We start from the raw sequence: 55555 nt of genomic DNA, 5'->3' as shown, positions 1-55555 counted from the left end.
GGCGCAGTCCGTGGTGTGGGGACCGGTCCTGGCCGCCTGGGGCCTGGGACTGGGCGCGCACCTGTCGAGCTGGTCGGCCGCTCTGCTGGCCGTGCTCACCTGGGCCCTCACCGTGGCCGGTGCGGCTGCCATGGAACGCGCCGGGCGGCGCGGCCCGGCGGAGGTCCTGCTGCGCCGACTGACCTACCGACCCGCGAAGTCCACCAACGCCTGACCGGAGACGGACCCCCGCACCCGACACCGGGAACGGGGGACCACACCGCCGAAAGGGGCGGGCCGGGACCCGGTCAGGTCCCGGCCCGCCCCTTCGTTCACGTCCGACTAGATGAGGCCCTGGGCCAGCATCGCGTCGGCGACCATCTCGAACCCGGCGACGTTGGCGCCCAGCACGTAGTCGCCCTTGGCGCCGTGCCGCACGGCCGCCTCCTCGCAGCGGTCGTGGATGCCGGCCATGGTCTCGGCCAGCTCCGACTCGGCGTGCTCGAAGGACCACGAGGTCCGCCGGGCGTTCTGGCGCATCTCCAACACGCTGGTGGCCACACCGCCCGCGTTGGCGGCCTTGCCCGGGGCGAACAGCACACCGGCCTGCCGGAACACCTTGGCCGCCTCGGGCGTGGTGGGCATGTTCGCGCCCTCCGCCACCGCCAGCACGCCGTTGCCGACCAGCGCCTTGGCGCCCTTGACGTCGAGCTCGTTCTGGGTGGCCGAGGGCAGCGCCACCTCACACGGCACGTCCCACACGCTGCCGCCCTCGACGAACGTCGCGCCACCGCGCCGGTCGGCGTAGGCGCTGATCCGCGCGCGCTCGACCTCCTTGACCTCCCTGAGCAGGTCGAGGTCGATGCCCTTCTCGTCCACCACGTAGCCACTGGAGTCCGAGCAGGCCACCACGGTGGCGCCCAGCTGCTGGGCCTTCTTCACCGCGTAGATCGCCACGTTGCCCGAACCCGACACCACCACGCGGCGCCCCGCCAGGCCCTTCCCGGCCCGCTCCAGCATCCGCTCGGTGAACATCACCGTTCCGTACCCCGTGGCCTCGGTACGGACCGCCGAACCACCCCAGTCCAGGCCCTTGCCGGTGATGACCCCGGCCTCCCAGCGGTTGCTCAGCCGCCGGTACTGCCCGAACATGTAGCCGATCTCGCGGGTACCGACACCGATGTCACCGGCGGGGATGTCGGTGTACTCGCCCAGGTGGCGGTGGAGCTCGGTCATGAACGACTGACAGAACCGCTCGATCTCCGCGTTGGAGCGACCCTTGGGGTCGAAGTCGCTGCCGCCCTTGCCTCCGCCGATCCCCATGCCGGTGAGCGCGTTCTTGAAGATCTGCTCGAACCCCAGGAACTTGATGACGCCCAGGTTCACGCTGGGGTGGAAGCGCAGACCGCCCTTGTACGGGCCCAGGGCGCTGTTGAACTCCACCCGGAAACCACGGTTGACGTGTACCCGACCCTGGTCGTCACGCCACGGGACGCGGAAGATGATCTGCCGCTCGGGCTCGCACAGACGCTCCAGCACACGCTGGTCGACGTACTCCGGGTGGCTCGACAGCGCGGGCGAGAGGGTCTCCAGCACCTCCAGGACTGCCTGCTGGAACTCGGGCTCGTCCGGGTTGCGCCGGGCCACGTGCTGGAACGCCGAACGCACGCCCGGGTGGTGGTTCGCCAGTTCGGAGTCGCTGACAGAGGTCATGTGTGTTTCGGGTCCCTTCGGCGCTGGCGCCCCTCGCGGGTCAGCGCCCTGGGGGACGTCAACGCGATCGGTGATTCGGCCACTTTCGGGGCTCCCAACGACGTTACACGTCCGGTTCCGTCCTTCTTTGACCGCTCCCCTCCTGGCCGCATCACCACCGACCCCAGCCCGCGCCGACGGTGCCCGGGCCCGGTCCTGATGGCGTGGGCGATCATGTCGAGGACGATCCGATCCGCCCCTCTCCTCGGCCGCTCGAACCGCACATGCAGGGCGCCGTCGGCCTCCGTCGCGGGGGTAACGCGGCGGCCAGCCCCCATCCCCCGCTGTCAGCGTCGGACCAGAGGCGCCAGGAAGTCGGTGAGTGTCAGGCTCATGCGGACCATCCCACCATCCCGGGACGACGATTCGTGGCCGATCTCCGGAGCCACGCGCACATCGCTTGCGGCCCCTGCGGCAGATCGCCATGATCGCCCCATGCGCGTAGGAGTGGTGGGACTGGGGATGGGCTCGCACCTGGCGGCTTGGTGTGAGCGGCTCGGGATCAGGGTCGAGGCGCTGTGCGACCGCGCTCCGGCCGTGCTGGCCAGGGCCGGTGCGGCTCTGCCCGACGCACGGCGGGTGAGCGACTGGCGCGACCTGCTGGACATGGGCCTGGACGGCGTGATCCTGGCCAACGACTTCCACGCCCACGCACCCCCGGCGATCGCTTTCCTCGACCGGGGCGTGCACGTGCTGTCCGAGACGGCCGCGTGCGCCGACGAGGAACAGGGCCGCAGACTCGTCGAGGCGGCCGACCGCTCCAGCGCCACCTACTCCCTGGCTGAGAACTACGTACTGCTGCCGCACGTGCGCCTGATCCGCGAGGCCCTGCCCGAGATCGGCCGTGTCACCCACATTGAGGCCGACTACCTGCACGGCATGTCGCCCCAGGACGTCAACAGTCTCATCGGGGACCCGGGCCACTGGCGGGGCACCATCGCCTCCACCGCTTACTGCACCCACTCCCTCTCCCCGATCCTGGCCCTGACCGGCGCACGCCCTGTGGAGGTGACGGCCTTCACGGCCGACACCACCGCGCCCCGCCAGGCCAGTGTCATGGCGGTGCGCCTGTCCACCGGGGCGCTGGCCCTCACCCGCAACGGGTTCCTGCAAGGGGAGTCCGACAGCCACTGGAGCTGGGTGTCGGTGCGCGGCGAAAGGGGTCTGGCCGAGTCGGTCCGGGCCCGGGGCGACCAGGCCTGGTCCGTGCGGGTGCGTACCGAGGGGTGGACCCAGGTCGACGGCCGCGCCCGGGAGGAGGTGCGCGTTCCCCCGGAGCTGTCTCTGGACGGTGAACCCGTGGAGCGGAGCGCGGAGGGCACGGTGCTGCTGCTCCAGGCCTTCCGCGCCACCGTGGAACAGGGTGCGCCACCGGTCACCGGGGTGCGCGAGGCGGTCGAGGCCTCCCTGGTGGGGGTGGCCGGAGCCCGTTCCCTCGAACAGGGCTCGGTCCCCGTCCCCCTGCCCGAACTGGGGTGAGCGCGACCGGCCCGTCAGCTGGCCGGGTCCCTGCGGCGCGCCCACGCGTGCACGCGCCGGACCCGCTCCGGTCGTCCGGCGTTGGCACTGTCCTCCCTTTCGGCCTCCACGCGCTCGCCCAGCTTCCCGAGCACGTACTCGGCCAGGGTCCGGTCCCGCCACTGGGACCACACGTGGCGTTCCGCGGGAGCGCGGCCCTCCACCCGTTCCTGGCCTCGGCTCCGGACTCCGGGTCGAGACCGCCCCTCGTGACCGTCAGGGCCTCGGACGCGCGCCGCCGGGATACCCGCACTTGTCGGCGCTTGTTGCGGGCGCTGTTGCGACGGGAGCTCTTGTCGTTCTCGCCGTAGCCGTTGCGGCGGTCCTTCGCATGGCCGAGGAGTTTCTTCTCCTGGGGTGAACGGCGGCGCGGCACGGGCCTCGCGGTCCCTTCCGTGTTTCCCCGCGTTCGAACAGCGGCCCGACACTAGGTTGGTCACCGGTGGGGCGCGACGGGAGCACCCGCTCCACGGGACGATTCGAGAAACGGAGGCCGGACCTGAGCACCGGAGAGCACGAACAGGACCAACCACTGAGCGGCGGCATGATGAACACGGTCGTCCGGAGGGGTGATCGCGTCGTGCGCGGGGCCGTGCCGCAAGCCCCCGCCCTGCACGGCTTCCTCACAGCCCTGGCCGACCGCGGGTTCACGGGGGCACCGCGGCCGCTGGCCCTGCACCCGGCTGAGGGAGGGAACGGTCCCGGGACCGAGGAGCTGACCTTCGTCGAGGGCGACGTGGCCCTCCCGCCCTTCCCCGCCTGGTCCCGCGCCGACAGTGTGGTGAGCACCTGCGCCCGCCTCCTGCGCCGCTACCACGACGCCGCCGAGCACGTGCCCCTCGACGCCGCCGTGGCCTGGCCCACCGCCCTGAGCGACCCCGAGGGCGGCACCCTGCTGTGCCACAACGACCCCTGTCTCGAAAACCTGGTCTTTCGTGACGGCGAGGCCGTCGCCCTGATCGACTTCGACCTCGCCGCCCCGGGCCGCCCCGTCTGGGACCTGGCCGCCCTCGCCTTCTACCTGGGCCCCACCCTGCCCCCGGAGGCCCTCGCCCGCACGGAGTTCGCCGGGGCGCGCACCCCGCACCGCATCCGCCTGCTCGCCGACGCCTACGGCATGTCGGACGCCGACCGCAGGTCCCTTCCCGAGGCGGTCGAGCAGTACAACGAGGTCTCCCGGGACTTCGTCAAGGACATGTTCGACCAGGGCAATCCCCTGTTCGTGCGCACCGTGGAACGGGTGGGCGGCTGGGCCTCGTGGGAGCGGCTCAGGGTCCGCCGCTCCGGTTGGCTGCGCGACCAGCGCCCCGTCCTCCTCGCCGCTCTGACCGACCCGGTCACCTAGCCCCGGCGGGTCACCGCCACCAGGTAGCGGCAGGGACGCCCCGTCGGATTGCGGTACTCGCAGGGGGCGGGCGCTCCGAGTTGGAGGCAGTCCCCCCGTTCCAACAGGTGTTCGGTCGCGCCCTCACGGAAGGCGAGCGCCCCCTCCAGCACCCAGATCTGGTGGTGGGTGAAGGCGAACACTTCCTCGGGGTAGGGCACCCGGGCACCCGGAGGGAGTTCCACCTCGACCAGTTCGAGCGACCCCCCTGAGGTGGGCGAGACCGCGCGCCGACGGTACCCGGTCTCGGGGTCGGTCCACAGGGGCTGCTCGTCCCGGCGCGCGAGACGGCGGTCACCCTGTTCGGCCTGGGCGATGAGTTCGGACAGGGTCAGGCCGAGGGCACCGGACAGGCGGCCCAGCAGAGCGGCGGTGGGCTGGGCGTCGCCGTTCTCGATCCGGCTGATCATGGCCCGGGACACCCCGGACAGGTCGGCCAGGGCGGCACCGCTGAGTCCGCGGTCGCGGCGCAGGGCCTGGAGGGTCGTGGCGAGGGCGGGTCCGAGTGGGTCGCTCATGCGTTCACCATAGTGGACACCTTCGCCTATCATCTTCAACTATGGACGCCCTGCTCACGCACGACAGCATCCGCGACGCCACCGTCACCGACGCGGCGGCGTGCGCGGCCATCTACGCCCCCTACGTCACCGACACCTCCATCACCTTCGAACTCGACCCTCCCTCGGAGGAGGAGATGGCCCGACGCATCACCGAGGCCCAGCGCCACCACGCGTGGATCGTCATGGAGGACGAGGAGGGCGTGCTCGGCTACGCCTACGGCGGCACCTTCCGCACCCGCGCCGCCTACCGACGGACCTGCGAGGTCAGCGTCTACCTCGAACACGGACGCCGTCGCCGAGGAGCGGGACGGGCCCTGTACTCCGCGCTGATGCCACGCCTGGCCGCACGCGGGATGCACACGGCCATCGCCTGCATGACCCTGCCCAACGACGCCAGTCTGGGTCTGCACCGGACCATGGGCTTCGAGGACGTGGGGATCATGCGCCGGGTGGGCCACAAGCACGACGCCTGGCACGACGTGGCCTGGGCCCAACTGGATCTCACCCCGGCCCCCTAGCCACGCTGCGGACCGGACGCGCGATCGCCCCGGAAGGGACTCCACCCAGGTCGCAGGGACCGTCCCGGAGCCGGACACCTATGCTCGACGAGATCCCATCTCCCCACCATCCCCTGGAGCGTCCCCGTGTCCGCCCACACCACCCGCCACCGCCCCTCGGGGCTCGCCTTCGCGCTCGCCTCCGCACTGGCCTTCGGTGGTTCGGGGGTCTTCGCACGACCCCTGCTGGACGCGGGCATGGACCCGCTGCACGTCACCTGGCTTCGGGTGGCCGGGGCGGCGCTCATCCTGCTGCCCGTCGCCCTGCGGCACTGGCGCGTCGCCCAGCGCAGGCCGCTGCTCGTCCTGGCCTACGGCGTCTTCCCCATGGCCGGGGTCCAGGCCCTGTACTTCGCTGCCGTCGCCCGCATCCCGGTGGGGATCGCGCTGCTGCTGGAGTTCCTCGGCCCGGTGCTGGTGCTGCTGTGGGTGCGGGTGGTGCGCCGCAACCGGGTCTCCCCCGCCGCCGTGGTGGGGGTCGTCCTCGCCGTGACCGGGCTCGGACTGCTACTGGAGATCTGGGCGGGGATGCGCCTCGACGCCATCGGCGTGGGCCTGGCCCTGGGCGCGGCCGCCGCGCAGGCCGCCTTCTTCCTGCTCGGGGACGCCATGGGAGAGGACACCGACCCCCTGGCGGTGATCGCCTTCGGCGCGCTGATCGCCACCGCCCTGCTGGGGGTGCTCGCCCAGCCCTGGACCCTGCCGTGGGGCCTGCTCGCCGACCCGGTCCCGCTGGGCTCCCTCTCCCTGCCGGGCTGGGCCCTGGTTCTGTGGCTGGGCCTGGTGTGCACCGCCATCGCCTACTTCGCCGGGGTGTCGGCGATCCGACGCCTGTCCCCGCAGGTCGCTGGGGGTGTGGCCTACCTGGAGGTGGTCACCGCGATCGTGCTCGCCTGGGTACTCCTGGGCGAGGCGCTCACCCTCGTACAGGTCATCGGCGCCGTGGTCATCGTGACCGGCGCCTTCATCGCCCAGACGGCCGTGCCGAGCGCACCGACCCCCGACACCGAAGGAGGTCCGGTCGCTCCCGAACAGGAACGCGCCCTGGACCAGCGCTGAGAACCGCCGACCATGCCGCGGGCGGAGCGCGGCTCCGCCCGCTCCGGCGGGGCCGCCGCTTCCTCGTCTCGCCCGACGGACCAACCGCCCACGCGGATCAGCGCCGGGCGGGCATGCCGATACGGTCCAGATCGGCGGCCAGCACCACCCGCCCGTCGAACTCCTCACCCGCCTGGGCCGTGAAGAGAGCCTCGTCGGCCTCCTCGTAGCGCTCCGACAGGTGGGTCAACACCAGCAGACGCACCCCCGACCGAGCCGCGATCCGGCCAGCCTGACGCGCCGTCAGGTGTCCGTACGCCTCGGCCAGGTGCTCCTCGGAGTCCAGGTACGTCGACTCGATGACCAGCATGTCCGCGCCCTGGGCCAACTCCACCGCCTGCTCGCACACACCGGTGTCCATCACGAACGCGAACACCTGGCCGGGGCGGGGCACCGCACAGTCCGACAGCTGCACCACACGGCCGCCCTCCAGCTCCAACGAACCCTCCCGCAGGAGCCGCGACACGGCCGGGCCGCTCACCCCGAAGTGCCGCAGTCGCTCGGGCAGCATCCGCCACCCGTCGGGCTCGGTCAGCCGGTACCCGTAGGCGGGCATCGAGTGCCGCAGCGGCAGGGCCGTGACCGTGAACGGCTCGTCCGGGCCCACCACACAGGAACCGGAACCGCCCACCGGCTGGGGGACGACCACCTCGGTGTCACGGAAGGACGTGGCGTGCCGCAGCCGCCGCCAGTACTCCTCACCGGCGCCCGGGTAGGCCACCCGCACCGTGTGCGGAACCTGGTCCCGGGCGATGCGCTGGATGACACCGGGCAGCCCCAGGCTGTGGTCCCCGTGGAAGTGCGTCACGCAGACCCGGGTGATGTCGCTGGCGGCCAACCCGGCCAGACGCATCTGCCGCTGGGTGCCCTCCCCCGGGTCGAACAGCACCCCCTGGTCGCCCCAGCGCAGGAAGTAGCCGTTGTGGTTGCGCCGACGGGTGGGCACCGCGCTGGAGGTCCCCAGGACCACGAGTTCACGTACGGACATGGGCCGTATTGTCCCACCGCCCAGGGGAACCGGACACGCACTCCCACCAGGCCCTCGTCAACCGGAAGCGGGTCGCCTCCGGCTCAACGCACCCCCGTGGCACGGGCGCGGATCATCGCCACACGGGGACCCTCGGTGAAGGGGGCACCGTGCCCCGGCAACAACAGGCTCCCCTCCGGCAACGTGGCCAGACCCTCCAACGACTCCAGCGCCCGGGCGCTGTCGTGCGTGGACATCCGGCTCACCACCCGGGGGCCCTCACTCCCCGTGCTGGGGTCGATGGTGACCAGCGCGTCACCGGTGAACGCGACCCCCCGATCCTCGAAGACCACCAGGACACTGCCCGGGGTGTGCCCCGGAGCGGGCACCACCCTGGGGCGGCCCGGCACCTCCTCCAGGACCTCGTGGTCGCCGAACACCGAGAACTCGCTCACCCGGTCCGCCGTGAAGGCCCCGCCGTGCCCCAACCGCAGGAGTGCCTGAACGGCGGCGGGGTGCCTGGCCAGGTAGGGCAGCAACGGCCGTTCGGGACGGGCGTGGACCACCGAACTGGTGGGGCCGTCCACCAGGATCGGCGCGTCAGCCTCGTGCACCCACACCCGGGCGCCCGCCTTGTCGCGGGCCCGCTCGGCCAACCCCGTGTGGTCCGGATGGGCGTGGGTGAGCACCACCGCCCGCAGCCGTCCCCCCACCCAGGCGACCGCGTCCAGGAACCGGCCGCTGTGCGCGGGCAGCCCGGCGTCCACCATCACCAACCCCTCCCCGGTCTCCACCAGGTAGAAGTTCACGAGCGCGTCACCGACCCGGTGGACACCGGGAGCGACCTCGTCGGGAACATGGGTCATGATTCCTCCCGGAAGGACACGCGTGAGAACCCGAGAACGGACCCCGTCCCCCACCCATACCCGCGAACTGGCCGTCTAGCTCCCTCAAGACCCACACACCTCCCACGCCACACCCCCGCCCACGTGCGCGCACGCCCCCGGCTGGACTAGCGTCAACCGCGTGAGCAACGTCGAACCCCACCCCACCGAACAACGCGTCTGCGAGGCCGACCGCACCGGCCCCGAACCCGACACCGAACTCCTCGAACCCCGCGAGGTCCCCCTCGGCGGACCCCGCGCCATGCTCGTCCACCGCGCCCTGCCGGGCAGGAACCGCCGCATGGTCGGCGCCTGGTGCTTCGCCGACGTCTACGGACCCGCCGACGTCAGCACCGGCCCCGGCATGCAGGTGCCACCCCACCCCCACATCGGGTTGCAGACCGTGAGCTGGCTGGTCCAGGGCACCGTCCACCACCTCGACGGCCTCGGCTCGGACCAGCTCGTCCGCCCCGGACAGCTCAACCTCATGACCGCCGGGAACGGCATCGCCCACTCCGAACGCACCCCCGAGCAGGCCCCCGACCTGCTCCAGGGAGCACAGCTGTGGGTGGCCCTGCCCGAACACGACCGCGAGGGCCCCGCACACTTCGAACACCACGCCGACCTGCCCGGATTCTCCCTGCCCGGCGCCGGGGTCACCGTGATCATGGGCGAACTCCACGGCCACCGCTCACCCGCGCGCACCCACACACCCCTGGTCGGCGCCGAGATCGTCATCGAGGCGGGCCGAACCGTCACCCTCCCCGTCCAGGCCGCGTTCGAACACGGCCTGCTGCCCCTGGACGCCCCCGTCCACGCCCACGGCCACCGCGTGGTCCCCGGCTCCCTGCTCTACCTGGGCACCGGACGCGACACCGTCGAGTTCCACGCCGAAGAACGCACCCACCTGCTCCTCATCGGCGGCCAACCCTTCACCGAGGACCTCGTCATGTGGTGGAACTTCGTCGGCCGCGACCACGACGACATCGTGCGCGCCCGCACCGACTGGGAGGACCAGCGCGAAGGCGACGACCGGGACGAGGGCTTCCGGTTCGAGCCGGTGCGCGCCGACCACGGCACCGCCCTCCCGGCCCCGGACCTGCCCAACGCACGGCTGCGCCCGCGTCCCCGGCACCGCGACGCCTGAACCTGAGCCCCCCACCCCCGAGGTGAGGGGCTCTGAACGTGGCGGGTAAGCGGGGCTTGCCCGGGAGCGCCTCGCCAACCCTGGACGATCCGGCACCAAACACGGAGCCGATCACGACATCCAGCGCTCGGACCTGCCCCAACAATGCCCAAAGACCCAAATCCTGCTACCGTGCGGGTCGCGAACTACGGGATGATTTAGGAGACCTGAACATGGGGCAACAGCCTCGCGAGCAGTGGGGGACGCGCGCGGGATTCCTGATGGCCGCGATCGGATCGGCCATCGGACTCGGCAACATCTGGCGATTCCCCTACGTCGCCTACGAGAACGGGGGCGGGGCGTTCCTCCTGCCCTACCTGATCGCGATGCTGACGGCGGGTATCCCGCTGCTCATCCTCGAGTACGGCATCGGACACCGGTACCGTTCCTCGGCCCCGCTGTCCTACCGGCGCATCTACCGCCCGGCCGAGGTCATCGGCTGGTGGCAGGTGGCCATCTGCTTCGTGGTCGCCGTCTACTACGCCGTGATCATCGCCTGGGCCATCCGCTTCACGTGGTTCTCCGTCAACCAGGCCTGGGGGGACGACCCCGACAGCTTCTTCTTCAACGACTTCCTCCAGATGAGCCCCGAACCCGGTGTGGTCTCCGGGTTCGTCTCCGGGGTGGCCTGGCCTCTGGTCGCCGTCTGGTTCGTGACCCTGGCGGTCCTGATCATCGGGGTCCGGCGCGGCATCGAGATCCTCAACAAGATCACCATCCCGCTACTGGTGGTCCTGTTCTGCCTCCTGGTCGTCCAGGCGCTCACCCTCGACGGCGCGGTCACCGGCCTCAACGCCTTCTTCACGCCCGACTGGGACGCGATGCTCACCGGCAAGGTGTGGATCGCCGCCTACGGACACGTGTTCTTCTCGCTGTCCATCGGCTTCGGCATCATGGTCACCTACGCCTCCTACCTGCGACGCAAGTCCGACCTGACCGGCTCGGCCATGGTCGCGGGCTTCGCCAACAGCTCCTTCGAGCTCCTGGCCGGTATCGGCGTGTTCGCCGCCCTCGGCTTCATGGCCACCGCGGCCGGAACGGCCGTGGACGAGGTCGCCACCTCCGGCATCGGACTGGCCTTCATCGCCTTCCCGCAGATCATCTCCAGCCTGCCCTTCGGCGGTTCGCTCTTCGGCGTGCTGTTCTTCGGATGCCTGGTCATCGCCGGACTCACCTCGCTGATCAGCATCGTCCAGGTGATCGTCTCGGCCGTGCAGGACCGTACCGGACTGGGCCGCACCCAGACCGTGCTGCTGGTCGGCGGCGCGACCGCGCTCGCCTCGATCCTGCTCTTCCCGACCCCGGAGGGCCTGCACTTCCTGGACGTCTTCGACCACTTCATCAACCAGTACGGCATCGCGCTGGCCGGTCTGGTGCTGGTCATCTTCGTCGCGTGGGGCGTGCGCAAGCTGCCCCTGTTCCAGGCACACGTCAACTCGGTCTCCAGCATCCACCTGGGCCTGTGGTGGCGCGTGACCCTGGGCGGCATCACCCCGGTCCTGCTCGGCATCATGATGTGGGACAGCCTGCGCACCGAGCTGACCACCAACTACGGTGGCTACCCCACCGGGTACCTGCTCGCCGCCGGTTGGGGCGTGGCCATCGGCGCCATCGTCTTCGGCGTCGTCATGTCCTGCTTCCCGTGGAAGCGCGCCGACGTCATCGCCCGACAGGACGCTGAGCGCATCGCGGACGACGAGGACGCCGCCGCGGGCCAGCTGGAGGCGCCCAACGAGGCCGCGCCCAACGAAGCGACCATCCCGCCCTTCGACAAGGAAGAGGACCGCTGATGTCCACCAGCGCCATCGTCATGATGGTCATCTCCATCACCGTGCTCTGGGGTGGCCTCATCGCGGCCGTCATCCACCTGCGACGCCACCCGGACGAGCCCGAGTCGGAGTGACCCCACCACCCGCAGTCCCCGAGGGGCCGCGAACCGCGTGTGCGGTTCGCGGCCCCTCGGCCGTGTACGGATCCGGCCGGGCCCAAGCCGGGTCCGGGGACGGCTCAGGCGGCGAACTCCCGAACGATCCGCTCGCAGAACGCAGGCAGGTCGTCCGGGTTGCGGCTGGTGGTGACGCCGTGGTCGGTGACCACTTCCTCCTCCACCACATTGCCTCCGGCGTTGCGGATGTCGGTGCGGATGCTGGGGAACGAGGTCAGGGTGCGCCCGCGCACCACGTCGGCCTCCACCAACAGCCACGGCCCGTGGCAGATGGCGGCGATCGGCTTGCCCCGGGCGACGAAGTCGCGGACGAGCCGCACCGCGTCGGCGTCCGACCTCAGGTTGTCCGGATTGATGGTGCCGCCCGGAACCACGAGCGCGTCGTAGTCGTCGACTCCGACCGCGGAGACCACCCGGTCCACCGTGAACCGGTCCGCCGGTTCGATGTCCCCGTTCATGGCCTGGATCCGACCCTCGTTCAACGAGACCAGATCCACCTGGGCGCCTGCCTCCGCCAACGCCTGGCGTGGTTGGACCAGCTCCACCTGCTCGACCCCGTCGGCAGCAAGAATCGCCACGCGCCGTCCGGTGAGTGGGTCAGCCATCGTGTCCCCCTGTACTCCTCGGAAGCGCGGACCCGGACGGGCCCGCTCACACGTGCGGCCCTACCCGCCCAGCCCCCTCCGCTCACGTGCCCGCGCCGGATCGGTCCGCCTCCACGGGAGCGACCACTCTCCCCGGCCCCGTCCACGGGCGGGACGCGGGTGGTGGCACGGACAGCCACGAACCACGCGCCACCACGGTGAGGGGTCGACCGGTGGAATCGCTGAGTTCGTGGACGTCGTCCGTACGCACCACCACGTGGCGGCCACCGACATCGCGCACCGCGCGGACCAGGTCGGTCTCGTCCACGTGCGGGGGCACGCTCACGTAGAACTCGTCCGGGGCCCCGCTGCCGTCGGGGTGGACCTGTCTGAGACGGATGTCGACCCCCAGCGCCGCGAACCCGCCAGCGAGAGCGGCCAGACCGCCCGGCCCATCGGCGACGCTGACCCGCACGCTCCAGAGCCGGTCCTCGGCGGGGGACGCGGAACGGGCCGGTTCGGGATCGGGGGCGGTGCCCGTGTGAGCGGATGGTCGGCGGCGCGTCCGACAGTGCCTGCGCCAACGGTGCAGGGCGGAGAAGGCGAGGAGCAGGACCCCCAGCACGATCAGGGCCCGCACCCCGCTGTCACTGTGTCCCAGGGAGACCACCAGCAGGTGCGCCGACCCGGCGGCGAACAGCAGGGTCCCCATCTCCAGCACCTCGCGGCCGAAGAATCCGTGACGGTCGTCGTTTGCATGGCTGCCACTGAAAGCGTCCATGCCCTCAAGGTGCCAAGCCCAGGTTGCGCCCGTTCGCTGTTTCGTGTCACCACGGTAACGACGGAGAGTGATGTCGCTCACGGCTTTGCGCAGACTTGGTGACTCCGGGTGAACTCCACAGAGGGGGTGAACGTATTCACGTGGGTCCGCGAAGGTCTCGCGGTCGATGACAGGGGATGGCCAAGCATGAGGCCAGCGACGAGGCGGATCACGACCGGAGCGTTCGCAACGACGGTCACCGGAGTACTGGCGGCTGCACCGGGCACAGCCGCGCACGCCGGTGAGGGGGTCCCCGAGCCGAACGTGTCCACCACGAACCACGCGCCACGACGGCGGATCGTAGGGAGGACCCACCCCCCGTAACCAGAAAGGGCCGCCCATGGCCGCGACCCGTCACCTGTACCTTGCCCGCCACGCCCAGGCCGACCCCGACACCGGAGAACTCACCGAGACCGGACACCTCCAGGCCGACCTGCTCGGGGCCCGCCTGAGCGAGTTCGCGCCCCACACCCTCTGGCACGGCCCCCTGCCCCGCGCCGCGCAGACCGCCCACCTGGTGGCCTCCCACCTGGAGGACGTGACCCCGGTGGAACTCCCCGAGGCCGGGGACTACGCCCCCCACCTGCCCCGACGCCACGAGCTACCCACCGCCCACGCCGACGGCGTCCTCGACTTCCTCAGCCGGGTCCCGGCAGCCGAACGCTCCCCCGAACTCGGGCAGCGGGCACTGGAACTCCTGACCGGCCCCGTGGAGGGCGGAACGGACCGGCGCGAGGTGGTCATCACCCACGCCTACCTCGTGGCCTGGCTCGTCACGGCCGCACTGGACGCCCCGCCCTGGCGGTGGGTGAGCGTGGGCGCCGCCAACGCCGGACTCACCGTCATCCGCTACGCCCCCGACACCCCGGCCTCAGTGGTCACCCTCAACGAACTCACCCACCTGCCCGACGACCTGCGGTGGACGGGCTTCCCGCCGCACCTGCGCCCCTGACCTCAGCCCCGGGTCCCCTCCCACACCTGGGCGGGGACCCGCTCCATCAGGTCGATGAGGGTGTCGGCGGTGGCCACGGCCTTCTCGGGCTCCAACGCGCCCGTGTACCAGGTCAGGAGGTGGTCACCCGTGAAGCGGAACGGAATGCGCTCCTCGGCGCGCTCCAGCAACCACGCCCGCAGCTCCGGTCCCAGCACCGCCAGGGCGAACGCGTCGTCCTCGGCCGCGATCCGGAAGGTCTCGTCGAAGGTCGACTCCCCCACCTGGAGGTCGTGCACCCCCAACAGTCCGAGGAGGGTGTGACCGAAGTGCTCGTTCCCGACCTCCAGCGTGGGGGTGCGCGGCGTGCTCACGGCGACGATTCCGAAGCAGTGCTTCGTGGTCGTCGTGTTCTGACCGTTGTGGCTGCTCGTCGTGTAGCTGTACTCGAAGGCCAGGACGCCGTGCCCCCGGCGCTCGGCGGTCAGTACGTGCCTGGCCTTGGCGTTGGAACGCCCCCGTCGGAAGGGCGTTCCCCTGAACCGGGCGACGAGTTCGGGGCGCTCCCTGTCGTAGGTCCAGCCCCGTTCACCCGCCCAGGCCTCCAGGGCCTCCGATCGCCGCCGCTCAGCGGCCGAGGACATCATCGCGATCGCGACGATGATGACTACGGCGATCGCCATGATCGCCAGGGTGCCACCGGACATAGGGAAACTTCCTCTCAGCGCGGCTCTCCACCCACTGAGACGCCCTTCACTCCTCGCCTGGTTCCCCCCTTTTCCCGGAGTCCTGTCTGGGGCGCACCCGCACGTGCGCGCGCTCACCCTGGGGGCCGAACAGGCCCAGGTACTCGACCGGCCCCGGCCCGGGGTTGGCCAGCGCGTGCGGGATACGGGTGTCGAACTCGGCGACCTCCCCCGGCTCCAACACCATGTCGTGATCGCCCAGGACCAGCCGCAACCGCCCCTCCAGGACGTACAGCCAGTCGTGCCCCTCGTGGGTGCGCTGTTCGATCTCCTCCGCCGGAACAGTGAGCGGGGCGTTCACCGTCGGGTTGGTGATCCGGTAGGCCTGGAGTCCGCCCGGCCTGCGGTTGAGCGGAACGTAGGTGACTCCGTGGCGGACGAACGACCCGCGCCGAACCCGGGGGTCCCGCACCGGGGGCTGCCCCACGAGCCGGTCCAGGGGCACCTCGTACACACGGGACAGCGGCAACAGGAGTTCCAGGGTGGGGCGCCGCTGCCCCGACTCCAACCGGGACAGGGTGCTCACCGAGATCCCCGTCTGCTCCGACAACCCTGCCAGCGTGGTGCCCCGTTCCCTGCGCAGGGACCGCAACCGCGGCCCCACCGCCTCCAGCACCGGGGTGAGTTCGTCGTCCATACCCCGAATCTGCCACAGCCCGCCCTCCCCCTCGCACCCCGGCGGGGACGACGTGCCGTCCTCACCGGCCGCGACCCGGTACCAGCGCCAGCACGCGGCGAGGGTCTCCTCGGGCGAGTCGCCCGCCGAGTCCCACACCGGGCGCGGTTCCTCCCATGGCTCCCTTCGCTCCTCCATGCGCTGGACGTGTTCCCACGAGACCGTCGCAGGGGTTCGACGGACTGGTCCAGGGGAGTCCGGTCGCGGTCACGGGTCCGCACGAGCCCATTCGAGACCGCTTCCCGATCCTCCGGGCCGCGTCGCCCCCTCCAGTCCGGGCGGGCGGCCGCCACACCCCGCCGAAGGGACGCCCCGCGCCCTATCCTGATCACCCACACCCAGGGAGGACCACACCGTGGACGCGCCCACCGACCGGCTACGCCCCATCGACCTGGCCCGGGCCGCCGGCATCTCCACCCAGCAGGTACGCAACCACGCGGACGAGGGCGTCCTGCCCCCGACATCCCGCACCGACTCCGGCTACCGGATCCTCACCGACCTCCACCGGCGGGCCCTGCTCACCTTCCGCGCCCTGAGCGCGGGTTTCGGCGGCGCCACCGCCCGCGGTGTCATGGCCGCCGTGCACGAACACGACCTCCCCGCGGCCCTGGCGCTGATCGACGCCGCCCACCACACCCTGCACGAACAGCGCACCGCCCTGCATGCCACCGGACGGGCCCTGGCGGCGGTCGCCGAACACGCCCCCGACGCACCGGCCGCGCCCGGAGGTGAGCTGCGCATCGGCGAACTCGCCGCCCACCTGGGCGTCCGCACCTCCACCCTGCGCGTGTGGGAGGACGCCGGACTGCTCGAACCCCGGCGCGAGCACCCCACCGGGTACCGCCTCTACTCCCCCGCCGACGTCCGCGAGGCCCGCATGGTGCACCTGCTGCGCCAGGTCCGCTACCCGCTCTCGGACATCCCGCCGGTCATCCTGGAACTGCGCCGCAGCGGCGACAGCCGCGCGCTGCACACCGCCCTGGGCCAACGCGCGGACGAGCTCACCCAGCGCTCACGGGCCATGCTCACCGCCTCCGCCCTCCTCGACGACTACGCGCGCACGGTGTGACCCCCGCGCCCCGCCGCCCGGCCTCGTCCCCACACGGACGCGGGCCGCCCGGGACCCGCCCGGACGACCCGCACCCCCTTCTCCTCAGGCGCCCCCACCGGGTCGCCGACGCTCAGTCCCGCTCCTCCTCCAGAGCGAAGACCTTGCCCGGATTGAAGATCCCCGCGGGGTCCAGCGCTCCCTTGACCGCCCGGTGCATCGCCAGCACGTGCGGGCCCAGCTCGTCGGCGGCGCCGCGCATCTTCAGCAGACCCACGCCGTGCTCGCCGGTGACCGTCCCGCCCACAGCCAGGGCCTCGTCCACGATCACCTCGAACGCCTGCTTGGCCCGACGCTTGGCCTCCTCGTCACCGGCCGGGACGATGAACAGCGGATGCAGGTTCCCGTCACCGGCGTGCGCGATGTTGCCGATCCTGGTGTCGAACCGCTTCCCGGCCGCCTCGATCGCCTCCAGCATGTGCGGGACCCGCGCCTTGGGCACGCACACGTCCTCGGTCAGCAACGGCCCCAGCCGCTCCAGTGCCGGGTAGGCGAGCCGCCGCGCCTGGAAGAGCGCCTCGGCCTCCTCCTCGTCGGTGGAGCGCACCGCGTACACGGCCTTCTCCTGTTCGAAGCACCCCAGGATGCGGTCGGCCTCCTCCTGACCGGCGGCCCCGGGCAGGTCGCTGCGGGCCAGCAACAGGACCTCCCCCTCGGCGGACAGGCCCATGTTCTTCCACTCGTCCACGGCCTGGAGGCAGAACCGGTCTATGAGTTCCAGGGCCGAGGGCACGATGCCCGCCGCCGACACCGCGGCCACCGCCCGCCCGGCGTCGGTCAGGGAGTCGAAGTAGCCCACCACGGTGTGCTCCACGCCCCGGCGCAACGGCACCAGACGCAACGTCACCTCGGTGACCAGCCCCAGAGTGCCCTCCGAACCCACCATGAGCCCGGCCAGGTCGTACCCGGTCACCCCCTTGGCGGTGGTCCTGCCCAGCCGCACCACCTCACCGGAGCCCACGACGGCCTCCATGCCCAGCACGTAGTCCCGGGTGACCCCGTACTTCACGCAGCACAGCCCACCGGCGTTGGTGGCCACGTTCCCGCCGAGTGTCGACCACGGCGACGAGGCGGGGTCCGGCGGGTACCACAGGCCGTCCTGGGCGACCCTCGCCCGCAGCTCGTCGTTGACCACGCCCGGCTGGACCGTGGCGGTCTGCTGGACGGTGTCCACCTCCAGCACCCGGTTCATCCGCTCGAAGGAGACCACCACCCAGCCCCGTCCGGCGTTGGCCGCCCCCGACAGCCCGGTACCGGCGCCGCGTCCGACCACCGCGACCCCCCGGCCCGCGCAGATCCGCACCACCTCGGCGACGTCGGCAGTGTCGCGGGGCCGTACCACCGCCGCCGGCGCGTCGTAGGGCGCCCACTCGGCCTCGTCATGCGAGTAGCCCTCCATCACGGCGGGATCGGTGACCACCTGTTCGGCCCCGATCGCGGCCACCAGCTCCTCGACGACCCCCGGCATGGACCCCTCCTTCACCCTGTGTGGCGGCGCTCACTGCGCCGACGCTGCCAGCACTCTAACGGGACGCCTCACCCCACGAGTCACCCACGTACCAGGACGAACGCCCACAATCCCCCACACCACGCCTCGGCAAAGCACGACGAAAACCCACCAAACATCCACAAAAGCGGACCAGTGCGGTGTTAGCTTGTCCCCGACGGCCCAGACACACCACCCACGGCCGCGGAGGTGGGCACATGAGCACGATCCTGGTCACCGGCGCCACCGGAACCCTCGGCGCCCCGGTCGTGGAACGACTACGCCAAACCGACCACCAGGTCCACACCCTCAGCCGCCACCCCCACCCGCAGGACCCGAACGCCCACGCCGTCGACCTGCGCACCGGCGAGGGACTCGACACCGCCCTGACCGGAGTCGACACCGTCGTGCACTGCGCCAGCAGTCCCACCGGCGGCGACCTCCAGGCCGCCACCCACCTCCTGCGCTCCGCCAGGGCCAACGGCGTCACCCACCTGGTCTACGTCTCCATCGTCGGCTGCGACAGCGTTCCCCTGGGCTACTACCGCACCAAGCACACCGTCGAGGAGGCCCTGCTCGCCTCCGGGCTGGGCGTGACCGTCCTACGCGCCACCCAGTTCCACCAACTCGTCGCCGCGGTCTGCGCCCGCGCCGCCCGCCTGCCCGTGATGCCCTACCCCGACGTCGACGTCCAGCCCGTCGACCCCGGCGAGGTCGCCCTGCGCCTGGCCCGTCTGTCCCAGCAGGAACCCTCCGGACGCGTCCCCGACCTGGGCGGACCCCGAGTCGAGTCCTTCCACGACCTGGCCCGCGCGTACCTGGACGCCACCGGCACCTCGCGCCGCCTTCTACCGGTACGCCTGCCCGGAGCGACCTTCGCCGCCTACCGTGCCGGAGCCCACCTGGCCCCCGAGCACGCCGTGGGCCGCACCACCTTCGCCGAGTACCTCGCCCACACCTGAGACTCACCCTCGACGAAGCGGCGGTACTCACGGGGACCGGGGCCCACAGCCGAGTCGGCGAGCCCGCCGCGCGTGCCCGCGCCTCCTTTCTGGGCCTACTACCCGTGGAAGACACGTGTTCCGGGACGGCACCGGCACCAGATCCAGCAGGGGTACGGCACCCACGCCGCCACCGAGGAGGAGGACCAGCTCGCCCGGTGGCTGGCCGATCAGGTGTGCCCGGTGGAGGTCGACCGCGCCGAACTCGCCCAGGCCGTGGTCATCGGTGCCACACCCTCAAGATGGAACCCCGCGCCCGGGGCAGATCGAGCGGATCGTGGCCTCGGCTGGGCGCCAGTTCGAGGAGTTTTTCACTACCCAGGTCACAGCCATCTGGGCCCGGGGGTGTGCGAGCGGCTCCAGAGCGGGGTGTTGGGTACCGAGGGCGTACTGCTGGCGGTCAAGTCCGACCCCGGTCCGCTGGGGCTGGAGACCCTGCTGAGTGAGATCGACAAGCTCAAGACCGTGCAGGCCCTGGGGTTGCCGGACGAGCCCTTCAGCGGGGTCTCGGACAAGATCGTGGCTGCCTGGCGCTCCCGGGCGGACCGGATGTACCCCTCCGAGTGCGCCGAACCGGTGCGCTACACCCTGTTGCCCGCCCTGTGCTGGACCCGCCAGGCCGAGCTGATCGACTCCCTGGTGGAGCTACTGATCCGGCTCATCCACCGGATCAACACCCGCGCCGAGACTGGGGTGGAAAAAGGGGGGGCGAACCAAGTAAGCCCGCAAGGGGCAACGCCACCCCTGAGCCCGTCGCGAACCACTGAGAGGCGACTGATCCCTCCCGGCCGGTTGCGGTTGGGTGAACCCGCTGCGGCCCGCTCTCGCCGCCCCTGTGCTGTGAGGAAACCGATGTTCCGCCCACTTTTGCTTCTACCCGACCACGCTGCGCGCGACCACCACGTCGGCCCGGGCTCGCCACCCCAGAGAGGCGTACAGGCCGCGCCCCTGCGGGGTGGAGATCAGCAGCCCCTCCTTGGCACCGTGTTCACGAGCCCGCGCGGCCAGCACACCCATCACCACCGAGCCCAACCCGCGGCGGCGGTGCCCTGGCTCGGTCCGAATGGCGTGGGCGACCATGTCGGTATCCGCCACAGCGCCGATCCCGCCGCACGCACGCGCGGTCCCCGGCGCCGACAGGTGGGCTCTGAGTACTCTTTCACGCCCCGGGGGCACGTCCTCCTCGGCCAGGTGGGCGGAGTAGGGGGTGCACGGAGCTGGTCCCGGGTGCCCGGTGAGGTCGACGCTCATCAGCGTCTCCCGTGCGGGATCGGCCTCCAGCCCCGCACGGCTCAGCAGCCCGACGATGTGATCGGGGTCGTTGGTCGGCACCGTCAACCAGTCCGGTTCGGAGGATGCGGCGACCCTGCGAGCCATATCGAGCACCCGTTGCGGATAGCGGTCGGCATCGAGCACGATGCGCTCCACCCGGCGATCAGGGAGACCTAGGCAGACGTGCAGGGCCCCGTCGGCCTCCTCCGCGGGAGGGAGTGTGGAGGCCAGCGCCCATCCGCGCTGCCATCGGCGGACCAGGGAAACCAGGGGTTCGGAGAGGGTATTGCTCATACGAGAGATCCCATCATCCACTACCGACTTTCCGGTGCCCGGACCCGCTGTGCCCCCAACCGGTGAGTAGCTCCGGGGGGCTACCTGGGGCCCCGACGAGATACGTCGGAAAACGGAGATCGTTGCCCCTTGCCGGCTTACCTTGTTCGCCACCTGACCTGCGTGGTCACCTACCCCCGCCCGCGCGCCCAGGGCCTGGGAGGGGGACTTGAGCGCCCTCGAAGTCACTCCGGGTTACTTGTCCTGTTGCCGGGCTTCGGGAGAACTAGGCCTACTCGCCGCTGCTGGTCGCGCCCTCCGAAGGCGTGACATCCCGAACGAACACCAGACCGTCACTGTTCGCCAGGTGCGCCGGGTCCAACGGCGCGTAGCCGAACCACGGCGACTCCCGGGCCTCGGCGGATCCCTCACCCAGCACCCGCGCCAACTCAGGGGCGTCCACCACACACCGCTCCCGACCCAGCGCGTACAACACCCCCTCCACACTCCCCTGGGGTGGCTCCTCCACCCCGTGGTGACGCAGTGTGCCCAACGCGGTGGGCAGGAACGCGTACCCGCGGCCCAGCCGCTCCGCCACCAGCGCCCCCGCACTCCACCACTCCATCAACCCCTGCCACATCCGCATCGAACTCCGCTCCCGTTGCAGGTGGGAGTTGTGCGCGTGCACCAACACCGGTCCACGATCGGCCAGGGCCAGGAGGTTGTGCGCCATCATCTGATCCCGCACCCCCAACAACCGGGTGATACGCGCGGGCGAGGTGTCCGCCAACCAGTGGTGGTAGCGCAACAGCCCCACGGCCGTGCGCCCGTACAGCTCGGCCTGGGCCAGTTCCGCGCGCGAGGTCGCCCCCACCAGGTACGGAGCCTGCGCGTCCAGCAGCGAAATCAGGTCGTCGGCGATCAACCGCAACTCCCCGGCCTCAGCGGACTGCCCCACCGACCGGGCCGGGTCCATCATCGCCTCCGGGGCGGTCCAGGGCCCGTCCGACCCGAGCAACCGGTCCAGGTTCCCGGCGGTACAGGGCAGCAGGTCCGCCTCAACCTGTTCGGCCAGGTGGTCGTACAGGGCGCTCAGGGCCTGCCGGGGGCTCTCGGCGCCCGAGATCTCCAACGGACCGTCGAACCCGGCGAACCGCACCCGCTCACCCACCGGGCGCCCCTCGTTGTGGGTACGCATCCACCGCACCAGTTCACGGTTGGCGGCGTAGCTCCCGAAACCGTGACTGAACCCGCGCTCCATCACCTCGTCGAGCGTTCCGTGGCCGAAGGTGACGTACTCGTCCACGACCAACCCCCTCAGACAGTCGCTCTCCAGCGCGATCGTCCGGTACCCCTCCTCCTCCACGAGCCCCCGGAACAGGTCGTTGCGCACCCACAGCAGCGTGCCGTCGTCGTGCGTGGGTTCCCCCAGAGCCAGCACGCGCGGCCGGTCGGAGAGCAACCCCATCACCGAGGCAGCCCCGAGCACATGCGCCGTGTCCTTCGTCCGCGTATCCATACCTTCGACGGTATCGCTGAATCCTCGGTGGAGACTTTCACGCACTAGCATCGAAACCATGGCAGAAAAGCTTCAAAGCGGGGTTCGCCTGAGACCGATCGACCTGGCCCGTCGGCACGGGCTGTCCACCCAGGCGATCAGGAACTACGAGGCCGACGGCATCCTCCCGCCCGCCGAACGCAGCCCCCACGGATACCGCTCCTACACCCCACGGCACGCCTCGGCCCTGCGCGCGTTCCTGGCCCTGTCCCCCGGCCACGGCCACCAGCGGGCGGCGGCGATCATGCGGGCCGTCAACCACGGACACGTGGAGGAGGCCCTGCACGAGATCGACCTGAGCCACGCCCAGCTCCTCGACGACCGCCGCACCCTCACCGCCGTCCGGAACGCGCTCCGCGACCTGGACTCCACGCCGACCACGGCCACACCACCGACCACCAGGGTGCTCTCCGGGCTCACCACCACGAACCCCACACCCGGAACCGTCTTCATCGGACAGCTCGCGGACCGCCTCGGCGTCCGACCGGCCACCCTGCGCAAATGGGAGAACGCCGGACTGGTGTTCCCGGTCCGCGACCCGCGCACCGGCTACCGCGTCTACGACGACGCCGCGGTACGCGACGCCCAACTGGTCCACCAGCTCCGGCGCGGCGGCTACCTGCTGGAACAGATCGCCCCGCTCATCACCCAGGTGCGCTCGGCCGGCGGCCTCCAACCGTTGGAGGAAACCCTGGACGGCTGGCACCAGCGACTCGACGCCCGAGGCCGAGCCCTCCTGAACGGCGCCGCCCAACTGGAGGCCCACCTGTCCACACACGCGTGAACCCAGACCCCCTTCACCAACACCCCCGGAGTGTGCGCGCCCTCGTGCGCCCCCGAACACGGGACCCTCCCCACCAGCCGCCTTCCGACGGACGAAGGTGGGTACGAACGCGAACGGTTCGAGGACGAGACCCTCCCGAGGCCGGCCGACCGGCCTCCTCAGCCGCCAGTGCCCCAGGCGTCCGAGCCAGGCCAGCACCAGGGACAGCATGCGGCGCAGCCGAAGGAGCGGTGAAGACAACAAGAGAGTGACCGCTACGCCCGACGCGAAGTCAGCGACCCAGCTTCCGGTAACGCCGCATCGCCAACGGAACGAACACCGCCATCAGCACCAGCGGCCACACCACCGCCATCAACACCGCGTTCTGCGCCACCCACGACTCACCCACCACCGTGGTGTTGCCGAACAACGCACGGCAGGCCAGCACCGTCGCCGACAACGGATTCCACTCGGCCACCGGCGCCAACCACGCCGGGATCACCTCCGTGGGCACGAACGTCTCGGCCACCATCGCCAGCGGGAACACCAGCGAGAAGAACTTCATGGCCGCCTCGGGACTGCGCACCAGCAACCCCAGGTAGATCCCGATCCACGTGAACGCCAGGCGCAGCAGCAACAACAACCCCAACGCGGCCAACGCCGGCACCGGTCCGTTGTGCCACTGCCACCCCACCAGCAACCCCATCCCCACCAGAACCAACAGGTCCACCAGGGCCGAGACCACGTCGGCCATACTGCGCCCCACCAACAACGCGGACGGTGCCATCGGCAACGTCCGGAACCGGTCCACCACACCCCGGCCCACATCCGTGACCACCGCGATCGTCGTGTTCCCGATCCCGAACGCCATGGTCAACGCGAACAGCCCCGGCATCAGGAAGTCGCGGTAGTCCTCACCGCCCACCCCCATCGCCGCGCCCATCGCCTCACCGAACACGAAACCGAACAGCAGCACCGCCAGCACCGGGATCATCAGCGTCCCGACCACCTCGTCGGGCTTGTACAGCAGGTGCGCCAGGTAGCGGCGGGCGACCACGGCGGAATCAGCCACCGCCCACCCAGCCCTTCCCCACAAGGCTCGCGGCCCCCGCCGCTCACGCTCCACGTCCGGGATCACGACCGCTCCTCCGCCACCGCGCCACCGTGCTGCCCGGTCAACCCCAGGAACACGTCATCCAACGTCGGACGCCGCAACGCGATGTCCTCCACGTCCAACCCGGCCTCGTCCAGCGCCCGCACCACCTTGGACAATCCCGCACCGCGCCCACACACCGGCGCGCTCACCCGCAACGCGTCCCGGTCCACCTCCGGCGGCGCCCCGGCCATCCGGCCCAGCACCTCCACCGCCACCGGCAACTCCTCGACACCGGCCACCACCACCTCCACCCGGCCACCACCCACCCGCGACTTCAACTCCTCCGGGCTTCCCTCGGCGATCACCCCGCCCCGGTCCAACACCGACACCCGGTCCGCCAACCGATCGGCCTCCTCCAGGTACTGGGTGGTCAGCAGCACCGTCGTACCCCCCGCCACCAACTCCCGGACCGCCCGCCACACCTCGGCCCGGCTGCGCGGATCCAACCCGGTCGTGGGCTCGTCCAGGAACAGCACCCGAGGATCCAGCACCAGCCCCGCCGCCAGATCCAACCGGCGGCGCATCCCACCCGAGTACGTGCGCACCGAACGGTCAGCCGCCCCCGTCAGGTCGAAACGCTCCAACAACTCCACGGCCCGCTCCCGAGAACGCCGCCGCCCCAGGTGGTACAGGCGACCGAACATCTCCAGGTTGCGGCGCCCGCTGAGGATCTCGTCCACCGCCGCGTACTGCCCCACGAACCCGATCCGCGAACGCACCAGCCGAGCCTGCGAGGCGACATCGGCCCCGGCCACCCTCGCCCGGCCCCCGTCGAACCCCAACAGGGTCGCCAACACCCGCACCGACGTGGTCTTACCCGCACCGTTGGGCCCCAGCAGTCCGTGCACGGTCCCCGGCGCCACCGCCAGGTCCACCCCGTCCAAAGCCACCCCACCCCCCGGGTAGAGCTTGCGCACCCCCTCCGCCAGGATCACCGGTTCGCCACTCACGAGACCACCTCCGCCACCCGCACCCGACCCGCACGACGGGGACGCGGCACCGCCACCGGCGTCACCTCCTCGTACCGGCCCACCGCGATCCGAGCGATGTTGCGCACCGACTCACTGCCCGGCCGGTAGTACGAGCAGTGCCCCGGGATGTCCCCGGTCCCGAACACCCGCGCCCCGTACCCGCGCCGCAGCGGCGAGGGCCCGTGCCCCACCTCCCCCACGTGCCCCCGGGGAAAGAACCGGATCCAGTCACCGGGCCCCCGTGCCGCCCACAGGTTCCCCGAGAACCCCAACTCCTCCCGCGAACGCGTCCCCATGCCGGGGCTGCCCAGCGCCACACAGTCACTGACCCGCCCCCGCCCCAGGGCCAGACCGCACACCACCGTGCCGTAGCTGTGTCCCACCAGCGTCACCCGCGCGGCACCGGGCAGGAAACGGGTCAACCGCACCAGGTCCTGCGCCCCCTCCATCGCCGGACGGCGCGAGACGGCCTCCCCGAACCCGCGCGGCGTGCGGTACCCCACCCACACCACCACCGCCACACGCTCCCCCGGCGCCACCTCACGCATCGTGCGCAACAACGTCTCCCCGTTGGCGCGCGGCCGCGTGGCCCTCTTCTGGTTGAAGTAGTTGCCCAGGTAGTTGTCGTTGCCCGGTACCAGGACCGCGACATGGTCCGCGGTGGCCGCGTCCCCCAACTCCTCCACGATCCGACCGTCCTCGGTCCCGTCACAGGCGAGCAGACGAACCCCGTACCCCTGGGCGCGTTCATAGCGCAACGGCTCAGGGGCCGGAATGGTGGATGGGCCCGCCGCGATCATGACTCTCCCCGGGGTTCCTCGTACAACAGGCTTCTCTGACACCCTCAACGCTAGAACCGCCGGTACGACCGGCACGATGACGCAGACACCCACTTACAGGTCCACTCCCACCCACCTCCCGCAGTGGTGCCAGCACTACCGGAACCCGACCCGCTCGCCTGACCGGCAACAATCCGCTTGCCCACCACCAGGAGCCCTGCCACGATGCACCCATGCCGATCGTGACCCTGGCCCAGCGCCCCGACCTCGCCGAGGTCCTGGAACGCCCCGAGCTCAACCCCGGCCCCGAGCTGATGTTCCACGACACCGTCGCCCACGGGTACTGGAACCGTCTGGCGCGGGAGTTCCCTGAGTACCAACTCGCCCTGGTACGCGGCGACGAGGTCATCGCCCGCGCCAACAGCGCCCCGCTGGCCTGGCACGGAACTCCCGACGAGCTCCCCGACGAGGGCTTCGCCTGGGCCCTGGAACAGGCCTTCCACGACAGGGACGCCGGACGCGCGCCCACCATCGCCTCCGCCCTGTACATCGCCGTCTCCACCAGCCACCAGGGAGCCGGAGTCAGCGCCCTCATGGGACAGGCCCTGCGCGACAACGCCACCGAGCACGGACTGACCGCGCTGGCCGCACCCCTGCGCCCCACCCTCAAACACCGCTACCCGCTGATCCCCATGGCCGAGTACGCCAGCTGGACCCGCGAGAACGACGGCCTGTCCACCGACCCCTGGCTCCGCACCCACCAACGCCTGGGCGCGCGCCTGCTCCACCCCTGCGAGAGGTCCATGACCGTGGAGGGCACCGTCGCCCAGTGGCGCCAGTGGACCGCCATGGACTTCCCCGGCAGCGGACGCCACATCGTCGAGGGCGCCCTGGCACCCGTCACCATCGACCTGGCCGCCGACCGCGGCACCTACGTCGAACCCAACATGTGGGCCTGGCACCCCCTCGCCTGACCCACCGGAGCGGACATGACACCACCCCCCGCCCAGGGACTGCGCCCCGACGGCACCATCGCCCGCGAAGGATCACCGGACCGCGTCCCCGCCGCCTTCACCCCCGTGGTCAAAGCCCTGCGCACCCGCCTCCACCAGGTCTTCGGGCCCCGCATGCACAGCGCCTACCTGTACGGCAGCATCCCCCGGGGCACCGCCGTCCCCGGCGTCTCGGACCTGGACGCCCTGGTGGCCCTGCACACCGACCCCGACCCCACGGACCGGGACCGCGCCCGAGCACTCCTGGAGGAGATCGACGCCGACTTCCCCCAGATCGACGGCGGCGGGATTCTCCTGGACGGGGTGCCCGCCCTGACCAGCGAGCTCGAACGGCACGACTCCGGGTTCTTCGTCGCCTGCCTGTGCACCCCACTGACCGGCCCCGACCTGGCCCGGCAACTGCCCCGGTACCGACCCACCAGCCTCCTGGCCCGCGAGACCAACGGCGACCTGCACCTGACCCAGCCCCGCTGGCGCACCCGCCTGGCCGAAGCGACCACCGACGACCAGCTCCGCTCGCTGAGCCGGGGCGTGGCCCGCCGACTCACCCGCACCGGCCTCACCCTGGTCATGCCCGCCTGGGGCGGCTGGACCAGCGACCTGACCCTGGCGGCGGAGGTCTTCGGCCACTACCACCCGGACCGCCACGAACAGATGCGCGCCGCCGCCCGCACCGCCCAGCGCCCCAGCGCCGACCGCGACCACCTGGTCGACCTCCTCGAGGACCTCGCCCCCTGGCTGGCCAGGGAGTACACGGCCACCCACGGCCGTAAGGCCCCCAGGCCCACGGCCACCCACACCTGAGAAACCCGCCGCGCCCGGTCCGAGGGCGGCGCGTTTCCGATCTCCGCAGGGAAGGCGGATTCCAGCGCCACGAGCCGGACCAGGGAGGTCTCCCTGCTCAACGCGCCCCTTCTGCCCGTCAGCGATCAGCGTCGACCGCACGGTGGTTCACGACTGATCGAGGGTGTGCGGTGTCGTCCAGTTGGCGAGAAGGGTGAGGGCTTCGTGAGAGGCCGTGCCCGGTTCGGTGCTGTAGAGGTAGAGGATCTGATGGTCGTCGCCCGGGAACGTCAGGGTTTCGAACTGTACGTCCAGTGTGCCGACGACGGGGTGATTCAAGCGTTTCGTGCCGTGGGTGCGCTGGTGCACGCGGTGTCCTGACCACCACTGACGGAACTCAGGGCTGGACAGCGAGAGCTCCCCGATGAGCTGTTGCGTTCCTGGGTCGTTGGGCGTTGCGGCGGAGTCGAGGCGGAGTGCTTCGACCGCGTTCCTGGCCTGTTTCTCCCAATCGCGAAACAAGTCGTGGGCGTGCTCGTCGAGCAGTATCCAACGAGCGTAGTTGCGGTGCTTCGCGGGAAGCGCGTCGAAATCGGCGAACAGTGCCCTGGCGAGCGGGTTCGAGGCGAGGATGTCGGTGCGGCGCCCGAGGATGAGTGCGGCCTGCCCGGCGAAGGAGTTGAGGAGCTGGTGGAGCGCGGGGCGGACCCGCTGCACGACGGGGCGGGTGCGGGTGGCGGAACTGCCCACCACGCCGATGAGGGTACGCAGGTAGGTTTCGCCCGCGTCGTCGAGGTCGAGTGCCTTGGTGAGTGCTTCGATGACCTGCGTGGAGGGGACGATGTGCCGGCCTTGTTCGAGGCGGGTGTAGTAGTCGGTGGACACTCCGGCCAGGAGGGCGACCTCTTCGCGGCGCAGCCCGGGGACGCGGCGGATACGGCCGTCGGGGAGCAGCCCGGCGCGTTCCGGGTCGCGGCTCGCTCGCGCGCGGCGAAGGAACTCCCCGAGATCGCGGTGTGGATCGCTCATGCAACCATCCTCCCAAACCTGACGGGGTTGCGGCCGGGACCTGACCGTGACGGACAAGCCCCGGTCGCGACCGGAGTGCTTGGTGCGCTCAGCGCACGTAGTCGGTGCTGTGTGCGAGTTCGCGTCCGGCGAGGATCTCCGCCTTCAACGAGTCAGCCTTGGTTTCGGCCATGCCCGAGGAGTCGGAACCGAACTGCTGACGCAGCGGCCCGTTCTCGGACTGCGCGAGGGTCACCAGGGCCGTGGCCGCCTTGCCGGGGTCGCCGGGCTGGCTACCGGGCATCGCCTGGTGCGCCTTGATCATCTCGCGAATGCCCGGGTAGGCGTCGGAGACCTCGACTGCGAGGGCGAGGGAGCTTCCGGTGAGGAAGTCGGTGTTGAAGTAGCCGGGCTCAACGATCGACACGCGGATGCCGAAGTCAGCGACCTCCGCTGCGAGCGACTCCGACAGACCCTCGACCGCGAACTTCGCGGCGCAGTACAGGCCCCAGCCGGGGAAGGAGAGCACGCCCAGGATCGAGGAGACGTTGATGATGTGGCCGCCACGGGCTGCGCGCATCTGGGGCAGGACGGCGCGGATGACGTTCCATGTGCCGCCGATCTGCACGTCGAACATCGTGGCCACGTCGGTACCGCTGGTCTCTTCGACCGCGCCGAGGTAACCGTAGCCAGCGTTGTTCACGACGACGTCGATGTGCCCGAACAGCTCGGTGGTCGCGTTGACGGCACTGGTGACCTGCTCCTCGTCGGTGAGCGAAACCTCCAGGGCGAGCAGGTTCGCAGTGTCGACTCCGTCGAGCGCCGACAGCAGGCGGTCGGTGGAACGGGTGGTCGCTGCGACCCGGTCGCCGCGACCCAGCAGGTTCTTCACCAGAGCCAGGCCGAGGCCTCGGGACGTTCCGGTCACGAACCAGACGGCGGGACGGTCAGTGGGGTAGGACATGGGTTCCCTTTCTTCGTGGACCCTTCCAGCCTCTCGACCAGACGACCCCTGCGAAGTGGGATATCAGGCCCCGTTGTGACTAGGTTTCGCAGTCCCACCCAAGCCGTACGCGCACGCGGGATCCGAGCCCCCAACGCCGCACGGAGCCCACTGTAAGGCCCGTATCCAGTTCGGGTGGCCCCCCGCATGCCCTCAGCTCCTCGACCCGGGAGTGGTTCAACGGCACCCACCCCGCCGCCGCCCCGGTGAGCGAACACCCCTACGGATAGTGACCCAGAGTGATAGCGGCGCCAGCTGACCCAACGACAGAATCCGCCGCCGAGGCATCCCCCAAGGGCGGCCTGAAAGAGCCATAACCAGGGGAAACCTGCACGGACACGCCTCCGCTCCGACCCGCGTACGTCATGTTTGGATCGACTCCCACACGAGCAGGGTACTAACGCACAGTAGTCAATTGATGCGGAGAGAGATGAAGCGCGTACTCGCCATCGTGGCCCTGACCGGCACCGCCTGGGCTCTGAGCGCGGGCCCTGCTGCCGCCAACGAACCGTTCGACCTCCAGCAGGCCTGCGCCCCGTTCGACTCAGCGCTCGCCATCGCCGGAATGGGCCCCATCTGTGGGGCGGACGACACCGCCTCGAACGGGGCCGAATGAGCTCGGTCCTCATCGGATCCGCGCGGACCTGATTCACGCGGTCCCATCGCAGACCAGGCCGTTCGCCGAGCCCCCGCACAACGCCGATCCGTGCGGGGGCTTTCCACGCACGGGGTAGCTCCGGCCTCGTCGCACGGTCGTCCCTCGTCGAGCGCGGTCCGCTCGGCAGGCCCAGTTCGGCCGAGCGAAGGAAGTCGGTGACCCTGCGCGGCATGTCGAGGGGTGACCAGTGACTCCGGGGCGGGGATGTCCTCCTCGACGCCGGTGTGATCGGGCGGAAGGTCGGCGACGGCCTTGCTGCCCTTGGCCGTAACAGCGCGCAGTCCGTCGTAGGTCAGTTCCCGATGGAGTCGCGCTGGAGTTCGCCAGCGGCGGGCGGTGAGGTCCAGCGCGGAGAACGCGCCGTCATGGATGCGCAGTGCCACCTGCTTGCGGTGGTCCCGGGTCTCCTGCCATCAAACCCTGTCAGCAATCACCATCGGATCTGAGGGGATGCGACCCGCCGCGCCCCCGGATGCACGGGGCATGGGACAGGCAGCGACGGCCCCGACTCCCTCCCATCCGGTCTCGTCCTCGTCCAGCTCCGGCGCATCAGGTCCAGAGCACGATGGCGTTGAGGACCAGACCGAGCGCCGAGCTGGTCCTCCATGCCGTCGCGGTACGCCTGGTGGATGGTGCCGCGCTTGCCGGGGCGCACATCGCGGGCGAACTTGTGGCGGGACTCCTGCACGGTGAGCTGACGGTTCATTTGCCAGCGATCGGTGTCGTCGACCGGGTCGACCACGCGGAGCAGGTCGTTGTCGAACAGCGCCTTCGGGCCCTCGACTTCCCCGCCCGCCTCCCGTCTGCCCCTTAGGTTCCGTGTCCGCCCCCAGGGGGCGGACACGGGGTTGCTCACTGGGGTGCGCTGGCGGCGTCGCGCAGAGGGGCGCAGACCCTCGTAGGCGTCGGGGTGGGGAAGGCGTAGGAGCCCAGCAAGTAGAGCACGGCCCGGTCGAACAACGCCTCGGGGCCTTCAGGGCGCGGAAGGCCCCTCGCGGACCTCCTTAATATCGTTTCGTTGGTAACGTTATTTAGTAAACGTTACGCCGATTTCGTGACGAAACAGAACCCCAAACCCCGGAAATCCTGACTTCCGATAAGTCAACCTTCTAGGAAGTCAGCCCTTCAGGGACGCTCCAACCCCCTCCAGCGCCCCGATTCGGCCCACCAACGTTATTGAGGCGCCTCCACGACCCGCACAAACGAGATGGATACACCCCGGGCTGTACTGTCCGGGGTGTATCCGCTACGTCATCGAACGACTACCGAACGCCTGCCGTGCCCTGGGCCGACCCGTGCACGGGCCCTCACGCCCTACCGGCCGGTCAGGGCGTGACGACGATCTTGCCCCGCACCCCGCCGCGTTCGAGCCTGTGGTGGGCCCGGGCAATCTCGTCCATCCCCAACACGGCACTGACCACCGGCGTGATCGTGCCCTGGTCCACCAGGGCGGCGAGCTCCTCCAGCTCCCCCACCGACGGGTCGTTGCTGAACGCGCTCAGTCGGGTGCGCCGGTCCAGGCTGCCCACGGCCACCCACACAGCCGCCCGGATCGGTCGGCTCGGGTCCAACGCGAGCGGGAACAGCGTCCCTCCCCGGTTCAGCCGACCACGCACCTGATCCATGTGCGTGCCGACCAGGTCGACGATCACATCGAAACGCCCCAGGTCCTCCACCCGGGTCTGACGGTGGTCGAAGGTCTCCGAGGCACCCAGCTCACCCAACCAGGAAAGATGGTCGGCTCCCGCCAGCGCGGTGACATGCGCACCAAGGGAGGCACCGAGCTGCACGGCGACCACCCCCACACCCCCGGCCGCTCCGCGCACCAACAGCCGCTGCCCCGCACTCAACCGCACCCGGCGGGTCAGGGCGTGCAACGCCGTCGTGCCCGAGGCAGGCAACGCGGCGGCCTCCTGAGCCGAGACCGAACGCGGGGCCGCGGCGACACGCTCCTGCGGCACGACGACCGACTCGGCGATGGACCCGAAGGTGCCGTGCGGCATCACTCCCCACACCACATCGCCGACCTTCACGCGGGTGACGGCCCCGCCCACCTGGGCGACCCTCCCCACGAAATCGACACCCGTCCCAGCGGGAAGGCTCTGGCGCAACACACGGCGCAACCGCCCCGCCCGAATGGGGACCTCACCACCGCCGACAGCGGCGGCGGACACCTCCACCCGCACATCGGTGGCGCCCACCGGGGGTGTGGTGAGCCCGTCGACGACGGCCAGAACCTCCGGCCCCCCGTAGCGGTCGTAGCGGACTGCGCGCATGATTCCTCCTCGTGCGGGGAAGTCCCCGCCGTGCCTGTGGGTTGCCACCGGTGGCGACCGGTGACAGAAGTGGGCAACCAGCCCCCGCCGACCACCCATCCCGACGACGGTGAAGTGAGACAACCCATGGCCCAGGACACGCAGATCCACCCCGAAGCCGACCTCCGGGAACTGCGGCAGGACGCCCGACGCAACCGACTCAACGTGCTCAGGGCCGCCCGGACGGTCTTTCGCGATCGTGGCCTGGAGGCCACCCTCCAGACCGTCGCCCACCACGCCGGGGTCTCGGCCGCCACCGTCCACCGACGCTTCCCCGGACGCGACGCACTCGTCGAGGACCTGGCCGTACAGGCCGAACAGGAACTGGTGGAGCGCTTCGGGGAGCTGACCCGAACCGTCCCGGCCGACCTGGCGTTGGAGCGCGCCCTACGGATCGTCGCCGCCGAGACGGTCGCCACCCGCGCGTGCACTCCTGACCACCGGGAACGCTTCGCCGATCGTGCGCACGCCCTCGACGAGCGCCTCCACCAGGAACTGCACCGGCTCCTGGTGTGCGCGCGGGAAGGCGGCCGGATCGCGGCGACGGTCACCGACCAGGACCTGCGACTGGTCACGGGCGCCGTCACCGCGGCCGTGACCGCCGAACCGGACGCGCAGCGGGCCAACTGGGCGGCCCAGCGGGTGGTGACGCACTTCGTGCGGTCCTTCCGCACCACCGACTGACCCGGTCTCGCGCACGGGGCACTTCGGTGAGGCGCGGGGCCGGGCTCCCCACCCGTGTCATGCCTTCAGGTGTCCTGGTTGGATGCCGGGGGTTCGGGGGAGTCGGAAACGTTCCGCGTGGCCTCGGTGCCGGTCCCGGAGGCGGTTTCGTTGGTCAGGCGCTCGGTCTCGGCGTCGTAGGCCTGGCCGCCGTCACGGGTCCGGGATAGCGGGAGCAGCCACCAGACGGAGGTCACCATCCCCGGCACGGACCTCATCGTGCGCCCGGAGCTCCTTGAGGAAGTGGAACCAGGTGGAGGCTCATCAGCAGGAGTGCGCCCAGGGTGGAGGACGCACACTGATGCACTCCGGCCCCCGCGCGACCTGCACGGGGGGTGTGTCGGGGTAGCGGGGCGGCACCAAGGCAGCGATGGTCATCGGGCAGCCATGGCTCAGGTGGTTTTCACTCGCCGCGCATTGCTTCCTGGGTGGTCTTGAGCATGCGGCCCCAGGGTCCGACGTGCGCGGGCCAGTTCGTCCGCTTGGGCGTCGATGCGCTCGAGTTCGGTGACGAGCTGGCGCAGGACCTGGGGCGGGCAGCGCTCCCCGTTGTTCTTGATGTGCGGCAGCAGCGCGGCGATGGTCCTGCTGTTCATGCCGGCGGCGAAGAACTGCCGGATCAACACCACGCGGCTCACGGCGTCCTCGCCGTAGTGGCGCTGCCCGTTGGCGCTGCGTTCGCTGGAGAGCATGCCCTGCTTCTCGTAGTAGCGCAGAGAGCGCACGCTGGCCCCGGTCCGCTCGGCCGGGTCTGCGATCCGCACAGGACCTCCGATCCGATTTGCCTCTGACACCAGTGTCAGGTCCTAGTCTGGCGGCGCGGCCACCGCGCACCACCGGGACGTGGTCGTGGGGCTACAGGTGAGCTGACCCTGCCCAGAAGGAACCCGTGGTGCCTGAGAGTCCCCGTGCCTTCGCCGACATCGTGTGCTCTCGGCGCTCGGTGCGGGCCCCCGGGCCGGGTGCCCGCGCGTCCGACATCCGTGCAGTGCTGGAGGGCGCACAGGGGGTGCCGTCCAACTGCGACACCCAGCCCTGGCAGGTGCACGTCGTCCTGCGCATACATCACTACGAAGGAGATCCACCGTGAAGATCGGCATTGTGGGAGTCGGACACATCGGCAAGACCCTCGCCCAACGGTTGAGCGCTGCCGGACACGACGTGAAGGTCGCCAACTCACGCGGCCCGCACACCATCGAGGCCAACGTGCTGGTCTCGGGAGGGCGCGCGGTCCCAGCGGCCGAAGCCGTGGTGGACGTGGACGTGGTGGTCCTGTCGATCCCCATGAACCGTCTGCCGCAGATCGCACCGCTGATCGCTGGGGTGCCTGCTGAGACGGTCGTCATCGACACGTCGAACTACTATCCGATGCGCGACGACAGGATCACGGCCATCGAGGCGGGCCAGGTCGAAAGCCTGTGGGTGGCCGAACAACTGGGCCGCCCCGTGGCCAAAGCATGGAACGCGATCGGTTCCGACTCCTTGAGTAGGAAGGACAAGCCCGCAGGAAGCCCGGAGCGTATCGCCATCCCGGTTGCGGCCGACAGCGCCAGGGAGCGCAGCGTGGGGATGGCTCTCGTCGAGGACACCGGGTTCGACGCATTCGACGCCGGAACGCTCGCTCGGTCATGGCGGCAGCAGCCGGGTGCGCCCTGCTACGGCACCGACCTCACCCACCGCGAGATGTCGGCCGCGCTGGAGGCCGCCGATGCGGCGCGCCTGCCGAAACGGCGGGACCTGGCGGTCGCGGCGATCCAGGAGAGAGTCGGGGACGCCGCGACCAACCCCGACGCAGAATACGGTGTCCGCCTGAGCCGGGCCCTGTACATGTGAGCCCCACCGGCGTCACCGGGGACTCGGGGTGTGGGCCGTTGCAGGACCGAGCGGATCAACCACAGCCACTCGCCGGTCGGTGGTGAGCTCCTCCGGGCGGTGAAGGTGGCGCCGGGAGAAATCGAGCCTTCCCGCACGACCGCCACCGACGCCCTTGCCGGAGCGCCCTGGGCACACATGAGGGCCTCCGCCGGTTCTGCGGCGGAGGCCTTCCGTCATACGTGGTCAGAAGGTGCGCTCGATCCGGCCTCTTCCTCTTCCTCACGGGTTCAACAACACGGTTCGGGACGTGGACTCACCACCGACCGGTGAACAGGCCGGGGCGCCCTGGCGCGGATTCCTGTTCCGGTGTTCCTCAACCCCGTGCCCGCCGGAGCGTCCCGCTGCGCACGAGCCGATGGCCAGCGCGCCGCTACGCCTCCGAATGGTGTCCAGAACCGGTTAGTACACGCAAAGCTGCGCGAGATCGCGGAGGTCACCGCAGGCCACGGACGGAGATGGACAAGGATGTTGACGAGCACGGGGACGTCAGTGCTCCTCCTCCATGCCCGAGTCGGCTCCGGAGATGTGGGTGAAGTCGGCGGGCAACCCGGTGCGCTCGAAGACCTCCAGGAGCAGTTCGGGGAAGTCCAGGCCAGGAGTGCTCATAAGCGGTTCTGGGGCGGGTCAGGTACGCGGGTGCGCAGGCGGGATCGACGTTGAGCTGTTCGACTGCGAACCCGATCACCTTGCTCGGGACCTTCAGCGGGGTGCCGGGCAGGAACGTGCCCGGCATCTACATCGACGCCGCTGTTGCCCAACGCCCGGCCAGGCTGGGAAGGCAACGGTCCTCCTTTGCCACGGCGGCGACGTAGCCCTCAGCCGCACGACCAGCTCGTCGCCGAGCTGGAACGTCCGGTTGTCCCAGCCCTGGCGGGTTCCGGGGCGTACAGGGAGGTGGCGCCACTCGGGGAACTGCTCGGCGACCAAGGCGCGCACGAGTTCAGGGGTGATATCGGCCATGGCCGTCAGTCTGGAGGATCCCCACCTCAGCCGCAGCCCCAATTTCTCGCTTGGGTGCAGGACCTGGCCGCTCACCCACAGGTGCGCCCTCAGCGACAACTGTCGGCTGCAGGACTCCAGGACGATGGCGGCCGCGCTCAACAGCGCTCGGCCAGAGCGGAGCGGCCGCCGGACAGCTCCGGCACGTGCTTGTACAGGGTCGACCTGCTGACGCAGAGCAGGCGGGCGATGGAGGCGACGGAATGTCGGGGCGCTCCAGAAGGTCGCGGGCGTGGCGGATCTGCTCCGGCGTCATCGCCGGGGGCGGCCCAGGCGTTTGCCCGCGGCGCGGGCGGCGTCCAGGCCCTCGCGGGTGCCCTCCACGATGAGTTCGCGAATGAACTCGGCCAGGGCGGGCCAAGCAGGCCTTGAGCTCCGGGCGCTGGGCGTTCTTGCCGGACTTCTTGTCGGCGAAGACCTTGGCGCACCCCGCGGTTTCGAGGGCGCGGAGCTGGCGGTCGGGTTTCTGCTCTCGGGTGGAGACGCGGGCGTAGCCGATCAGCCCCCCGCCGCCGGACCCCGGCGCGGGGGTGAGGGGTCGTCGGGGAGTGCGAGGGTGGTGTCCATCCCCCGAGTGCACGAAAGACGATGCTCTCGGAGTAGATGAACACCAGAGGTTTCCAACGCGTTTTTCCGACACTCTCGGGTGCGGTTCAGTGCCCTCCGGAGCCGCTCGGGGGGCCTGTCGCAGAAATGAACGTTTGTTGGACACTGAAGGCCGGGTTTTCCGGGGCCGGACTGAACGTGTTGACCGGAAATCAGGGGCCTGCTCACTGTGGTTCGGCCAGGCGGGTGACACGGTCGGTGTGGACGTCGAACCCCAGGACCGGATGACCGCAGTCGCCTTCGGGATCCATCAGGACGGGTTTGCCCAGGCGTTGGCCGATCGCTGCGAGAAAGCCGCACAGGGTGTCCAGTCGTTCCTGCCCCTGGAGTTCGCGCAGGTCCACGTCGAAGTCGATCTCGTCCGTAGCGTAGAAGCGGAAGATCGCGAGCACCCCGCCACTGGGCCGCACCCGCAGCTCGGGGCACTCGGCGTCGGCAGGGCGGGACAGCACGGTCCGTGCCCGGGGCAGGGGGGCCGCGGCGCCGCCTTCGGAGTACTGGTACTCCCACCCGCGCTCGACGACCAGGTCGAGGAGAGTCTGCCAGTCGTTCACCGCGGTGTTGGGGACCCGCAGGTCTGGCAATGAGCCCATGGTGTGGGGGTCGAACAGGTCCTTAACGTCATCCCAGAGCAGATCGGCCATCTGACCATGCTGGCACCCTGCGCTGAGTGTGGAGAAACGGATGGTTTCCCAGAGCCCCGGCCCGTGTCACCCCGGCTCGAGTCGGCTGGTCCGCCACCCGCCCTGCCCATGCCCTCGGACCTGCGCGAGTTCTTCACCCGGATCGGTCACAACGCTGTGGAGGTGGACAATCGGTCCTGCTTCGGCATCAACCAAGGGCTCCTGAAGTACTCCGCAGGACGCCGCGAGGACCTCAGACAGGTGTACAAGGCTGACGTCATCGCGACCCGGGGCGGCCACGAACAGCGCTGGATCCCCTCAGCGCCTCTCGGAGGTTCTCGCCACCGCGAGCTGGATCCGCGAGGAACACAGGGGTCGGCCGACCTCAAGGGCCTCCGCGCTCAGGGCGCTCGTCCGTCGTGGTCAAGAGTCGCCCAAGCCGCCGTGATCACCTGGGGATTCGGGCCCGACGCGTCAACGGCGGCCGACGCCCCGCGCTGATTCGGAGGGCGTACGAGATCGCACCGGGGACCTCTGTGCAGGAGTGAGGAGCGCGTCGAGGCGTGTCCGGGTGGGTCGTGGGGTGACCGCCTCATGTGGTCGCCCCGTCCCGCACCGTTCGGGAGCAGCGAGCGGCCCCCGCCTCCCGGGCGTGATCCGGGCGGCGGGGGCGGGTGCTCGACTTCAGGGGGCCTCGTCGGTGGTGGTCGACCCCAGCTCGTTCAGCCAGGCCAGGTGGCTCGCCAGGGCCGTGCGCCCCTGGGGGGTCAGGCGGAACCAGGTCTTGGGGCGGCGACCGACCGCTCCCTTGCGGACCTCCAGGTAGCCGGCATCCTCCAGGGTGCGGCTGTGTTTGGAGACCATCGGGTCGCTGATGCCGATCAGGTCGCGCACGGTGGCGAAGTCGATCCACTTGGCGCCCTGGAGGAGCGCGCACATCGCCAGGCGGGGGCCGGTCTCCAGTTCCGTGTGGCGCTGAGCGTTCACGCCCGTACCCGGCCGTCCTCGATGTCACGGCGCATGGAGGCGTGCACCCACAGGTAGCCGCCCAGCGAGGCCAGCGCCACGGGTCCCAGCACGGCCAGGGCCAGGCCCTCCTGTCCCCGTCCGACCAGGGTGTGGATGGCGATCAGTCCGAGGACCGTGACGATCATGACGACCACGCGCGGGCGCCGGGCGCTGGGGTAGGCGCTGGCCCAGCGCGGCAGGGTGACACCGGTGCGCCGTCGACGAACCCAGCTCAGGCCAGCCGCCGCCAGGGCCACCACGACCAGGATCCACTGGAGGTAGCGGGCGTCGACGGAGAGCAGGGACATCCAGATCGGCAGCCCGGCGACCAACGTGCAGCCGACCGCCTGGACAACCCAGAAGGAGGCGGGCGGTGCGGTGTGGGCGGCGAGCCTGCGGCGGGCCTCGGCGGCCTGGTCGAGCGGGGGTGTGGGGTCGGCGTCCATGACCATCTCCTGTCCGTTCATCAATTACTTTCTAAAAGGAAAGTAGATTCCATGGAGGGGTGCTGTCAACCCCGGGAACCGCGCGACCCAGCGGCGTCGAGGTCCGCCCCCGCGACGGACACCGACCCTCGCTCTTCTTCACCCAGGTGGACGAGACGAGACCGGGCCCCCACCGCCCGCGCCTCGATCCGCGTGCGGAGGATCAGGCGGCGGTCGCCGACGCCCTCGTGGCCAGGGGCGCCACGCGCGCCGCCGTGGGCCAGCCCGCGGACGCCCCCTGGGTGGTGCTACGCGATCCCGAGGGCGACGAGTTCTGCCTCCTCCAGCCACGGGACGAGGAAAACAGGCGAACGCGCGGCCCCGCCCGCGTCGGCGAGCGGCCGTCGCGGCGCGGGACCACCCGACCCGAAACCGAGCGGCCCCACCCCCACCGCCCAGGGTCACAGGGCGTGGCCGCCCGCGACCTGCACCACCTGCCCCGTCACCCAACGGGCCTGGTGGGAGGCCAGGAACACCACCGCGTCAGCGATGTCGCCCGGCTCACCCACCCGACCCATCGGAATCACCTCCCGGGCCCGCTCCAGCAGCTCCGCGTCCATCCACCCCGTCTGGACCGGCCCCGGAGCGACCGCGTTCACACGCACACCGCTCCCGGCCAGGTCCAACGCCATCGACCGGGTCAACGCCTCCAACGCCGCCTTCGACGTCCCGTAACCGGTCTGGCCGGCAAAGGCCCGCGCCGCGTCGGTGGAGATGTTCACGACGCACAGGGGCTCCCCCTCCCGGCGCCGACCCACGACCTCGGAGGTCAGCACGGCCGGAGCGACGGCGTTGACCCGGTAGTGGCGCTCCAACGAGGCGTGCGTGAACGACCCGACACCGTCGGGGCTCTCACAGTGCGCGGCGTTGTTGACCAGCACGTGGACCGCCCCGGCCCGCTCGGCCACCTCACCCGCAAGAAGGGACGGCCCCTCGGGGTCGGACAGGTCGGCGCTCACAGCGAAGGAACCGTGGCCCAGCTCGCTCGACAACCGGTGGGCCTCCTCCTCGTCGGGGGTCACGTGCGCCCACACGGTGCCCTTCGGCGCGGGCCGCTCCTGTGCCAGACAGTGGACGGCCACGCGCGCCCCCTGCGCGGCGAAGGCGCGGCTGATCGCCGCGCCGATGTTGCCGGAACCGCCCGTGACCAGGACGGTGCGTCCCGCGAGGCCGGTGTCGATCATCAGTTCCCCTCCATGGGTGTTGGCTCGAACAGACACAAGAACACACCGGACGAGGAGGCCCACGGGGCCAACACGGGAACACGAAAGAAGGAGAATCGACAGGCACGGGCGACCTGGACCAGAGCGGGATCACCACTCGGCAGTGACGCTCACCCTCACTCCCGAGCCAGCGCCACCACCCGCCCCAGGTGGTACTCCACGATGCCCAACATCTCCGCCCGGTCCGGATAGTCCCCGTCCAACAACCGCAACGGACCGGCCACCAACGACAGGTGCTCGGCCCACGTGTACAACTCCGTGCGCGCCGGGTCCAACCCCGGCCGCTCCAGGTACCGGTACAGGTCACCGAACCGGAACCGCAGGAACACGTGCTCCCACTCGACGTCGAAGAACATCAACCCCTCGACGTCGATCAGCACCGGCTCCCCCGCCGGGTCCACCAACACGTGGTCGGGACCCAGTTCGCTGTGCACCAACCCGTGTTCGAACCTGGGCCCCACCCGTTCGAACAACTCGTCCAACCGCACCCGCACCCGGGAGGAGACCTCCGCCAACTCCGGCCTGCGCCGCGCCCCCTCGTCCAGATCCACCAACGCGTGCTCCACCACCAGCTCCGCACACGAACGATCCCGCACCAGCGGCCGCGACACCTTTCCCACCCCCGCCTCCGAACGGGTGCCCATCGCCGCCAACGCCTCACCCAACCGGCCCAGCACCCCCCGCACGAAGGCGGGATCCCCGTGGGCCATGTGCTCCTCCAGCGTGGGGCCACCCACGTCCTCCACCAGAGCCACGTCCGCGCCCAACTCCTGGTGGTCGCGCTCCACCCACAACACACGCGGGGTACGCACCCCCACCGACGCCAACGCCTCGGTGGCACCCACGAACAGGTCCAGGCCGTCAGCGTGCGCGAAGGGCCCCTCCCCGGTGTGCGGCTCCGGCCAGTAGTTCTCCGCGCCACTCCACACGTAGGCGACGACACTGGAGTCATCGGCCAGCACCAACCGGTACACGCCCTTCTTCGTGCCGCCGCGCAACCGCTCCACGCCCACGACACGGCCCCGACCTCCCAGGGCGCGACGGGCCAGTTCCTTCAAGGGGGCTGTGGGAGAGAAGGCACGCATCGAACACTCCAAAGGGGGGTGGGGGGCCACAACCACATCAGCCTAGACTCCCGCCCCTTCGTCGACCCCAGGCAGGCTCACCGTCCCCCCGCGTTCACACTCCGTTACACGCCCTTGGCTAGCCTCACCAGCGTCCCGCCCCCACACGAAGGCGACCCCCTGATGACCGCCTCCCCCCGCTCGGCCACACGCCGCCCGCTGCGCATCCGCCACGCCCTGGCCCTGCTCGGCGCCAGCGCCCTGACCCTGACCCCCGTCGTGGCCCTGCCCGCCACCGCCGCCGCCCAGCAGGCCCCCGAACGCCTCACCCTGTCCCCCACCGCCGACCCCGCCACCTCCCAGACCGTGACCTGGCGCGCCGACCACGGCCCCGACGCCGTCCTGGAGATCGCCCCCAGCACCGACCCCGACCAGGTCACCCCCGTCCCAGGGCACGTCAGCGGCCACGCGGGCGCCACCCACTACGCCGCCACCGCCACCGGCCTGACCCCCGACACCACCTACCGCTACCGGGTGGGCGACGGCGACCGCACCGTCGGCGACTGGCACACCTTCACCACCGCCTCCCAGGACGCCGACCCCTTCAGCTTCCTGTACTTCGGCGACATCCAGAACGACATCACCTCGGGCGCCGCCCCGGTGGTACGCGCCGCCCTGGCCGCCGCACCCGACGCCGAACTCGCCGTGCACGCCGGAGACCTGATCGACCACGCCAACAGCGACTCCCAGTGGGGAGAGTGGTACAACGCCTTCGGCACCCGGACCACCGGCGGCATCAACCACGTGACCGCACCCGGCAACCACGAGTACTCCGGCAGCAACCTCAGCGACCACTGGACCCCGCAGTTCCCCGGCGCGGGCAACGGCCCCACCCAGGGCGCCGACCTGAACGAGACCGTCTACCACACCGACTACCAGGGCGTCCGGTTCGTGGTGCTGAACTCCAACTACCGCAACACCACCCCGCTGCGCCCCGGCGCGTGGCTGGACACCCAGCAGGAGTGGCTCGACCAGGTCCTGGACGACAACCCCCACCCGTGGACCGTGGTCACCTTCCACCACCCGGTCTTCTCCAACAGCCCCGGCCGCGACAACGCCCCCCTGCGCCAGTCCTGGCTCCCGACCCTGGAGAAGCACGACGTGGACCTGGTCCTCCAGGGCCACGACCACTCCTACAGCCGCGGCAACCTGACCGCGAACCGCACCGAGGACCCCCGCACCCACACCGGCCCGGTGTACGCGGTCACGGTCACCGGACCCAAGATGTACGACGCCCGGGACGACAACTGGACCGCGAACGGCGCCGAGGCCCGCGTCCAGCTCACCGACACCCAGACCTTCCAGACCGTGGAGGTGGACGGCCCCACCCTGGAGTACGTCGCGCGCACCGCCGACGGCCGGGTCGTGGACTCCTTCACCATCGTCAAGGACGACCAGGGCAAACGCGTGACCACCACGTCCTGACCGGACCCTCCCCCTGGGGGCGCCCGAAGCCGCGTGCGGGCGGCTCGGGCGCCCCGCCCCGTGTTCGGGGTGCCTAGTGGGCCCGGTCCAGAGCCGACTGGGCCTCGGCCATGACCAGGTCGGCGTTGATCGCCGCCCCCGCCCGGTTACCCGCCGCGGCCGACCCGATCACCTGCTCACTCAGCGAGGTGACGTTGCCCGCCGCCCACACCCCCGGCACCGAGGTCGCACCCATCGCGTCCACCTCCACGTGGGTGCCCATGACGTGCTCACCCATCCGCTGCTCGCTCACCGCCACCCCCAGATCGGTCAGCAGCCCCGCACGCGCACGCATGAACGTGGGCACCACCACCGCACGCACCGCGACCACCGCGCCGTCGCGAGTGCGCACCCCGCTCACCCCCCGGTCGTCGGACTCCACCGCCCGGACCGGGGTGTCGACCACGGTCACCCCGCGTGCCAGCAGCTTCTCCCGCCCCTGCGGGCCCATGTCCCGGTCAGGGTCGGCGAACACCGTCACCCGATCGGTCCACTGCCGCCACAACAGTCCCGCGTGCACCGCCACCGGACCGTCGGCCACCACCGCCACCGGCTCATCACGCACCTCCCACCCGTGGCAGTACGGGCAGTGCAGCACCCCCGAACCCCAGTGCTCGGCCAACCCCGCGATGTCGGGCAGCTCGTCCACCAACCCCGTGGTCACCAGCAACCGCCGGGCCACAACCACCGAACCGTCCTCACACCCGACCCGAAACCCCGACCCGGCCCGCTCCACCGACACCACCCGCCCCGAGGCGACCACACCCCCGTAGGAAGCCACCTCCGCGCGGCCGCGCTCCAACAGCTCCCCCGGGGCGACCCCCTCCGACCCCAGCAGTCCGTGCACCCCCTCAGCAGGGGCGTTACGCGGACGCCCCTCGTCCACCACCAACACCGACCGGCGCGCCCGAGCCAGCACCAAAGCGCCCGCCAAACCAGCCACACCACCACCGACCACCACGACATCCACATCGCGCACGGGTGCGTTCATCACAGACCTCCCTGAGTTCGTGCCCCCATACTCACCCCCACCCCACCACCCGACAACAAACCTTGCCAGAACAGCAAAACACCAGGTGGAAACCGCCCCCACCACGCAACCCCACCCACCATGCCCTAGGCTCCCCACCCATGGACAGCCTGTGGAACACCGACACCGTCTGGCTCAACACCGCCCAGTACGGCATCCCACCCACCACCGCACACCAGGCCCTCACCCACGCCACCCACGCCTGGCACACCGCCACCGCCAACCCCCACCACTGGAACCAGGCCACCGAAACCACCCGCACCCGCTTCGCCCAACTCCTCAACGCCCCCACCGACGACATCACCCTGGGCGCCAGCACCGCCCAACTCGTCGGCACCATCGCCGCCTCCCTCCCCGACGGCGCCCACATCCTCCTCCCCGAAGGCGAATTCACCTCCACCACCTTCCCCTTCCACGCCCAGGCCGACCGAGGCATCACCGTGCACACCGCACCCCTGCACGCCCTGGCCGACCACATCACCCCCACCACACACCTCGTGGCCTACAGCCCCGTCCAATCCTCCAACGGCGCCCTCGCCCCCACCGACGACATCCTCACCGCCGCCCGCACCCACCACACCCTCGTCCTGGCCGACGCCACCCAAGCAGCAGGCTGGCTCCCCCTCGACGCCACCCGCTTCGACGCCCTCGTCTGCTCCGCCTACAAATGGCTCATGGCACCCCGAGGCCTGGCCATGGCCTACCTCTCCCCCCACCTACGCACCCGACTACGCCCCACCAACGCCGGACCCCTCGCCGACGCCGACCCCACCACCGCCTTCTACCGCGACCACTTCACCCCCGACCCCACCGCCCGCGCCTTCGACCTCTCCCCCAACTGGCTCGCCGCCGTCGCCGCCGTACCCGCCCTGGACACCCTCCTCCACCACGGCACCAACCACATCCACACCCACAACACCCGCCTCGCCGACCGCTTCCGCGCCCACCTCGACCAACCCCCCGCCCACTCCGCCATCACCACCGTCAACCACCCCGACGCCCTGACCACCCTGCGCCAAGCCGGCATCATGGCCACCGAACGCGACGGCCACACCCGCCTGGCCTTCCACCTGTACAACACCGAAGCCGACGCCGACCTCGCCGCCAAGACCCTCACCACCTGACCCCCACACACAAAAAAAGGGGGGCCGGCGCGCCCACCCAGCACACCAGCCCCCACGCCCACCCTCAGGGAACGATCCCCGAACGCTCGGGCCGCACGTTCCCCATCACCCGCGTCACCACGATCTCGATCACCGCCCGATCCGGATTCTCACGCGGCTCCCGATACCGCAACGCGTACCGGCGCACCGCCTCAGCCACCGCCTCCGGATCACGACTCACCCACGCCTCACCCTCCAACGTCGACCACAGGCGCCCCTCCACCTGACACACCGACACCCGCGCCCCCGGCCTCGCCTCAAGGTTGCGCACCTTGAAACTCGACCCCGCGGAGATCACCCGCGCCACGTGCCGCTCCGGGTCATAGGTCACCCCCACCGGCACCTGGTGCAGACTCCCGTCCGGACGCGGCGACGCCAACGTGCACAGACGCCGCTCACCCCAGAACACCAGGAACGGATCCGTCTCCTCCAGCACGGACTCCCCCTCCACCCCACGCACACCTGGCTCTCCCACCACAGGACCCCCTCCACGCTCGAACAACTCCCCCCACCCTCCCAGCCCCACCACCACCGCCCACACCAACCCACACGAAAGAGACCCCCCATGTACACCGCCACCACCCCCCACACCAGCGGCCACCTCACCCGACCCGACGGCCACCGCCTCTTCTGGCAGGAATGCGGCAACCCCCACGGCACACCCCTCCTCGCCGTCCACGGCGGCCCCGGCTCCGGCTCCCACCCCCACTGGTCCGCCCTCACCAACCCCGACCACTACCGCATGATCCTGCTCGACCAACGCGGCACCGGCCACAGCACCCCCGACATCGCCCACCCCACCGCCGACCTCACCACCAACACCACCCCCCACCTCATCGACGACTTCGACGCCCTACGCACCCACCTCGGCATCACCCGCTGGCACGTCCTGGGCGCCTCCTGGGGCTCCTGCCTCGGCCTGGCCTACGCCCAAGCCCACCCCGACCACGTCATCTCCCTCACCCTGTTCGCCGTCACCACCGGCACCCGCGCAGAGATCACCTGGATCACCCACGACATGCGCCGCGTCTTCCCCGAACAATGGGAACGCTTCCGCGCCGCCGCCGGACCCGACGCCGACCCCCGCGCCCTGCCCGCCGCCTACGCCCACCTCCTCGCCGACCCCGACCCCCAGGTCCGCCACGACGCCGCTCAGGCCTGGTGCGCATGGGAGGACACCCACGTGGCCACCGTCCCCGGATTCACCCCCAACCCCCGCTACGCCGACCCCGCCTTCCGGCTCACCTTCGCCCGCGCCGTCACCCACTACTGGGCCAACGACTGCTTCCTCGCCCCCAACCAACTCATGGACGACCTCGACCGCGTCACCCACATCCCCGCCACCCTCATCAACGGCCGCCTCGACATCAGCGGCCCCGCCGACACCGCCCACGACCTCGCCCAACGCTGGCCCGCCGCCGAACTCGTCATCGTCGACGACGCCGCCCACACCTCGGGCACACTGGGCATCGGCGCGGCCGTGGTCGCCGCCACCGACCGCTACGCCCACCTGGACTGACCCACAGGAAACAAAGGGGGGACCGGCCCCCACCGGTCCCCCCCCTCTCAGGCCCTACGCCAACTCCCGCACCAACCCCACCGTGCGCTCCAACTCCTCCTCCGAGTTGTAGTAGTGCACCGACGCCCGCACCACCGCGTGCCCCGGGCCCGGAGACCACCGCTGATCAAAGGGCCGCGCCACATTCGCGCGCACCCCCCGCCCCCGCAACGCCCCCACCACCCACTCGGCCTCACGCCCGGCCACCGAGAACGTCACGATCCCCGACAACTCCCGCCCCCGGTCATGCACCACCACCCCCGGCACCCCCACCAACGCCGACCGCAACCACCCCGCCAACCCACCGATGCGCTCCCGCGCCCACCCCATCCCCACCCGCCGCGCGTAGGAGGCGGCCACCCCCAACCCGACCTGCGCCGCCACCGCGTGTTCGAACACCTCGAACCCCGCCGCGCCGGGCAACACCCGGTACTCCTCCGGACCACTCCACCGCCCACCGACGTGGTTCACCGCCAACGGCTCCCCCAGCCGCGTCCCCGCACGCACGTACAAGAACCCCGTCCCCCGAGGCGCCCGCAGGAACTTACGGCCGGTCCCCGAGAGCAGGTCACACCCGATCCGCTCCACGTCCACCTCCCACTGCCCCACCGACTGGCAGGCGTCCAACAGATAGGTCACCCCGAACCGCCCGCACAACGCCCCCACCACCTCAGCCGGATTCACCAACCCGCTGTGCGTGGGCATGTGGTTGATCGCCACCAACCCCACATCCCCGCGCCCCAACTCCTCCTCCAACACCGCCACATCCACCACCCCGTCGGCGTCATCGGGCACCACCTCCACCCGCACCCCACGCAACGCCGCCAACCGCAACAACCCCACCCCGTTACCGGAGTACTCACTGGTCGTGGTCAGCACCCGCTGCCCCGGCTCCAACACCACCGCCCCCACCGCCATCGACCACGCCTGCGACGCCCCCTCGAAGAACACCACCTCCTCCGGCGACGCCCCGATCAACGCCGCCACCTCCCGCGTGGAACCCTCCACCGACTCACCGGCCACATCCCGCGCCTCGTACCCGCCCACCCGAGCCTCCAACTCCAGATGAGCCACCACCGCCTCGTGCACCGGGGACGGCACCAACGCCGACCCCGCGTTGTCCAGGAACACCAACCCCGCACCCCCCGGCGTCTGCGCCCGCAGCTCCGCGACGTCCACCACGCACCCACTCCTCACGTCAGCCAACACCCACCCCCGAACCCTGCCCCACCCGCACCGCACCCACCACCCCCGCACCTGACCAGATGTGGCCCACACCGCCCCCGCCGCCCACCCACCACAGACCAACCCACCCCCCGCCATCAGCCACAATGGCCAACAACCCACACCACCCCGAAGAAAGGGCCCCCGGCTGCCATGGCCATCCCCAAAGCCGAACTCCACCTCCACATCGAAGGCACCCTGGAGCCCGAACTCGCCTTCCACCTCGCCGACCGCAACGGCATCACCCTGCCCCACACCGACATCCAGGCACTGCGCGACGCCTACTCCTTCACCGACCTCCAGTCCTTCCTGAACCTCTACTACGCACTCATGGACGTCCTGCGCACCGAAGCCGACTTCCGCGACCTCGCCGAGGCCTACCTCACCCGCGCCGCCACCCAGGGCGTCCGCCACGCCGAGATCTTCTTCGACCCCCAGGCCCACACCAACCGCGGCATCCCCCTGGACACCGTCATCAACGGCCTGGCCGCCGCCCTGGACACCAGCCTCGAACGCCACAACATCTCCACCAGCCTCATCCTGTGCTTCCTACGCGACCGCCCCGCCAGCGAAGCCATGGACACCCTCAACGCCGCCCGCCCCCACCTGCACCACATCAGCGCCGTCGGCCTGGACTCCGCCGAGATCGGCAACCCACCCGAGAAGTTCACCGACGTCTTCCAAGCCGCCGCCGACCTCGGACTGCGCCGCGTCGCCCACGCCGGAGAGGAAGGCCCCGCCGACTACATCTGGCAGGCCCTCAACCTCCTGGGCGCCGAACGCATCGACCACGGCATCCGCTGCCTGGACGACCCCGACCTGGTCACCCACCTGGCCACCACCCAGACCCCCCTCACCGTCTGCCCCTTCTCCAACGTGCGCCTGCGCGCCGTCGACACCCTCGCCGACCACCCCCTGCCCGCCCTCATGGACGCCGGCCTGCTCGTCACCGTCAACTCCGACGACCCCTCCTACTTCGGCGGCTACGTCCACGACAACTACCTCGGCCTCCAAGAACACCTGGGCCTGGACCACGACCACCTGCGCACCCTGGCCCGCAACTCCTTCACCGCCTCCTTCCTGCCCGAGGAACGCCGCCAGGCCCTGCTCGCCGAAGTCGACGCCTACACCTTCTGACCCACACAACGTCGAAGGGGCCTCGCGCACACGCGAGGCCCCTTCGACGTTCGACCGATCACCGCCAGGCCAACGACTGACCGTGCTCCCCCGTGTAGGCCACCACCCGACCATCCACCGCCAACGTGAAGTCGTTCCCCACCGGCGGCCGCGCCCCCTCCCACTCCGGGAAGACCCGCCACCCCTCGTTGGACACCCAGTGCCCCGCCAACCCGCCCATCAGCCGCTCCAGATCCGCGCGCCCACCCTCGGACAGGTAGGCCGCCACCGCACTGTGCAACACCACCAACGTCGCCCCCTCGGGCGCCCGCGCCACCAGCTCCGGCAGGGCCTCCACCAGGTCCCCCGCCACCATCACCGGCGGATCGGCCGCCACCACCGACGCCGCCGCACGCAACCGCTCCACCCGCTCGCGCCGGTGCTCCCCGGGCCAGACCAGCGACTCCAGCCAGCGCACGTCGCCCTCGTCACCGGCGTCCAACGGGTTCAGGTCCAGCCCCGCCCGCCACACCACGTCCGGCACCCGCCTGGGCAGGGGCACGCCACCACTGGTGCGGCACTCGAGCAGGACCGGACTCTCCCCCGGGCCCAGGGGCGTACCCCCGTCGTAGGAGTACCGGTACCGGTCCGGGTACAGACACAACCCCGCCGAGGCCCCCACCTCCACCAGTGCCAGCGGACCCTCCAGCCGCGCCAGGACCGGCAACAGCGTCGCGCACCGGCGCACCTCGTTGGTCTGGGTCATGCGCGCCATCACCACGCCGCGCACCCGGTCCCAGTGTTCGGCCACCCAGTCCCGGAACCCCTCCCAGGTCCCGGTCGGCCCACCCAGGTAGCGCACCGCCCCCAGCAGCAGGTTGGGTTGGCGTTTGTTCCCCTCCGGCAGGGTCAGCACCAGGTCCTGCGTCCGCGCGTCCCCGGCCACCCCCAGGGCGATGCGCTCGTAGTCGGGCGAACCCCCACGCGCGTAGCTGGTCGCCATCCACCGGTACCGGTCGGCGACCCGTGCGCGCTCGCGCTCGGCCGCCGTGTCAGCACTCACCGTCGCACCCTCCTCCACGAAGACACCAGGTGCGCGGCAACCTACCGCCTCCGGTGCGGACCCCCGTGGACCGCCCCCTCCCCACGGTCCCCCACCCTCCCGGAGACCCCGTCACACGACCACACACCCCACCACACCAACCGAAGGACGCCCCAAGTCCCACAAAACCCCACCAAGCTGATGTCCCCCTCACCCACCCGCCCCTACGCTGAACAACGAGACCAAGGACACGAACACATAACGAGAACTCTCACACGCCCGGGACGATCCCAGGCAGGAGACACCCACCCACAGGAACGGACACCCGTGAGGCTCCCCACCCGCCACCACCTACGGCACACCACCCACCACACCCCCACCGCAACACCCCTGCTCACCCTCCACGACGTGTCCCTCACCCACCCCACCGAACCCCACCCCCTCCTCCACCACCTCGACCTCACCATCACCCCCGGCCAACACATCGCCCTCATCGGACTCACCCCCACCGCCACCCGCGCCCTCACCCACCTCCTCCATCACCACACCACCCCCACCACCGGCCACATCACCACCCACACACCCCTACACACCACCCACCCCAACGCCACCCTCGCCCAAACCATCACCGGCCACACCCCCCCCAACCCCCACGACCCCCACCTCACCCACGCCCTCACCACCACCCACCTCGACCCCCGCCACCTCAACACCCCCACCGCCGACCTCGACCCCACCCTCACCACCCACATCCACCACGCCCGCACCCTCTACGCCCACCACACCGGCGCCCGCCTCCTCCTCATCAACCAACCCACCACCCCCACCCCCCGCCCCACACCCACCACCGCCCACCTCCCCCTCACCACCCACCCCTCCCTCGCCCGCACCGCCGACCGCATCCACCTCCTCCACCCCGGACACACCACAGAAACCGGCACCCACCACCAACTCCTCCTCCGCGGCAGCACCTACGCACGCCTGTACGCACTCCAGAGCACCCCCACCTAAACTGACCCCGTGCCACCCATCACCAAGGAACTCACCGTCGGCCAGGTAGCCGAACGCGCCGGAGTCGCCGTCTCCGCCCTGCACTTCTACGAACGCCAGGGCCTCATCCACAGCCGCCGCACCACCGGCAACCAACGCCGCTACCGCCGCGACACCCTCCGCCGCGTCTCCTTCATCCGCATCTCCCAACGCGTGGGCATCCCCCTGGCACGCATCCGCGACGCCCTGGACCAACTCCCCGAGAACCGCACCCCCACCCGCTCCGACTGGGCCGCGGTCTCCGCACAGTGGCGCGACGAACTCGACGCACGCATCACCCAGCTCATCCGCCTGCGCGACGACCTCACCGGATGCATCGGCTGCGGCTGCCTGTCCCTGGACACCTGCGTGCTCTCCAACCCCGACGACGAACTCGCCTCCACCGGCCCCGGCCCCCGCCGCCTCATGGTCGACTCCTTCAAGGACGAGGACTAGAGCACCCCAGCACCGACCGGGACACGACGTCGCACTCCGCGACACCCACCAACGGGCCCGCCCAACTCCCCTCCACGGAGCCCCCGGTCACGCGCAGGAGCGGCGCCCCACCCCACACACGACGAAGCGGCGGCACCCCAGGGGCACCGCCGCCACACACACCCGCTACAGACCAGCGGCCTCGTCACGCCCGCGCCGGGCCAGCTCGTCGGCGCGTTCGTTTCCCTCGTCGCCGCTGTGCCCGCGCACCCACTTCCACTCCACCTCGTAGCGCGAGGCCACCTCGTCCAGGCGCTGCCACAGGTCCACGTTCTTCACCGGCTTCTTGTCGGCCGTCTTCCAACCGCGCTTCTTCCACCCGTGCACCCACGAGGTGATGCCGTTGCTGACGTAGGAGGAGTCGGTGTGCAGCAGCACCGGCACGTCACGCTTGAGGCTCTCCAGTGCCTGGATCGCCGCCATGAGCTCCATGCGGTTGTTGGTGGTCTGCGCCTCGCTGCCGAAGAGCTCGCGTTCGTGTGCTCCGTAGCGCAGCCACACACCCCAGCCCCCCGGGCCGGGGTTGCCGCTGCACGCCCCGTCGGTGTAGATGACCACGCGTTCCGTCGACTCCTGGTCGACCTCGTCCCCGTTGTGCATGCGGGGCAATCTACCGCCCTCGCCGGTCACGAAAAGGCCACAACCCCCATGACAAGAGCCACTTACAGGGCCAATCAGCACCAATGGAGCCCACAAACCAACCATTGCGGACGACCACCCTGATCAAAGGCGCCCCCGACCCCACACAGGACCGGCCACCCGTGGACCCCCGCCCCCCGAACACGCCGATGGGGGCGCACCGGGACACACCCGGTACGCCCCCACACGAGGCTCAGGAAGGCTCTACTCCGCCAGTTCGCCCTCCAGCTCCCGGGCGCGCTCCTCCCGGCGGGCGAACACGTTGTCGGCCATCTCGTTCATCTTCTTCAGCACCCGCTTGCGCTCACGCGCGGAGAGCCGGTCGACGTAGAGCTTGCCGTAGGTGTGGTCGGTCTCGTGCTGAAGGCACCGCGCGAAGTAGCCGCTGCCACTGAGCACCACCTCACCGCCGTCCCTGTCCAGCCCGCGCACCGTGGCGTGCTCGGCCCGCCCCAGGTCCGCGTGCGGCCCGGGCACCGACAGGCACCCCTCGCTCTCCACCACCACGGCGTCGTCGAGGTCGCGCTCGTCCAGGACCGGGTTGACCACGTGCCCCACGTGCCGCACCCCGTCGTCGTCGTGGCAGTCGTAGACGAACAGGCGCAGGTCCACCCCCACCTGGTTCCCCGCCAACCCCACGCCCTCGGCGGCGTACATCGTGACGAACATGTCGTCGATCAGCCGAGCCAGCTCGGCACCGCCCAACATGGAGGCGGGGACGTCGGCGTTGGGCCGGTGCAGGACCTCCTCACCGGTGACCGTGATCCTCAGGACACGGCCCCGGGCAGCCTCGGGGGCCAGATCGGGATAGTCCGACACCTCCCGGCCCTGGACAACGGTTACGGGCACGGGCATGGACTGCTCCGACATGGTCCTTCTCTCAAGGCGGGCTCAAGGGGATGGGCGGCCACAACACCGCCAACCACGAAAAATAGCACGAACCGACAGGTCACGCCGGTGCGCGATGCCCCTGGGCGCCGACCCCTAACGGAACCACGCGTTGCCCTGAATGAAGCACCGCGCCAGGTAGTCGCGCAAGGACACCACCACCAGCCGCCTGCGGTCGCTCTCATGATCCCACACGACGATGCCCGGACCGTAGTCCGTGTGCACGTAGGCGAACTGGGGGCCCATGTCGGAGTCGCCGAAGAAGATCATCTCGTCGAAGGGGGCGTACAACTCCAGGTAGTCCGGTTCCTGGCGCATGGCCAGGTTGTCCTCCACCAGTCGGCGGGCACTCCACACCACCGCGTCCCCGTACTCGTTGGTCACCCCGTCGGTCTCCCTCAGCAGGGAGGCCAACTCGAACGGCAGGGGCAGCATCAGGTGCTTCTCGACCTCGGCCAGGGTCACCTCGTCGGCCGGATCGCTCAGATCGGCCTCGGGATACATCTCCAGGATCAGTTCACGCCACACACCCACGATCATCACAGGTCGTGGCAAGACACGGGAAATCGTGGTCGGCGAGTTGCGCCGAAAATCAACCGAATCCCCACCCACATCCACCACAAAACACCACCCAAACCCCATAGCCGCCCACCCGTGGACCAGCGGGTCAGCCCCTCGCACCCACCACACCGAAGATCTACGCACACGCCCTATGTCCCTAATGCCCATAAACGCCATGGATGTCACTCTGCGTGCGCACACCATCACCATTAGCACATAATGCAAGGCATGAAACACACCACACCACGGCTCCTCGCCGCCCTCGCCCTCACCGCGGCCGCCCTCCACGCGCCCACCCCCGCACACGCGGCCGAACACCCAGGCCAGGCCACCACCTACCCCGGCCACACCACCAGCCAGTACGTCCCCCTCACCAACGCCACCACCCACCACGCCCACCAGTCCGGCTGCACCCAGGCCAAGACCAAAACCCCCGGCGTCCGCGTCCTCTTCTTCGGCACCCAGGAGAAGAACAACCAACTCCGCGAACCCGGCACCAGCGCAGGCACCACCACACCCCGCACCCACACCGACAAAGCCATCGAATACGCCCACCACTGGGCCCGCGGCTACGCCGAGTGCGACACCACCAACACCCCCACCCACCTCGCCCTGGGCATCAACAACAAGGACGACGGCGGCATCAACGGCACCACCGCCGGACGCCAGTGGGCCACCCTCGTCGACAACGCCCGCAAAGCCACCACACCCCAGGTCACCCTCACCGCCGCCATCGACGCCGAACCCTCCTGGTCCACCCCCGCCTGGGCCCGCGACTGGATCAAGGCCTACACCGACGCCACCACAACCCCCCTCTACGCCGCCAACTCAGCCGACGGCTGCCCCTCCACCGGCAACGGCTCATGCAGCAACGGCTGGACCCTCAAGGACGTCCACCTCGCCTCAGGCGGCAACCAACCCACCGTCGCCACCATCCCCCAGATCTACCGCACCGACGGCATCCAAGCCCGCCAGTGGGCCAACATCAGCAACTGGGGCCACACCAACACCGGCGACCCCCTCCGCTTCGCCGCCGCCATGTCCCAGAACACCGCCTGCGAACAGCGCACCTGCAACAACACCGACAACACCCCCCAACAGGCCTGGACCCAACTCAAACAAGCCCTCGACACCCACGCCAACACCCGCATCACCCACCTCGGCCCCGCCACCGACATGCGCTGGCCCTAAACCACACCCACAACACGCCACCACACACGAACACACCCAAAACCACCCCACCCACCACCAAGGCCCGGGTTCACACGAACCCGGGCCTCACCCACTCCCAACAGGGGAGCCACCACCCCCGCGACCACCCACACCCACCCCCCAGAATAGAAACGGAAGGCGCCCACCACCCACCACCGGAGACACCACCATGGCCACCACCAGCCCCAGAACCGGGCCCCTCACCCACCTGGCCTACACACTCCTCCTCGTCTCCCACAACACCGCCGCCTTCCTCCTCACCCCACTCGTCCTCGCCTCCTCCCTCCTCACCCTCATCTGGATCGGCCTCCCCTTCACCATCCTCACCGCCACCACCCTGCGCACCATCGCCAACGCACAACGCACCACCCTCACCCACCTCAACCCCCACCAACCCGTCCCCGCCACCTACCGCCCCATGCCCCCCACCGGAGTCCACGCCCGCGTCCGCGTCATCCTCACCGACCCCGCCACCTGGCGCGACATCCTCTGGCTCGCCTCAGCCCCCCTCCTCACCCTCCTCGCCCTCCTCAGCTACACCCTCTACGCCCACGCCCTCTACCAAACCCTCTACGCCCTCATCCTCTGGCGCCACACCCCCGCCCTCTACGGATTCATCACCCCCCCCCCCCCCCCCCCACCCCCCCCCCCCCCCCTCCCCCCCCCCCCCCCCCCCCCCCCCCCCCCCCCCCCCCCCCCCCCCCCCCCCCCCCCCCGCCCCCCCCCCCCCCCCC

Annotated in this window: 59 protein-coding genes and 3 pseudogenes (1 of these 62 running past the window's edge); 28 read left to right on the top strand and 34 right to left on the bottom strand. The window is 70.6% G+C overall.

Features of this window, described 5'->3' with window-relative positions; genetic code table 11:
* A protein-coding gene (locus BDW27_RS21790; protein ID WP_233515879.1) for a DUF418 domain-containing protein crosses the window boundary here: on the top strand, window positions 1-214 show its end. It extends 1022 nt beyond the left edge of the window; the window shows 214 of its 1236 coding nt (coding positions 1023-1236); the start codon falls outside the window, past its left edge; it ends in the stop codon at window positions 212-214.
* Window positions 215-321: 107 nt separating this feature from the next.
* Here BDW27_RS21790 and gdhA read toward each other — a convergent pair whose 3' ends face one another.
* The gene (gdhA, locus tag BDW27_RS21785; protein ID WP_110051418.1) at window positions 322-1692 is read right to left on the bottom strand and encodes an NADP-specific glutamate dehydrogenase; all 1371 of its coding nucleotides are present in this window, start codon (window positions 1690-1692) and stop codon (window positions 322-324) included.
* Window positions 1693-2166: 474 nt separating this feature from the next.
* Here gdhA and BDW27_RS21780 point away from each other — a divergent pair, with 474 nt between their 5' ends.
* Window positions 2167-3210, top strand: a complete 1044-nt coding sequence (locus tag BDW27_RS21780) for a Gfo/Idh/MocA family protein (RefSeq protein ID WP_110051417.1) — start codon at window positions 2167-2169, stop codon at window positions 3208-3210.
* Between the two features lie 14 nt (window positions 3211-3224).
* Here BDW27_RS21780 and BDW27_RS21775 read toward each other — a convergent pair whose 3' ends face one another.
* On the bottom strand, window positions 3225-3383 hold the full coding sequence (locus BDW27_RS21775) for a hypothetical protein (RefSeq protein WP_233515878.1): 159 nt from the start codon (window positions 3381-3383) through the stop codon (window positions 3225-3227).
* Window positions 3384-3793: 410 nt separating this feature from the next.
* Here BDW27_RS21775 and BDW27_RS21770 point away from each other — a divergent pair, with 410 nt between their 5' ends.
* A complete protein-coding gene (locus tag BDW27_RS21770) occupies window positions 3794-4594 on the top strand; it encodes an aminoglycoside phosphotransferase family protein (protein ID WP_233515877.1) in 801 nt (266 codons plus the stop codon).
* Here BDW27_RS21770 and BDW27_RS21765 read toward each other — a convergent pair.
* Window positions 4591-5151, bottom strand: coding sequence for an XRE family transcriptional regulator (locus BDW27_RS21765; protein ID WP_110051414.1), 561 nt, complete (start codon window positions 5149-5151; stop codon window positions 4591-4593). The genes BDW27_RS21770 and BDW27_RS21765 overlap by 4 nt on opposite strands.
* Window positions 5152-5192: 41 nt before the next feature.
* On the opposite strand from BDW27_RS21765, the gene BDW27_RS21760 reads away from it, so the two are divergent.
* Window positions 5193-5711, top strand: coding sequence for a GNAT family N-acetyltransferase (locus tag BDW27_RS21760; RefSeq protein WP_017543240.1), 519 nt, complete (start codon window positions 5193-5195; stop codon window positions 5709-5711).
* Between the two features lie 126 nt (window positions 5712-5837).
* The gene (locus tag BDW27_RS21755; RefSeq protein WP_110051412.1) at window positions 5838-6809 is read left to right on the top strand and encodes a DMT family transporter; all 972 of its coding nucleotides are present in this window, start codon (window positions 5838-5840) and stop codon (window positions 6807-6809) included.
* Between the two features lie 97 nt (window positions 6810-6906).
* On the opposite strand, the gene BDW27_RS21750 is transcribed toward BDW27_RS21755, so the two are convergent.
* Together BDW27_RS21750 and BDW27_RS21745 are read right to left on the bottom strand one after the other, a co-directional pair.
* A complete protein-coding gene (locus BDW27_RS21750) occupies window positions 6907-7836 on the bottom strand; it encodes a ribonuclease Z (RefSeq protein WP_110051410.1) in 930 nt (309 codons plus the stop codon).
* Window positions 7837-7919: 83 nt separating this feature from the next.
* Window positions 7920-8681 (bottom strand): MBL fold metallo-hydrolase, encoded by a 762-nt coding sequence (locus BDW27_RS21745; RefSeq protein ID WP_110051409.1) that lies wholly within the window; start codon window positions 8679-8681, stop codon window positions 7920-7922.
* 160 nt (window positions 8682-8841) lie between these two features.
* On the opposite strand from BDW27_RS21745, the gene BDW27_RS21740 reads away from it, so the two are divergent.
* The 3 genes from BDW27_RS21740 (at window position 8842) to BDW27_RS21730 (ending at window position 11788) form a co-directional block, all read left to right on the top strand.
* Entirely contained in the window at window positions 8842-9846 is a 1005-nt protein-coding gene (locus tag BDW27_RS21740; RefSeq protein WP_110051407.1) for a pirin family protein, read from the top strand.
* A 212-nt stretch (window positions 9847-10058) separates the two neighbouring features.
* Window positions 10059-11675 carry a sodium-dependent transporter gene (locus BDW27_RS21735; RefSeq protein ID WP_051061251.1) on the top strand — a complete coding sequence of 539 codons (1617 nt, stop codon included), beginning with the start codon at window positions 10059-10061 and terminating at the stop codon, window positions 11673-11675.
* A complete protein-coding gene (locus BDW27_RS21730; RefSeq protein WP_017543234.1) occupies window positions 11675-11788 on the top strand; it encodes a methionine/alanine import family NSS transporter small subunit in 114 nt (37 codons plus the stop codon). The genes BDW27_RS21735 and BDW27_RS21730 overlap by 1 nt, the downstream gene beginning before the upstream one ends.
* 104 nt (window positions 11789-11892) lie before the next feature.
* Here BDW27_RS21730 and BDW27_RS21725 read toward each other — a convergent pair whose 3' ends face one another.
* Together BDW27_RS21725 and BDW27_RS21720 are read right to left on the bottom strand one after the other, a co-directional pair.
* The gene (locus BDW27_RS21725; RefSeq protein WP_110051405.1) at window positions 11893-12435 is read right to left on the bottom strand and encodes a type 1 glutamine amidotransferase domain-containing protein; all 543 of its coding nucleotides are present in this window, start codon (window positions 12433-12435) and stop codon (window positions 11893-11895) included.
* Between the two features lie 82 nt (window positions 12436-12517).
* The gene (locus tag BDW27_RS21720) at window positions 12518-13195 is read right to left on the bottom strand and encodes a hypothetical protein (protein WP_233515876.1); all 678 of its coding nucleotides are present in this window, start codon (window positions 13193-13195) and stop codon (window positions 12518-12520) included.
* 379 nt (window positions 13196-13574) lie between these two features.
* Between BDW27_RS21720 and BDW27_RS21715 the strand changes: the two genes are divergently transcribed.
* Entirely contained in the window at window positions 13575-14186 is a 612-nt protein-coding gene (locus BDW27_RS21715) for a histidine phosphatase family protein (protein ID WP_017543232.1), read from the top strand.
* Between the two features lie 2 nt (window positions 14187-14188).
* On the opposite strand, the gene BDW27_RS21710 is transcribed toward BDW27_RS21715, so the two are convergent.
* Both BDW27_RS21710 and BDW27_RS21705 read right to left on the bottom strand, forming a co-directional pair.
* Entirely contained in the window at window positions 14189-14872 is a 684-nt protein-coding gene (locus tag BDW27_RS21710; protein WP_110051404.1) for a hypothetical protein, read from the bottom strand.
* Between the two features lie 46 nt (window positions 14873-14918).
* Window positions 14919-15548 (bottom strand): helix-turn-helix domain-containing protein, encoded by a 630-nt coding sequence (locus tag BDW27_RS21705; RefSeq protein ID WP_040693220.1) that lies wholly within the window; start codon window positions 15546-15548, stop codon window positions 14919-14921.
* Between the two features lie 394 nt (window positions 15549-15942).
* On the opposite strand from BDW27_RS21705, the gene BDW27_RS21700 reads away from it, so the two are divergent.
* Complete coding sequence (locus BDW27_RS21700) at window positions 15943-16656, top strand: MerR family transcriptional regulator (protein WP_110051402.1); 714 nt, start codon at window positions 15943-15945, stop codon at window positions 16654-16656.
* A gap of 112 nt (window positions 16657-16768) precedes the next feature.
* On the opposite strand, the gene BDW27_RS21695 is transcribed toward BDW27_RS21700, so the two are convergent.
* A complete protein-coding gene (locus BDW27_RS21695) occupies window positions 16769-18163 on the bottom strand; it encodes an FAD-binding oxidoreductase (protein WP_110051400.1) in 1395 nt (464 codons plus the stop codon).
* Window positions 18164-18399: 236 nt separating this feature from the next.
* Here BDW27_RS21695 and BDW27_RS21690 point away from each other — a divergent pair, with 236 nt between their 5' ends.
* Window positions 18400-19143 (top strand): SDR family oxidoreductase, encoded by a 744-nt coding sequence (locus tag BDW27_RS21690; protein WP_110051399.1) that lies wholly within the window; start codon window positions 18400-18402, stop codon window positions 19141-19143.
* Between the two features lie 912 nt (window positions 19144-20055).
* Here the strand turns inward: BDW27_RS21690 and BDW27_RS21680 are convergent.
* Together BDW27_RS21680 and BDW27_RS21675 are read right to left on the bottom strand one after the other, a co-directional pair.
* Window positions 20056-20748 (bottom strand): GNAT family N-acetyltransferase, encoded by a 693-nt coding sequence (locus BDW27_RS21680; protein WP_110051456.1) that lies wholly within the window; start codon window positions 20746-20748, stop codon window positions 20056-20058.
* Window positions 20749-21019: 271 nt separating this feature from the next.
* On the bottom strand, window positions 21020-22246 hold the full coding sequence (locus BDW27_RS21675; protein WP_110051397.1) for an erythromycin esterase family protein: 1227 nt from the start codon (window positions 22244-22246) through the stop codon (window positions 21020-21022).
* A 58-nt stretch (window positions 22247-22304) separates the two neighbouring features.
* On the opposite strand from BDW27_RS21675, the gene BDW27_RS21670 reads away from it, so the two are divergent.
* Window positions 22305-23069 carry a TioE family transcriptional regulator gene (locus BDW27_RS21670; protein WP_110051395.1) on the top strand — a complete coding sequence of 255 codons (765 nt, stop codon included), beginning with the start codon at window positions 22305-22307 and terminating at the stop codon, window positions 23067-23069.
* Between the two features lie 271 nt (window positions 23070-23340).
* Here the strand turns inward: BDW27_RS21670 and BDW27_RS21665 are convergent, their stop codons facing one another.
* From BDW27_RS21665 to BDW27_RS21655, 3 genes are read right to left on the bottom strand one after another with little or no spacing between them, the layout of a single operon-like run.
* Complete coding sequence (locus tag BDW27_RS21665) at window positions 23341-24183, bottom strand: ABC transporter permease (protein ID WP_370446540.1); 843 nt, start codon at window positions 24181-24183, stop codon at window positions 23341-23343.
* On the bottom strand, window positions 24183-25154 hold the full coding sequence (locus BDW27_RS21660) for an ATP-binding cassette domain-containing protein (RefSeq protein WP_110051392.1): 972 nt from the start codon (window positions 25152-25154) through the stop codon (window positions 24183-24185). The genes BDW27_RS21665 and BDW27_RS21660 overlap by 1 nt, the downstream gene beginning before the upstream one ends.
* Window positions 25151-25975, bottom strand: coding sequence for an alpha/beta hydrolase (locus tag BDW27_RS21655; RefSeq protein ID WP_110051391.1), 825 nt, complete (start codon window positions 25973-25975; stop codon window positions 25151-25153). Before BDW27_RS21655 ends, BDW27_RS21660 begins: the two co-directional genes overlap by 4 nt.
* Before the next feature lie 212 nt (window positions 25976-26187).
* On the opposite strand from BDW27_RS21655, the gene BDW27_RS21650 reads away from it, so the two are divergent.
* Together BDW27_RS21650 and BDW27_RS21645 are read left to right on the top strand one after the other, a co-directional pair.
* Entirely contained in the window at window positions 26188-26928 is a 741-nt protein-coding gene (locus BDW27_RS21650) for a hypothetical protein (protein WP_017543222.1), read from the top strand.
* 15 nt (window positions 26929-26943) lie between these two features.
* Window positions 26944-27771, top strand: a complete 828-nt coding sequence (locus BDW27_RS21645; protein ID WP_110051389.1) for a nucleotidyltransferase domain-containing protein — start codon at window positions 26944-26946, stop codon at window positions 27769-27771.
* Window positions 27772-27918: 147 nt separating this feature from the next.
* On the opposite strand, the gene BDW27_RS21640 is transcribed toward BDW27_RS21645, so the two are convergent.
* Entirely contained in the window at window positions 27919-28779 is an 861-nt protein-coding gene (locus BDW27_RS21640; RefSeq protein ID WP_110051387.1) for a helix-turn-helix domain-containing protein, read from the bottom strand.
* Between the two features lie 88 nt (window positions 28780-28867).
* Window positions 28868-29722, bottom strand: coding sequence for an SDR family oxidoreductase (locus tag BDW27_RS21635; protein ID WP_110051385.1), 855 nt, complete (start codon window positions 29720-29722; stop codon window positions 28868-28870).
* A gap of 469 nt (window positions 29723-30191) precedes the next feature.
* On the opposite strand from BDW27_RS21635, the gene BDW27_RS27160 reads away from it, so the two are divergent.
* On the top strand, window positions 30192-30377 hold the full coding sequence (locus BDW27_RS27160) for a hypothetical protein (protein ID WP_017543218.1): 186 nt from the start codon (window positions 30192-30194) through the stop codon (window positions 30375-30377).
* 597 nt (window positions 30378-30974) lie between these two features.
* Here BDW27_RS27160 and BDW27_RS27865 read toward each other — a convergent pair.
* Both BDW27_RS27865 and BDW27_RS21620 read right to left on the bottom strand, forming a co-directional pair.
* Window positions 30975-31170 (bottom strand): annotated as a pseudogene (locus tag BDW27_RS27865) (Tn3 family transposase); the annotation flags it as partial.
* Between the two features lie 574 nt (window positions 31171-31744).
* Window positions 31745-32695: an NADP-dependent oxidoreductase gene (locus tag BDW27_RS21620; protein WP_199560729.1), complete on the bottom strand. Its 951-nt coding sequence runs from the start codon at window positions 32693-32695 to the stop codon at window positions 31745-31747.
* Between the two features lie 126 nt (window positions 32696-32821).
* Here BDW27_RS21620 and BDW27_RS21615 point away from each other — a divergent pair, with 126 nt between their 5' ends.
* Complete coding sequence (locus tag BDW27_RS21615) at window positions 32822-33418, top strand: TetR/AcrR family transcriptional regulator (protein WP_110051383.1); 597 nt, start codon at window positions 32822-32824, stop codon at window positions 33416-33418.
* A 65-nt stretch (window positions 33419-33483) separates the two neighbouring features.
* On the opposite strand, the gene BDW27_RS27155 is transcribed toward BDW27_RS21615, so the two are convergent.
* Window positions 33484-33675, bottom strand: coding sequence for a hypothetical protein (locus tag BDW27_RS27155; protein WP_199560728.1), 192 nt, complete (start codon window positions 33673-33675; stop codon window positions 33484-33486).
* Between the two features lie 174 nt (window positions 33676-33849).
* Window positions 33850-34251, bottom strand: a complete 402-nt coding sequence (locus BDW27_RS21610; RefSeq protein WP_233515875.1) for a MerR family transcriptional regulator — start codon at window positions 34249-34251, stop codon at window positions 33850-33852.
* A gap of 98 nt (window positions 34252-34349) precedes the next feature.
* On the opposite strand from BDW27_RS21610, the gene BDW27_RS27580 reads away from it, so the two are divergent.
* The gene (locus BDW27_RS27580) at window positions 34350-34547 is read left to right on the top strand and encodes a hypothetical protein (RefSeq protein WP_199560736.1); all 198 of its coding nucleotides are present in this window, start codon (window positions 34350-34352) and stop codon (window positions 34545-34547) included.
* Window positions 34544-35290 carry an NADPH-dependent F420 reductase gene (locus tag BDW27_RS21605; RefSeq protein ID WP_233515874.1) on the top strand — a complete coding sequence of 249 codons (747 nt, stop codon included), beginning with the start codon at window positions 34544-34546 and terminating at the stop codon, window positions 35288-35290. Before BDW27_RS27580 ends, BDW27_RS21605 begins: the two co-directional genes overlap by 4 nt.
* Before the next feature lie 982 nt (window positions 35291-36272).
* On the opposite strand, the gene BDW27_RS28185 is transcribed toward BDW27_RS21605, so the two are convergent.
* Together BDW27_RS28185 and BDW27_RS21585 are read right to left on the bottom strand one after the other, a co-directional pair.
* On the bottom strand, window positions 36273-36911 hold the full coding sequence (locus BDW27_RS28185) for a recombinase family protein (RefSeq protein ID WP_233515873.1): 639 nt from the start codon (window positions 36909-36911) through the stop codon (window positions 36273-36275).
* A gap of 190 nt (window positions 36912-37101) precedes the next feature.
* The gene (locus BDW27_RS21585; protein WP_110051381.1) at window positions 37102-37581 is read right to left on the bottom strand and encodes a hypothetical protein; all 480 of its coding nucleotides are present in this window, start codon (window positions 37579-37581) and stop codon (window positions 37102-37104) included.
* 63 nt (window positions 37582-37644) lie between these two features.
* Here BDW27_RS21585 and BDW27_RS21580 point away from each other — a divergent pair, with 63 nt between their 5' ends.
* Complete coding sequence (locus tag BDW27_RS21580) at window positions 37645-38061, top strand: hypothetical protein (protein WP_146223285.1); 417 nt, start codon at window positions 37645-37647, stop codon at window positions 38059-38061.
* A gap of 183 nt (window positions 38062-38244) precedes the next feature.
* On the opposite strand, the gene BDW27_RS21575 is transcribed toward BDW27_RS21580, so the two are convergent.
* Window positions 38245-38547 carry a transcriptional regulator gene (locus BDW27_RS21575; RefSeq protein WP_026129007.1) on the bottom strand — a complete coding sequence of 101 codons (303 nt, stop codon included), beginning with the start codon at window positions 38545-38547 and terminating at the stop codon, window positions 38245-38247.
* Window positions 38544-39035: a hypothetical protein gene (locus tag BDW27_RS21570; RefSeq protein ID WP_110051378.1), complete on the bottom strand. Its 492-nt coding sequence runs from the start codon at window positions 39033-39035 to the stop codon at window positions 38544-38546. The genes BDW27_RS21575 and BDW27_RS21570 overlap by 4 nt, the downstream gene beginning before the upstream one ends.
* 32 nt (window positions 39036-39067) lie before the next feature.
* Between BDW27_RS21570 and BDW27_RS27290 the strand changes: the two are divergent.
* A pseudogene (locus BDW27_RS27290) lies at window positions 39068-39325 on the top strand (VOC family protein); the annotation flags it as partial.
* 129 nt (window positions 39326-39454) lie between these two features.
* Here the strand turns inward: BDW27_RS27290 and BDW27_RS21565 are convergent.
* Entirely contained in the window at window positions 39455-40237 is a 783-nt protein-coding gene (locus tag BDW27_RS21565) for an SDR family NAD(P)-dependent oxidoreductase (RefSeq protein ID WP_110051376.1), read from the bottom strand.
* Between the two features lie 155 nt (window positions 40238-40392).
* Entirely contained in the window at window positions 40393-41361 is a 969-nt protein-coding gene (locus BDW27_RS21560) for a phosphotransferase family protein (RefSeq protein WP_233515872.1), read from the bottom strand.
* A gap of 162 nt (window positions 41362-41523) precedes the next feature.
* On the opposite strand from BDW27_RS21560, the gene BDW27_RS21555 reads away from it, so the two are divergent.
* Window positions 41524-42825, top strand: coding sequence for a metallophosphoesterase family protein (locus BDW27_RS21555; protein ID WP_110051373.1), 1302 nt, complete (start codon window positions 41524-41526; stop codon window positions 42823-42825).
* 73 nt (window positions 42826-42898) lie between these two features.
* Here the strand turns inward: BDW27_RS21555 and BDW27_RS21550 are convergent, their stop codons facing one another.
* Window positions 42899-43855: an NAD(P)/FAD-dependent oxidoreductase gene (locus tag BDW27_RS21550; RefSeq protein ID WP_110051371.1), complete on the bottom strand. Its 957-nt coding sequence runs from the start codon at window positions 43853-43855 to the stop codon at window positions 42899-42901.
* Between the two features lie 140 nt (window positions 43856-43995).
* On the opposite strand from BDW27_RS21550, the gene BDW27_RS21545 reads away from it, so the two are divergent.
* On the top strand, window positions 43996-45018 hold the full coding sequence (locus tag BDW27_RS21545) for an aminotransferase class V-fold PLP-dependent enzyme (protein ID WP_110051369.1): 1023 nt from the start codon (window positions 43996-43998) through the stop codon (window positions 45016-45018).
* A 64-nt stretch (window positions 45019-45082) separates the two neighbouring features.
* On the opposite strand, the gene BDW27_RS21540 is transcribed toward BDW27_RS21545, so the two are convergent.
* Window positions 45083-45508 (bottom strand): TIGR03618 family F420-dependent PPOX class oxidoreductase, encoded by a 426-nt coding sequence (locus BDW27_RS21540; protein ID WP_017543204.1) that lies wholly within the window; start codon window positions 45506-45508, stop codon window positions 45083-45085.
* Between the two features lie 114 nt (window positions 45509-45622).
* On the opposite strand from BDW27_RS21540, the gene pip reads away from it, so the two are divergent.
* Window positions 45623-46576: a prolyl aminopeptidase gene (gene pip, locus BDW27_RS21535; protein WP_017543203.1), complete on the top strand. Its 954-nt coding sequence runs from the start codon at window positions 45623-45625 to the stop codon at window positions 46574-46576.
* Window positions 46577-46630: 54 nt separating this feature from the next.
* On the opposite strand, the gene BDW27_RS21530 is transcribed toward pip, so the two are convergent.
* Window positions 46631-47794, bottom strand: a complete 1164-nt coding sequence (locus tag BDW27_RS21530) for an aminotransferase class V-fold PLP-dependent enzyme (protein WP_110051368.1) — start codon at window positions 47792-47794, stop codon at window positions 46631-46633.
* A 198-nt stretch (window positions 47795-47992) separates the two neighbouring features.
* On the opposite strand from BDW27_RS21530, the gene BDW27_RS21525 reads away from it, so the two are divergent.
* Window positions 47993-48976, top strand: a complete 984-nt coding sequence (locus tag BDW27_RS21525; RefSeq protein WP_110051366.1) for an adenosine deaminase — start codon at window positions 47993-47995, stop codon at window positions 48974-48976.
* A 58-nt stretch (window positions 48977-49034) separates the two neighbouring features.
* On the opposite strand, the gene BDW27_RS21520 is transcribed toward BDW27_RS21525, so the two are convergent.
* A complete protein-coding gene (locus BDW27_RS21520) occupies window positions 49035-50018 on the bottom strand; it encodes a DUF2332 domain-containing protein (RefSeq protein WP_304592546.1) in 984 nt (327 codons plus the stop codon).
* A gap of 306 nt (window positions 50019-50324) precedes the next feature.
* On the opposite strand from BDW27_RS21520, the gene BDW27_RS21515 reads away from it, so the two are divergent.
* Together BDW27_RS21515 and soxR are read left to right on the top strand one after the other, a co-directional pair.
* Window positions 50325-51008 (top strand): bacteriocin/lantibiotic ABC transporter, encoded by a 684-nt coding sequence (locus BDW27_RS21515; RefSeq protein ID WP_110051363.1) that lies wholly within the window; start codon window positions 50325-50327, stop codon window positions 51006-51008.
* Between the two features lie 9 nt (window positions 51009-51017).
* Complete coding sequence (gene soxR, locus BDW27_RS21510) at window positions 51018-51482, top strand: redox-sensitive transcriptional activator SoxR (protein ID WP_110051361.1); 465 nt, start codon at window positions 51018-51020, stop codon at window positions 51480-51482.
* Window positions 51483-51647: 165 nt separating this feature from the next.
* On the opposite strand, the gene rnhA is transcribed toward soxR, so the two are convergent.
* The 3 genes from rnhA to BDW27_RS21495 all read right to left on the bottom strand — a co-directional run bounded on the left by rnhA (window position 51648) and on the right by BDW27_RS21495 (window position 53588).
* A complete protein-coding gene (gene rnhA, locus BDW27_RS21505) occupies window positions 51648-52121 on the bottom strand; it encodes a ribonuclease HI (protein ID WP_017543198.1) in 474 nt (157 codons plus the stop codon).
* A 243-nt stretch (window positions 52122-52364) separates the two neighbouring features.
* Window positions 52365-53030: a peptide deformylase gene (gene def / locus BDW27_RS21500; protein ID WP_110051359.1), complete on the bottom strand. Its 666-nt coding sequence runs from the start codon at window positions 53028-53030 to the stop codon at window positions 52365-52367.
* Between the two features lie 114 nt (window positions 53031-53144).
* Window positions 53145-53588 (bottom strand): SMI1/KNR4 family protein, encoded by a 444-nt coding sequence (locus BDW27_RS21495; protein WP_049579761.1) that lies wholly within the window; start codon window positions 53586-53588, stop codon window positions 53145-53147.
* A gap of 249 nt (window positions 53589-53837) precedes the next feature.
* Between BDW27_RS21495 and BDW27_RS21490 the strand changes: the two genes are divergently transcribed.
* Entirely contained in the window at window positions 53838-54800 is a 963-nt protein-coding gene (locus BDW27_RS21490; RefSeq protein ID WP_110051357.1) for a hypothetical protein, read from the top strand.
* Between the two features lie 190 nt (window positions 54801-54990).
* Window positions 54991-55555 (top strand): annotated as a pseudogene (locus BDW27_RS21485) (sensor domain-containing protein); the annotation flags it as partial.

Source organism: Nocardiopsis sp. L17-MgMaSL7 (assembly GCF_003182025.1).
Classification (GTDB): Bacteria; Actinomycetota; Actinomycetes; order Streptosporangiales; family Streptosporangiaceae; genus Nocardiopsis; species Nocardiopsis prasina.
The sequence above is the reverse complement of the archived record's forward strand: the minus strand, read 5'-3'. Positions and strand labels throughout refer to the sequence as shown.

Excerpts from the sequence above, each read along its gene's own strand:
- BDW27_RS21675 (WP_110051397.1), bottom strand. The coding sequence starts at position 22,246 with ATGGATACGCGGACGAAGGACACGGCGCATGTGCTCGGGGCTGCCTCG.
- BDW27_RS21655 (WP_110051391.1), bottom strand. The coding sequence starts at position 25,975 with ATGATCGCGGCGGGCCCATCCACCATTCCGGCCCCTGAGCCGTTGCGC.
- BDW27_RS21680 (WP_110051456.1), bottom strand. The coding sequence starts at position 20,748 with ATGAGCAATACCCTCTCCGAACCCCTGGTTTCCCTGGTCCGCCGATGG.
- BDW27_RS21545 (WP_110051369.1), top strand. The coding sequence starts at position 43,996 with ATGGACAGCCTGTGGAACACCGACACCGTCTGGCTCAACACCGCCCAG.
- BDW27_RS21750 (WP_110051410.1), bottom strand. The coding sequence starts at position 7,836 with ATGTCCGTACGTGAACTCGTGGTCCTGGGGACCTCCAGCGCGGTGCCC.
- BDW27_RS21780 (WP_110051417.1), top strand. The coding sequence starts at position 2,167 with ATGCGCGTAGGAGTGGTGGGACTGGGGATGGGCTCGCACCTGGCGGCT.
- BDW27_RS21620 (WP_199560729.1), bottom strand. The coding sequence starts at position 32,695 with ATGCGCGCAGTCCGCTACGACCGCTACGGGGGGCCGGAGGTTCTGGCC.
- BDW27_RS27155 (WP_199560728.1), bottom strand. The coding sequence starts at position 33,675 with ATGAGGTCCGTGCCGGGGATGGTGACCTCCGTCTGGTGGCTGCTCCCG.
- pip (WP_017543203.1), top strand. The coding sequence starts at position 45,623 with ATGTACACCGCCACCACCCCCCACACCAGCGGCCACCTCACCCGACCC.
- BDW27_RS21555 (WP_110051373.1), top strand. The coding sequence starts at position 41,524 with ATGACCGCCTCCCCCCGCTCGGCCACACGCCGCCCGCTGCGCATCCGC.
- BDW27_RS21735 (WP_051061251.1), top strand. The coding sequence starts at position 10,059 with ATGGGGCAACAGCCTCGCGAGCAGTGGGGGACGCGCGCGGGATTCCTG.
- BDW27_RS21490 (WP_110051357.1), top strand. The coding sequence starts at position 53,838 with ATGAAACACACCACACCACGGCTCCTCGCCGCCCTCGCCCTCACCGCG.
- BDW27_RS21495 (WP_049579761.1), bottom strand. The coding sequence starts at position 53,588 with ATGATCGTGGGTGTGTGGCGTGAACTGATCCTGGAGATGTATCCCGAG.
- BDW27_RS27160 (WP_017543218.1), top strand. The coding sequence starts at position 30,192 with ATGAAGCGCGTACTCGCCATCGTGGCCCTGACCGGCACCGCCTGGGCT.
- BDW27_RS21760 (WP_017543240.1), top strand. The coding sequence starts at position 5,193 with ATGGACGCCCTGCTCACGCACGACAGCATCCGCGACGCCACCGTCACC.
- BDW27_RS21725 (WP_110051405.1), bottom strand. The coding sequence starts at position 12,435 with ATGGCTGACCCACTCACCGGACGGCGCGTGGCGATTCTTGCTGCCGAC.
- def (WP_110051359.1), bottom strand. The coding sequence starts at position 53,030 with ATGTCGGAGCAGTCCATGCCCGTGCCCGTAACCGTTGTCCAGGGCCGG.
- BDW27_RS21710 (WP_110051404.1), bottom strand. The coding sequence starts at position 14,872 with ATGTCCGGTGGCACCCTGGCGATCATGGCGATCGCCGTAGTCATCATC.
- BDW27_RS21645 (WP_110051389.1), top strand. The coding sequence starts at position 26,944 with ATGACACCACCCCCCGCCCAGGGACTGCGCCCCGACGGCACCATCGCC.
- BDW27_RS21560 (WP_233515872.1), bottom strand. The coding sequence starts at position 41,361 with ATGCGTGCCTTCTCTCCCACAGCCCCCTTGAAGGAACTGGCCCGTCGC.
- BDW27_RS21570 (WP_110051378.1), bottom strand. The coding sequence starts at position 39,035 with ATGAACGGACAGGAGATGGTCATGGACGCCGACCCCACACCCCCGCTC.
- BDW27_RS21745 (WP_110051409.1), bottom strand. The coding sequence starts at position 8,681 with ATGACCCATGTTCCCGACGAGGTCGCTCCCGGTGTCCACCGGGTCGGT.
- BDW27_RS21615 (WP_110051383.1), top strand. The coding sequence starts at position 32,822 with ATGGCCCAGGACACGCAGATCCACCCCGAAGCCGACCTCCGGGAACTG.
- BDW27_RS21720 (WP_233515876.1), bottom strand. The coding sequence starts at position 13,195 with ATGGACGCTTTCAGTGGCAGCCATGCAAACGACGACCGTCACGGATTC.
- BDW27_RS21650 (WP_017543222.1), top strand. The coding sequence starts at position 26,188 with ATGCCGATCGTGACCCTGGCCCAGCGCCCCGACCTCGCCGAGGTCCTG.
- BDW27_RS21705 (WP_040693220.1), bottom strand. The coding sequence starts at position 15,548 with ATGGACGACGAACTCACCCCGGTGCTGGAGGCGGTGGGGCCGCGGTTG.
- BDW27_RS21715 (WP_017543232.1), top strand. The coding sequence starts at position 13,575 with ATGGCCGCGACCCGTCACCTGTACCTTGCCCGCCACGCCCAGGCCGAC.
- gdhA (WP_110051418.1), bottom strand. The coding sequence starts at position 1,692 with ATGACCTCTGTCAGCGACTCCGAACTGGCGAACCACCACCCGGGCGTG.
- BDW27_RS21690 (WP_110051399.1), top strand. The coding sequence starts at position 18,400 with ATGAGCACGATCCTGGTCACCGGCGCCACCGGAACCCTCGGCGCCCCG.
- BDW27_RS21670 (WP_110051395.1), top strand. The coding sequence starts at position 22,305 with ATGGCAGAAAAGCTTCAAAGCGGGGTTCGCCTGAGACCGATCGACCTG.
- BDW27_RS21565 (WP_110051376.1), bottom strand. The coding sequence starts at position 40,237 with ATGATCGACACCGGCCTCGCGGGACGCACCGTCCTGGTCACGGGCGGT.
- BDW27_RS21770 (WP_233515877.1), top strand. The coding sequence starts at position 3,794 with ATGATGAACACGGTCGTCCGGAGGGGTGATCGCGTCGTGCGCGGGGCC.
- BDW27_RS21635 (WP_110051385.1), bottom strand. The coding sequence starts at position 29,722 with ATGTCCTACCCCACTGACCGTCCCGCCGTCTGGTTCGTGACCGGAACG.
- BDW27_RS21550 (WP_110051371.1), bottom strand. The coding sequence starts at position 43,855 with ATGAACGCACCCGTGCGCGATGTGGATGTCGTGGTGGTCGGTGGTGGT.
- BDW27_RS21585 (WP_110051381.1), bottom strand. The coding sequence starts at position 37,581 with ATGGCCGATCTGCTCTGGGATGACGTTAAGGACCTGTTCGACCCCCAC.
- BDW27_RS21765 (WP_110051414.1), bottom strand. The coding sequence starts at position 5,151 with ATGAGCGACCCACTCGGACCCGCCCTCGCCACGACCCTCCAGGCCCTG.
- BDW27_RS21695 (WP_110051400.1), bottom strand. The coding sequence starts at position 18,163 with ATGCCGGGGGTCGTCGAGGAGCTGGTGGCCGCGATCGGGGCCGAACAG.
- BDW27_RS21525 (WP_110051366.1), top strand. The coding sequence starts at position 47,993 with ATGGCCATCCCCAAAGCCGAACTCCACCTCCACATCGAAGGCACCCTG.
- rnhA (WP_017543198.1), bottom strand. The coding sequence starts at position 52,121 with ATGCACAACGGGGACGAGGTCGACCAGGAGTCGACGGAACGCGTGGTC.
- BDW27_RS21730 (WP_017543234.1), top strand. The coding sequence starts at position 11,675 with ATGTCCACCAGCGCCATCGTCATGATGGTCATCTCCATCACCGTGCTC.
- BDW27_RS21640 (WP_110051387.1), bottom strand. The coding sequence starts at position 28,779 with ATGAGCGATCCACACCGCGATCTCGGGGAGTTCCTTCGCCGCGCGCGA.